This is a genomic window from Winogradskyella litoriviva, from assembly GCF_013249065.1.
In the GTDB taxonomy this organism is placed as follows: domain Bacteria; phylum Bacteroidota; class Bacteroidia; order Flavobacteriales; family Flavobacteriaceae; genus Winogradskyella; species Winogradskyella litoriviva.
The window spans coordinates 115,344-173,014 of sequence record NZ_JABRWQ010000001.1; the positions used below are offsets into that span (position 1 = coordinate 115,344).

The 57,671-nt window shown below is 33.2% G+C and carries 44 protein-coding genes, 1 tRNA gene and 1 riboswitch (2 of these 46 cut by a window edge); of the genes, 28 read left to right on the forward strand and 17 right to left on the reverse strand.

Translation table 11 applies throughout. The features are described from left to right. The 3 genes from HNV10_RS00485 to HNV10_RS00495 form a co-directional block, all read right to left on the reverse strand. Window positions 1-242: the 5' portion of a peptide MFS transporter gene (locus HNV10_RS00485; RefSeq protein ID WP_173299373.1), read on the reverse strand. Its footprint begins 1,534 nt before the window's first position; only the first 242 of its 1,776 coding nucleotides appear in the window; it begins with the start codon at window positions 240-242; its stop codon lies beyond the left edge, outside the window. Between the two features lie 66 nt (window positions 243-308). Next, window positions 309-1,877 carry a peptide MFS transporter gene (locus tag HNV10_RS00490; protein ID WP_173299374.1) on the reverse strand — a complete coding sequence of 523 codons (1,569 nt, stop codon included), beginning with the start codon at window positions 1,875-1,877 and terminating at the stop codon, window positions 309-311. Window positions 1,878-1,924: 47 nt separating this feature from the next. Continuing rightward, complete coding sequence (locus HNV10_RS00495; RefSeq protein WP_173299375.1) at window positions 1,925-4,126, reverse strand: S9 family peptidase; 2,202 nt, start codon at window positions 4,124-4,126, stop codon at window positions 1,925-1,927. Window positions 4,127-4,276: 150 nt separating this feature from the next. On the opposite strand from HNV10_RS00495, the gene HNV10_RS00500 reads away from it, so the two are divergent. Both HNV10_RS00500 and HNV10_RS00505 read left to right on the forward strand, forming a co-directional pair. After that, window positions 4,277-5,593 (forward strand): hydroxymethylglutaryl-CoA reductase, degradative, encoded by a 1,317-nt coding sequence (locus tag HNV10_RS00500; protein ID WP_173299376.1) that lies wholly within the window; start codon window positions 4,277-4,279, stop codon window positions 5,591-5,593. Between the two features lie 13 nt (window positions 5,594-5,606). Further along, window positions 5,607-6,539 (forward strand): GYDIA family GHMP kinase, encoded by a 933-nt coding sequence (locus HNV10_RS00505; protein ID WP_173299377.1) that lies wholly within the window; start codon window positions 5,607-5,609, stop codon window positions 6,537-6,539. A 107-nt stretch (window positions 6,540-6,646) separates the two neighbouring features. Here the strand turns inward: HNV10_RS00505 and HNV10_RS00510 are convergent, their stop codons facing one another. The 7 genes from HNV10_RS00510 to HNV10_RS00540 form a co-directional block, all read right to left on the reverse strand. Beyond that, window positions 6,647-8,794, reverse strand: a complete 2,148-nt coding sequence (locus HNV10_RS00510) for a SurA N-terminal domain-containing protein (protein WP_173299378.1) — start codon at window positions 8,792-8,794, stop codon at window positions 6,647-6,649. Window positions 8,795-8,900: 106 nt separating this feature from the next. Continuing rightward, window positions 8,901-10,190 (reverse strand): hemolysin family protein, encoded by a 1,290-nt coding sequence (locus HNV10_RS00515; protein ID WP_173299379.1) that lies wholly within the window; start codon window positions 10,188-10,190, stop codon window positions 8,901-8,903. A 3-nt stretch (window positions 10,191-10,193) separates the two neighbouring features. After that, entirely contained in the window at window positions 10,194-10,385 is a 192-nt protein-coding gene (locus HNV10_RS00520; protein ID WP_173299380.1) for a hypothetical protein, read from the reverse strand. Between the two features lie 33 nt (window positions 10,386-10,418). Continuing rightward, a complete protein-coding gene (lptC, locus tag HNV10_RS00525; protein ID WP_173299381.1) occupies window positions 10,419-10,985 on the reverse strand; it encodes an LPS export ABC transporter periplasmic protein LptC in 567 nt (188 codons plus the stop codon). Beyond that, complete coding sequence (locus HNV10_RS00530) at window positions 10,985-12,355, reverse strand: tetratricopeptide repeat protein (protein ID WP_173299382.1); 1,371 nt, start codon at window positions 12,353-12,355, stop codon at window positions 10,985-10,987. Before HNV10_RS00530 ends, lptC begins: the two co-directional genes overlap by 1 nt. Before the next feature lie 16 nt (window positions 12,356-12,371). Continuing rightward, on the reverse strand, window positions 12,372-13,682 hold the full coding sequence (locus HNV10_RS00535) for a hypothetical protein (RefSeq protein ID WP_173299383.1): 1,311 nt from the start codon (window positions 13,680-13,682) through the stop codon (window positions 12,372-12,374). Continuing rightward, the gene (locus HNV10_RS00540) at window positions 13,682-14,410 is read right to left on the reverse strand and encodes a type III pantothenate kinase (protein ID WP_173299384.1); all 729 of its coding nucleotides are present in this window, start codon (window positions 14,408-14,410) and stop codon (window positions 13,682-13,684) included. Before HNV10_RS00540 ends, HNV10_RS00535 begins: the two co-directional genes overlap by 1 nt. A gap of 102 nt (window positions 14,411-14,512) precedes the next feature. Between HNV10_RS00540 and HNV10_RS00545 the strand changes: the two genes are divergently transcribed. The 16 genes from HNV10_RS00545 (at window position 14,513) to argH (ending at window position 33,232) form a co-directional block, all read left to right on the forward strand. Then, a tRNA-Phe gene (locus tag HNV10_RS00545) sits at window positions 14,513-14,588 on the forward strand. 292 nt (window positions 14,589-14,880) lie between these two features. Continuing rightward, complete coding sequence (ilvD, locus tag HNV10_RS00550) at window positions 14,881-16,560, forward strand: dihydroxy-acid dehydratase (RefSeq protein WP_173299385.1); 1,680 nt, start codon at window positions 14,881-14,883, stop codon at window positions 16,558-16,560. Window positions 16,561-16,622: 62 nt separating this feature from the next. Further along, complete coding sequence (gene ilvB / locus HNV10_RS00555) at window positions 16,623-18,359, forward strand: biosynthetic-type acetolactate synthase large subunit (RefSeq protein ID WP_173299386.1); 1,737 nt, start codon at window positions 16,623-16,625, stop codon at window positions 18,357-18,359. Between the two features lie 2 nt (window positions 18,360-18,361). Then, window positions 18,362-18,883, forward strand: a complete 522-nt coding sequence (gene ilvN, locus HNV10_RS00560; RefSeq protein WP_173299387.1) for an acetolactate synthase small subunit — start codon at window positions 18,362-18,364, stop codon at window positions 18,881-18,883. A 16-nt stretch (window positions 18,884-18,899) separates the two neighbouring features. Further along, window positions 18,900-20,399 (forward strand): ketol-acid reductoisomerase, encoded by a 1,500-nt coding sequence (gene ilvC, locus HNV10_RS00565; RefSeq protein ID WP_173299388.1) that lies wholly within the window; start codon window positions 18,900-18,902, stop codon window positions 20,397-20,399. A gap of 102 nt (window positions 20,400-20,501) precedes the next feature. Next, window positions 20,502-21,770, forward strand: coding sequence for a threonine ammonia-lyase (gene ilvA / locus HNV10_RS00570; RefSeq protein ID WP_173299389.1), 1,269 nt, complete (start codon window positions 20,502-20,504; stop codon window positions 21,768-21,770). Between the two features lie 72 nt (window positions 21,771-21,842). After that, window positions 21,843-23,435, forward strand: a complete 1,593-nt coding sequence (locus HNV10_RS00575; protein ID WP_173299390.1) for an NADP-dependent glyceraldehyde-3-phosphate dehydrogenase — start codon at window positions 21,843-21,845, stop codon at window positions 23,433-23,435. Between the two features lie 421 nt (window positions 23,436-23,856). Continuing rightward, window positions 23,857-24,486, forward strand: coding sequence for a GNAT family N-acetyltransferase (locus HNV10_RS00580; RefSeq protein ID WP_173299391.1), 630 nt, complete (start codon window positions 23,857-23,859; stop codon window positions 24,484-24,486). Further along, a complete protein-coding gene (locus tag HNV10_RS00585; protein WP_173299392.1) occupies window positions 24,479-25,660 on the forward strand; it encodes an argininosuccinate synthase in 1,182 nt (393 codons plus the stop codon). The genes HNV10_RS00580 and HNV10_RS00585 overlap by 8 nt, the downstream gene beginning before the upstream one ends. Before the next feature lie 140 nt (window positions 25,661-25,800). After that, the gene (argC, locus tag HNV10_RS00590) at window positions 25,801-26,784 is read left to right on the forward strand and encodes an N-acetyl-gamma-glutamyl-phosphate reductase (RefSeq protein WP_173299393.1); all 984 of its coding nucleotides are present in this window, start codon (window positions 25,801-25,803) and stop codon (window positions 26,782-26,784) included. 89 nt (window positions 26,785-26,873) lie between these two features. Further along, window positions 26,874-27,674, forward strand: a complete 801-nt coding sequence (gene proC, locus HNV10_RS00595; RefSeq protein WP_173299394.1) for a pyrroline-5-carboxylate reductase — start codon at window positions 26,874-26,876, stop codon at window positions 27,672-27,674. A 98-nt stretch (window positions 27,675-27,772) separates the two neighbouring features. Beyond that, window positions 27,773-28,906, forward strand: coding sequence for an aspartate aminotransferase family protein (locus HNV10_RS00600; protein WP_173299395.1), 1,134 nt, complete (start codon window positions 27,773-27,775; stop codon window positions 28,904-28,906). 6 nt (window positions 28,907-28,912) lie between these two features. Then, on the forward strand, window positions 28,913-29,848 hold the full coding sequence (locus tag HNV10_RS00605; RefSeq protein WP_173299396.1) for a Rossmann-fold NAD(P)-binding domain-containing protein: 936 nt from the start codon (window positions 28,913-28,915) through the stop codon (window positions 29,846-29,848). Window positions 29,849-29,980: 132 nt separating this feature from the next. Continuing rightward, window positions 29,981-30,757, forward strand: a complete 777-nt coding sequence (gene argB, locus HNV10_RS00610) for an acetylglutamate kinase (protein WP_173299397.1) — start codon at window positions 29,981-29,983, stop codon at window positions 30,755-30,757. Beyond that, window positions 30,754-31,815 (forward strand): M20 family metallo-hydrolase, encoded by a 1,062-nt coding sequence (locus HNV10_RS00615; RefSeq protein WP_173299398.1) that lies wholly within the window; start codon window positions 30,754-30,756, stop codon window positions 31,813-31,815. The genes argB and HNV10_RS00615 overlap by 4 nt, the downstream gene beginning before the upstream one ends. A gap of 142 nt (window positions 31,816-31,957) precedes the next feature. Further along, complete coding sequence (gene argH / locus HNV10_RS00620) at window positions 31,958-33,232, forward strand: argininosuccinate lyase (RefSeq protein WP_173299399.1); 1,275 nt, start codon at window positions 31,958-31,960, stop codon at window positions 33,230-33,232. Between the two features lie 128 nt (window positions 33,233-33,360). On the opposite strand, the gene HNV10_RS00625 is transcribed toward argH, so the two are convergent. Together HNV10_RS00625 and gltB are read right to left on the reverse strand one after the other, a co-directional pair. Then, on the reverse strand, window positions 33,361-34,824 hold the full coding sequence (locus tag HNV10_RS00625) for a glutamate synthase subunit beta (RefSeq protein WP_173299400.1): 1,464 nt from the start codon (window positions 34,822-34,824) through the stop codon (window positions 33,361-33,363). 4 nt (window positions 34,825-34,828) lie between these two features. Beyond that, window positions 34,829-39,343 carry a glutamate synthase large subunit gene (gene gltB, locus HNV10_RS00630; protein WP_173299401.1) on the reverse strand — a complete coding sequence of 1,505 codons (4,515 nt, stop codon included), beginning with the start codon at window positions 39,341-39,343 and terminating at the stop codon, window positions 34,829-34,831. Between the two features lie 439 nt (window positions 39,344-39,782). Between gltB and HNV10_RS00635 the strand changes: the two genes are divergently transcribed. The 4 genes from HNV10_RS00635 (at window position 39,783) to HNV10_RS00650 (ending at window position 44,049) form a co-directional block, all read left to right on the forward strand. Further along, on the forward strand, window positions 39,783-40,817 hold the full coding sequence (locus HNV10_RS00635) for an outer membrane beta-barrel protein (protein ID WP_173299402.1): 1,035 nt from the start codon (window positions 39,783-39,785) through the stop codon (window positions 40,815-40,817). A 31-nt stretch (window positions 40,818-40,848) separates the two neighbouring features. Next, window positions 40,849-42,153, forward strand: coding sequence for an ammonium transporter (locus HNV10_RS00640; RefSeq protein WP_173300029.1), 1,305 nt, complete (start codon window positions 40,849-40,851; stop codon window positions 42,151-42,153). 319 nt (window positions 42,154-42,472) lie between these two features. After that, window positions 42,473-42,811 carry a P-II family nitrogen regulator gene (locus HNV10_RS00645; RefSeq protein WP_173299403.1) on the forward strand — a complete coding sequence of 113 codons (339 nt, stop codon included), beginning with the start codon at window positions 42,473-42,475 and terminating at the stop codon, window positions 42,809-42,811. A gap of 5 nt (window positions 42,812-42,816) precedes the next feature. Next, window positions 42,817-44,049, forward strand: coding sequence for an ammonium transporter (locus HNV10_RS00650; protein ID WP_173299404.1), 1,233 nt, complete (start codon window positions 42,817-42,819; stop codon window positions 44,047-44,049). Between the two features lie 138 nt (window positions 44,050-44,187). On the opposite strand, the gene HNV10_RS00655 is transcribed toward HNV10_RS00650, so the two are convergent. The 5 genes from HNV10_RS00655 to HNV10_RS00675 form a co-directional block, all read right to left on the reverse strand. Further along, complete coding sequence (locus HNV10_RS00655) at window positions 44,188-46,767, reverse strand: phosphoenolpyruvate carboxylase (protein WP_173299405.1); 2,580 nt, start codon at window positions 46,765-46,767, stop codon at window positions 44,188-44,190. Between the two features lie 6 nt (window positions 46,768-46,773). After that, entirely contained in the window at window positions 46,774-47,892 is a 1,119-nt protein-coding gene (gene leuB / locus HNV10_RS00660) for a 3-isopropylmalate dehydrogenase (protein ID WP_173299406.1), read from the reverse strand. A 72-nt stretch (window positions 47,893-47,964) separates the two neighbouring features. After that, window positions 47,965-48,552: a 3-isopropylmalate dehydratase small subunit gene (gene leuD, locus HNV10_RS00665; RefSeq protein WP_173299407.1), complete on the reverse strand. Its 588-nt coding sequence runs from the start codon at window positions 48,550-48,552 to the stop codon at window positions 47,965-47,967. Beyond that, window positions 48,552-49,937, reverse strand: a complete 1,386-nt coding sequence (gene leuC, locus HNV10_RS00670) for a 3-isopropylmalate dehydratase large subunit (RefSeq protein ID WP_173299408.1) — start codon at window positions 49,935-49,937, stop codon at window positions 48,552-48,554. Before leuC ends, leuD begins: the two co-directional genes overlap by 1 nt. Beyond that, window positions 49,938-51,113: a 2-isopropylmalate synthase gene (locus tag HNV10_RS00675; RefSeq protein WP_173299409.1), complete on the reverse strand. Its 1,176-nt coding sequence runs from the start codon at window positions 51,111-51,113 to the stop codon at window positions 49,938-49,940. A gap of 148 nt (window positions 51,114-51,261) precedes the next feature. Here HNV10_RS00675 and HNV10_RS00680 point away from each other — a divergent pair, with 148 nt between their 5' ends. The 6 genes from HNV10_RS00680 to HNV10_RS00705 all read left to right on the forward strand — a co-directional run. Next, complete coding sequence (locus HNV10_RS00680; protein WP_173300030.1) at window positions 51,262-52,809, forward strand: hypothetical protein; 1,548 nt, start codon at window positions 51,262-51,264, stop codon at window positions 52,807-52,809. A gap of 102 nt (window positions 52,810-52,911) precedes the next feature. Beyond that, a riboswitch (SAM riboswitch) is annotated at window positions 52,912-53,036 on the forward strand. A 144-nt stretch (window positions 53,037-53,180) separates the two neighbouring features. Continuing rightward, a complete protein-coding gene (locus HNV10_RS00685) occupies window positions 53,181-54,479 on the forward strand; it encodes an O-acetylhomoserine aminocarboxypropyltransferase/cysteine synthase family protein (protein ID WP_173299410.1) in 1,299 nt (432 codons plus the stop codon). 75 nt (window positions 54,480-54,554) lie between these two features. Then, window positions 54,555-55,562: an alpha/beta fold hydrolase gene (locus HNV10_RS00690; RefSeq protein ID WP_173299411.1), complete on the forward strand. Its 1,008-nt coding sequence runs from the start codon at window positions 54,555-54,557 to the stop codon at window positions 55,560-55,562. Window positions 55,563-55,719: 157 nt separating this feature from the next. Then, complete coding sequence (locus HNV10_RS00695; RefSeq protein ID WP_173299412.1) at window positions 55,720-56,196, forward strand: nucleoside deaminase; 477 nt, start codon at window positions 55,720-55,722, stop codon at window positions 56,194-56,196. Between the two features lie 361 nt (window positions 56,197-56,557). Beyond that, window positions 56,558-57,454, forward strand: coding sequence for an alpha/beta hydrolase (locus HNV10_RS00700; RefSeq protein ID WP_173299413.1), 897 nt, complete (start codon window positions 56,558-56,560; stop codon window positions 57,452-57,454). Between the two features lie 85 nt (window positions 57,455-57,539). Next, a protein-coding gene (locus HNV10_RS00705) for an arsenosugar biosynthesis-associated peroxidase-like protein (protein WP_092445017.1) crosses the window boundary here: on the forward strand, window positions 57,540-57,671 show its 5' end (the start). It continues 204 nt past the right edge of the window; only the first 132 of its 336 coding nucleotides appear in the window; it begins with the start codon at window positions 57,540-57,542; its stop codon lies off the right edge, out of view.

Genomic DNA, 57,671 nt, shown 5'->3' on the forward strand with positions numbered 1-57,671 from the left:
CCCATAATAGGCGTCAGATAAACCAACATAGCGTAAGTACCTAATAATGATAACGCAGCAGGTTTATCCCAACCCCAACCAGGATTGTCTCCAGTGACAGCACCAGTTAGAAAAATTACCAAAATCGCGCGCATACCATAGTATGAAAAGCGTTCCCACATTTCGGTAAAAAACAAAACAAACAATCCTGCTGGATGTCCCATTACTTTTGTCGCGAAAAAATTTTCCGATGAATTACTCATAAATAAAAAGTTAAGTTAGTTAAAAAGAAACCCTCAAATGATTTAATCATGCAAGGGCTAAATATGTTAGTTATTAATTTCTGGATCTGCTAATTCAAAACCTTCGGTTTCGTCAGAGTGCATCATACGTTCATTATCCTCAGCCCCATGTGTTAGACGTTTGAGCGGTTTCAATATTAAAATAAATAATGTACCAACAATGACTGTAAATATTAATATCCCAAGAAATATTGTATACTCACCAAAATCACTAGCTGCTTCACCAACAATACCCGCAACTTTACTACCTAAACCAGTAGCAGCAAAATAGACTCCCATCATTAGAGATGCATACTTAACAGGAGTTAATTTTGTAATAAACGACAAGGCAACAGGTGATAAACATAATTCTCCAATTGTGTGAAACAAGTAGGCTAAAACCAACCAAATCATACTTGAAGCACCTGAGTTTTCAAATTCCATAGCCGCAAAAACCATAAATAGAAAACCAAAGCCCATAATAATAATTCCTAATGCCATTTTAAATAAAGACGAAGCCTCTTTTCCTTTTAACTTTCGTTTAGCCCAAAAAGATGCAACAACAGTAGCAAAAATGATTATAAATCCGGCATTTAAACTTTGAAACATTACAGTTGGTATTTCCCAACCAAATAACATTCTATCTGTATTTGTTTCTGTATATAAGTTCATTAATCCTCCTGCTTGCTCAAATGCTCCCCAAAAAACTATTACCATTATAAACGATAATAATAACACCATAAACCTATCTTTAAAAACCTGAGAATCTAACTCTTTATAAATCATCATCAATAGTACAACTACGGCTGTTAGAAATATAAATAATAACCCATAACCCCATTCTAAAGTGTACCAACCCCAAATTGAGGCTGCTAATAATATTAACGCAAATATCAGTTGCGTAGGAGATTTAAATAACTTTGCATAAAGTTTTCCGTAAGAAATCTCATTAGGATCATCTTTTTTAGCTGGTACAAAGTTTCCTACTTGAGCTAAATATTTTTGACCATATATGTAATTAATCAAACCCAAAAGCATCACAATTCCTGCAAGTCCAAAACCAGCGTGCCAGCCCCATTCTTTAACCACTAATCCAACTATCATAGTAGCCAAAAGAGACCCTAAATTAATACCTATATAAAATATACTAAATCCTTTATCTCTTCTTATATCTCCTTCTTTATAAAGACCTCCTACCATTGTAGAAATATTAGGCTTTAATAAACCAACTCCTAAGATTACTAGACCTAATCCGGTGTAAAAAGCCCAAATATCTGTCAATACCAATACACCATGTCCTATACACAAAATTATAGCACCTAACAAAACGGCTTTCTTTTGTCCAATCAGTTTATCTGCAATCATTCCTCCAGGAATAGACATTACATATACCAACATTGTGTACCATCCGTAAAGAGCTAAAGCTTCACTATTTGTCCAACCTAATCCTGCGCCTCTCTCATCACCAATAGTAGCCGTTGTCATATACAATACCAATAGTGCTCGCATTCCGTAATATGAAAAGCGTTCCCACATTTCTGTTAGGAATAAAATATAAAGACCTATTGGCTGTCCAAATAGTTCTCTTTGATGCGGTTGTTTAATTGCAGTTGACATAATAATTATTAGTTAGTTAATAGTTTAGTTCTAAATCAAAAGAAATTTTAATTCTTTGATATTTCAATTTTATCACCCAATGTTTCATGGATAAAGTTAGTCATCTTTTTATATAAGTGAAGTCTTGTATTTCCTCCATAGATACCATGATTTTTATCTGGATAAATCATCCATTCAAATTGCTTGTCAGCTTGTATTAAGGCTTCAACCATGCGCATGGTGTTTTGCACATGTACATTGTCATCACCAGAACCATGAATTAATAAAAAATCACCCTTTAGTTTATCTACATGATTTATCGGAGAATTTTCATCATAACCAGTTGGGTTTTCTTGTGGTGTGGTCATATAACGTTCTGTGTAAATAGTATCGTAGAATCTCCAACTTGTAACAGGTGCCACAGCAATAGCCATTTTAAACACATCGTTTCCTTTAAATAAAGCATTACTACTCATAAAACCACCATAGCTCCAACCCCAAATACCAATTCTTTCTGCATCAATATAATCTAGTTTACCAAGTTGCTTTGCTGCTTCAATTTGGTCTTCAACTTCATATTTACCTAATTCATTCTGCGTTACTTTTTTAAAATCAGCACCTTTAAAACCTGTTCCTCTTCCATCTATACAAACCACAATATAACCTTGCTGAGTTAACATTTGATACCAATAATCATTTGCACTATTCCAACGGTTAGCTACTTGTTGAGAACCTGGCCCAGAATATTGGTACATAAACAATGGATACGTTTTATTAGCATCAAAATTTGCTGGTTTAATTGTCCACATATTTAAATCATTTCCATTAACAGAAATGGTCCCGAACTCTTTTTTAGACATAATGTAATTACCTAATTGCTGAGCTAATTTTTTATTATCCTTTATGTTTTTTACAATTTCACCATTTTTAGAATTCACTAAAGTATATTCATAAGGTGTTGATGCATTAGAAAACGTATTTATGAAGTAAGTAAAATCTGCACTAAACGATGCGTTATTTGTTCCGTCTTTTTGAGTTAAACGCTTTTTACTTTTTCCATTTAATTTAATAGAATATACATCTCTGTTTATTGAACCATTTTCGGTAGATTGAAAATAAATGGTATTTGCCTTCTCGTTAAAACCATAATAATTGGTGACTTCCCAATTTCCTTTTGTTACTTGGTTAATTAGTTTTCCATCTTTAGCATAGTGATAGATATGGTTAAAACCATCTAATTCACTCGTCCAAATAAAACTATTATCTTCTAAAAAGGTTAAATTAAACGTTACATCAATGTATGCTTTATCTTTTTCGGCTAATACCTTTTGCGAAGTCATTGCTTTTGTATCAATCATCCAAAGGTCTAATTCGTTTTGATGACGATTCATAAACTGAACACTCAACACATTAGCTTCTTTGGTCCATTCTAGTCTCGGAATATAAAAATCTTGATATGTTTTATCTACTTTTAATTCTTCAACATTTTTAGAATCTAAGTTGTATACGTGTAACGACACTTTAGAGTTTTCCTCACCTGCTTTTGGGTATTTAAATACGTGTTGCGTTTGGTACAAATCAGTACCATAAACATCCATTGAAAATTCTGGCACATTAGTTTCATCAAATCTAATAAATGCTATTTGGTTGCTATCTGCATTCCAATCAAAAGCTTTTACAAAACTAAATTCTTCTTCATAAACCCAATCTGTAATACCATTTATAATCTTATTCTTTTCACCATCAGTTGTAATTTGCGAAACTTTGCCAGATTTTAAATCCTTAACGAACAAGTTATTTTCAAAACCATAAGCTACCTTAGTTCCATCTGGAGACAAAGTTGGTTCTTGTACTAAATTATCTGATACTTTTATTACATTTTTAGAAGCGATATCATAAATATAATATTCACCTAAAGTAGAACGTCTAAATACAGGTTTAGACTTTGTAGTTAGGATTAATTTTGTTTCATCTTCATTAAACGAATAATCAAAAAAACCTTGAATCTCTGCTATATCAGCCGATGAGATTAAGGTTTTTACTTTTTCTAAAGTTTTATAGTCGTAAATATCTATTGTAGAAGTTCTATTCTGTCTATTAAAATTTAAAACCGAATACTGATTTCCATTTGCCATAGAATGCAAGGCCTGCATGCCTTCAGTTCTAAATTCTCCAGTCCAAATTTCTTGGAGTGTAATTTGTTTTTCTTGAGAAAAAACAATTGAAGTTATTAAAAAGCCAAAAACAGCAACAAGATGTCTCAAATTCATAAATTTTCTATTTCAATATACCAATGCCAAGTTTACTAAAAATTATACAAAAAACAGCTATTATTAACAGTAAATCGGCATTTACAATCGATTATGCTCACATTTTACACCAATCCTAGTATCTTTGTTTTTACTAAAAACAAAACTAATATGCCAAACACTATTTCTGGCTTTTCAAAACTTTCTAAATCTCAAAAGATTGAGTGGCTTTTAGACTCTTATTTTACTGAAAAAGAAAATGCAAGAACACTTGTAGAGCGCTATTGGAATTCTGATGAAAAACTTCAGAAATTACATGATGAGTTTATAGAAAACACCATTACTAACTACTATTTACCTTTAGGCGTTGCTCCAAATTTTTTAATTAATAACACGTTTTTTGCCATTCCTATGGCTATTGAAGAAAGCTCTGTTGTTGCAGCAGCAAGTAAAGCTGCTAAATTTTGGTTAGAACGTGGCGGATTTAAAGCCAAAGTAGTATCTACTGAAAAAATTGGCCAAGTTCATTTTATATATAAAGGCGATTTTAAAAAACTTACAACGTTTTTTAAACATGTAAAACCAAAATTAATGAGCGATACAGCTTCCATGACTAAAAGCATGGAACGCAGAGGAGGTGGAATTTTAGACATTGAATTACGAAACAAGTCTGAAGATTTACCTAATTATTATCAACTCCATGCTACGTTTGAAACCATGGATGCGATGGGAGCAAATTTCATAAATACTTGTTTAGAACAATTTGCAACGACTCTTAAATCTGAAGCGCTTCAATATGAAGATTTTAATGACGAAGAAAAGCATCTCTCTATTGTAATGAGTATCCTTTCTAACTACGTTCCTAACTGTTTGGTTCGTGCTGAAGTATCTTGTAAAATTGAAGATTTAAAAAGTATAGACATTCCTAATCCTGAAGAGTTTGCACAAAAATTTAAGCAAGCTATTGATATCGCTAAAATTGAACCTTACAGAGCGGTAACACACAACAAAGGTATTATGAATGGTATTGATGCCGTTGTATTAGCAACAGGTAATGATTTTAGAGCCGTTGAAGCAGGTGTACACGCCTATGCTGCTAAAGATGGAAAATATACAAGCTTAACACATTGTTCTATTGATAATGGCAATTTTAAATTCTGGATTGAAATTCCATTAGCATTAGGTACCGTTGGCGGACTAACAAGCATTCATCCTTTGGTTAAGTTTGCTTTGCAAATGCTACAAAAACCTACTGCAAAAGATTTAATGAAGATTGTAGCTGTTGCAGGATTAGCTCAAAATTTTGGAGCTGTTAAATCTTTGACAACTACAGGAATCCAAGAAGGACATATGAAAATGCACTTAATGAATATATTAAATCAGTTTGAAGCTACTGATACCGAAAAATTACAACTCATAGAACATTTTAAAACCAATGTAGTATCTCATAGCTCAGTTGTTGAAGCTATTGAAAACCTTAGAAAGTAATTGATTTTTACCTTTGAACACAAAAACCAAAACATATAGAAGTAACGGTAAACTATTACTAACTGCCGAATACGCGGTTTTAGATGGTGCAAAAGCTTTGGCTATACCAACTAAGTATGGGCAGAGTTTAACGGTTTCTGGTAACAATACTAATGTTATAAATTGGAAAAGTTATAATGAACTAGGAGATGTTTGGTTTGAGGATACATTTTCTATTGAAAACACATCTACTGCACTCAGTGTGACATCTGCATTAAAAAATGACATTTCTAAGCGACTTATTGAAATACTAAAAGCTACTAACAATTTGAATTCAGAGTTTTTATCAAAAGATAAAGGATTCGATATTAAAACGCATCAAGATTTTAATAGACTTTGGGGCTTAGGAACTTCTTCTACACTAATTAATAATATCGCAAATTGGGCAAATGTAAATGCTTTTCAGTTATTAAAACAAACCTTTGGCGGCAGTGGTTATGATATTGCTTGTGCTCAAAATGATAATCCAATTACGTTTCAGCTTCATACTAATAAAAACCCTTTAGTTGAGCCTATACATTTTAATCCTGACTTTAAGCAACATCTTTACTTTGTTTATCTCAACCAAAAGCAAAATAGTAGAGATGGAATTTTGGCTTATAAAAAGTTAAATAAGATTAATCGTGAGATTATAAAAAACATTAAAGACATTACAGAAGCCATGAGCACATGTAAGTCGCTCTCTGAATTTGAAAGCTTAATTGCAACTCACGAAACTATTATTGCCAACCTTATTCAGCAAGAGCCAATTAAAACACGGTTGTTTTCAGATTTTAAAGGTGCTGTAAAAAGCTTAGGTGCTTGGGGAGGCGATTTTATTCTAGTAACCTCAAGTAATGACCCAACAACTTATTTTAAGACCAAAGGGCTCAATACTGTGATTCCTTATGAAGCTATGATTTTATAAGTTTTATACTTAACAATACTCAAAAATACTTAGTATCATTAAACTGCATAAAAAAATGGCTTCACATTTCTGCCAAGCCACTTTTTTAATATTTTAGAACAATCAGTTTAGTAAACCGTTTTCGCTCTATTATCTTCAATTTCTGCTGATTTCTCTAATGCTTTAAATACTGCAGTTTGTGCTGCCGCACGTCGCTCATTATTTAATCTATTTGCAATAGCAGCATAGTTGTCTAATTTAGTTGCCTCAGAAATTTTAGTAACTTCTACAACATAAACTCCTTTTTCACCATCAATTGGTTTAGAAGTAGCTCCTTCAGCTAAACCAAATGCTGCACCAACAACTTTAGGCTCAACACCAGCACCAGAAAGGGTTGTGTTTTTAAATGTAATAGCCGCTGCTGTCCTAGGACTTACGCCTTGATTTTTGGCAATATCAGTAACTGTTGTTGCTGTGATTTTATCACGGATTAATTTAGCTTTCTTTTCGTTTCTTATTTTAGGTAAAGCTGTAATAGAAGCATCTTCGGTGCTCATTAAACCTTTTTCCTTTTTTTCAACTACTTTAGCTACTATAAAGCCAAAGTTTGATATTGGGAAGTTTTTAAAATCTCCTGTTTCCGTTTCATCATTAAATGCCCAACGCACAACTTCTCTTTGGCTTCCTAAACCAGGAATATTTTCGTCTAAAGCTTTAAAAGAAATTGGCTTTACTGTTAAATCGCGTTCTTTTGCTAGTGCATTAAAATCACCACCTTTAGCTGCAATTTCAAACTTAGACATTTTATTAAATACCTCTTGCAAAGTAGCATCAGATGGTTCTATCTTATCTGCTATAGTTGCAACTTTTACTGTTTTATTAAAACTCTTTTGATCCAATATTTCAATAACATGGTAACCAAATGATGTTTGTACAACATCTACATCACCTACTTTATTATCAAAAGCATATGCTTTAAATTCTGGAGCCATACCTGCTCTATAATCAAATTCAATTTCTCCATCTTGCTCGTTACTTACTTTATCAGAAGATAAATCTAATAAATCCATAAACTTAGTTCCACTTTTAATTTTAGCTAAAATACTATCTGCCGTTTTCTTAGCTTCCTCTGGTGTTTTGGTTACAGATGCGTCTGCTCTTTGACCTCCAATATTAGGAATTAAAATATGACGAACTTTTACAGAATCTGGCAATTGCTTAGTTGCAATTACTTTAGATAATTTATAGTATTCACCATCCTTATAAGGACCATAATAATCACCAACACTTAATTTTAACAACGTGTCTTTAGCTACTGCTGGTAATTCTGCAGCTCTTAAAAATGAATCGTTGTATTTTATATCTGAATATGTGTTAACAAACTCTTCGATATCTGTAGCAGAATCAAAACCTAAAATAGTTTCATTGTTTTTGCTGCTTTCGTTGTATTCTGTTTTATCTGCTTTTAGCTCTAATAATCCGGCTTTTATTTCATCTTCATCTGCTTTAGAAGCCACCTCTTTAAACTCTACATACACAACTTCTCTGCTAGCCTCAGCTTGGTAAGCATCTTTATGCTTATTAATGTATGCTTGAATATCGCTCTTAGAAACTTCAACCAAACTATCTGCTATAGACGTGTAAGGCACTTGTACATAACGCACATCTACTGTTTTAGCATCACCAAAATAATCTGCTTCTGCCTCTGTAATTGTAGTACCAACACCTGCTTTAATCATATTATAATAGGTTTGCTGTATAGCATTTGCAGCAATAGATTGCTCATTATTTGTCCAACTATCATAATTCACCAAAAAGTTACCTAAAGGTGCTGTATCACCTTTTAAGTCTTTTAGATTAGAAATAAAACCGTTTAATCGATTTACATCAAAATTTCCATCTGCATCCTGAAACTCAGGATATGACGAAAAACTTGTTTTAAGTAAATCTCTCATTTCATCCTTTTCAACTGATAAACCTAATTTATCAAATTCAGACTGTAAAACAATTTTACGAAGCTCTTGATTGTAAATTGTGTTCATCGCTTGGGTAGATGTTTGTCTTCCACCTGATGCATCTTGGTAGTTCTTTACTTTTTGTTGAAACTCAGTTCGTTTAATATCTTTACCATTAATCGTAGCAACGACGTCTTGTGAACCTCCTGAAAACGCAGAAGAATTTTTAAATAAATCTCCAATAACAAAAGCAAATAATGCCATTGCTATTACAAATATTAATATCAGTGAACGTTGTCTAATTTTATTTAAAACTGCCATAGTCTTTTATGTATTGTATATTTTGGTGTAAATAAGTCTGCGAAAATAGCATATTCTTCTAAATAATAAAAGTAGTAACGCAGTTTTTATAAGTGTTGTTTAAGTATTAGTCTACTTCTAGGATTTTTAATAAGACTTCATCAATTTTTGTAGATGATACTTCTGTAATTGTAAATTTAAAATTATCAATCTGTACATCATCTTTTTCTTGAGGAATCTGTTCTGTAGCATTTACAATTAAGCCACCTAAAGTTTCATAGTTTTCATTTTCTGGAAGGTTCAATTTATACGTTTCATTAATGTAATCCACCTCTAATCTTGCAGAAAATCTATAAGTGTTTTCGTCGAGCTGTTCCTCTACCATCTCAATAGTATCGTGTTCATCTTCAATCTCACCAAAAAGTTCTTCAATAATATCTTCAACTGTCATAATACCAGCAGTTCCGCCATATTCATCTATAACCACAGCCATACTTTTACGTTTTTTGGTAAGAATATTTAAAACGTCTTTTATATAAATTGTTTCTGGAACAAAACCAACAGAAATAATTATAGACTTAATAGATTTTGGTTTTTTAAACAACTCAAAAGCGTGTACATAACCTAATATATCATCAATACTATCTTTATACACTATAATTTTTGTTCTGCCAGACTCAATAAACAACTTTCTAAGGTTTTCAATTGATTCTGAAATATCAACAGCCGTAATTTCAGTACGTGGCACCATAACTTCACGTGCTTTTACATCTGAAAATTCTAAGGCATTCTGAAATATTTGAATTTCGCTATCTACATCTTCATGATTCTCAACCGATTCCATTTGTTCCGTAATATAATTCCCTAGCTCAACTTTTGTCATTGCCAAAACCACATCTTCACCTTCGACCTTAAAAATGTATTTTAATACGGCATCTGAAATCCAAATTACAAAATCTGAAATCCAAGAAAACAAGACATAAAATACATAAGTAGGAAAGGCTAAAATTTTTAAAAGTGAATTTGAATAAATTTGAAAGAATACTTTAGGTAAAAACTCTGCCGTAATTAAAATAACTAATGTTGAAATTATAGTTTGAGTTAGTAACTGTAAATCTGTAAACAAATACGTTAATGTTGAGCTATCTAAAGGTAACATAGATTGAAACCAACCTACCAAAACATCACCCATTTTAAATCCATAGATAACCAGTGCAATATTATTACCTATAAGCATCGTTGCAATATACTTTGAAGGTCTTGCTGTGAGTTTACCTAAAATTTTTCCTAAAAAATCACCTTGTTTCTTTTCTAATTCTATATGAATTTTATTAGCAGACACATAAGCAATTTCCATACCCGAAAAAAAGGCTGAAAGTATTAATGTACTTATAATAACGACTATATCAGCAGTCATGATTTACTTATTGTTACGTTCTTCTTGCCTTTTACTAAAACGCTTTCTGAAGAAAAACATAAAGGTAGCTAAAGCTGTAAAAAACAGCATCATATAAGCCCCATTTCTATCTGTTGACCATTTTGAAATGGCATCATATAAAAACAATATCGCAAAAACGATATAAGCGTAATGAAAAATCTTTTGTATTTTCATGTATTAAATAAAATGATTGTTGTGCAAAGGTAACTAATTATCTAGCTCAAATTCGCCACCCATTTCTAACATTTGAAAGTTTTCAAAGTTTTTATCTGCATCAAAGCCAATTCCGTACAATGGCCCAATTGCCCTTTTAAATAGCCATTTCTCATTAGTAAACACCCATTCTAACTTCTGATTGTAAAACAATTGCTCTGTAAACAAAGTGTCTTTTTGTTGCGTAGCAATCTTAACATTACCTTGTAAATCAATAATATCTGTATCACTGTAAACAATTGCGTAATCTGAAGTTATTGTAGTTTTATTATTATCCTCATCGTAAGTTCTTAACTCAATACCTTTAGGAAACTCTTGAAAGGGAAAATTTCTATTTGAATAATCTAGCATTTTAGGACTAATAAGATTAGCTAACAATCTTACCGTATCATCAACAAACTTAGTATATTTTAAATCTATATTTTTAGCTTCACTAATTGGTTGATTTTGTAAAACACCAACCTTCTGAACTTCGTTGAAATCATTTTTACACGAAAAAAACAAAGTCACAACAATTGCTGTGACTAAGTTTCTATATATATGTAATTTCTGATTTATCATTAGATATTTGGAACTGTTACAGAACGTCCTATCCAACAGCCAATTTTTATAGTTTGGCCAGCATTACCTGCTTGAAAAATATCAGCTTTAGAAGGTGCACTAGCTCTATAACTTGTTGCTGTTTTAGCAGCTGCAGATCTTAATCTACCATCAACTCTACCAGCTTTTTCAGCCTCATTAGCCGCTAACCAAAATACAGCTCTTTTATTAAAGTTTGAGTCTCCACAATTGTTAGCACTCTTAGCATACATTGTTGCAATTGCAAGATGTGGTGATCCGTCTGAAGGGTTAAGCTTTAAAGCTTCAAAATAATACTGTCTTGCTTTACCATAACTACCTTTTGATTTTAACTCTTGAGCTAAACCTTTATATAGTTTTGCTTTTTTTAATGGATCTGTTGATAGTTTAATTGTTTGATCTATATACTTCTGCTCACCTGTTAATACATAAAGATAATAGGCTGTGTCTGCACTTGGCTCAATAGTATTCTTCTGCTGAACTAATTTTAAAAATAATGGATCTTCTTTACAACCTTTAGCATACATTCTGTTCATTGCTCTCTGTAGCCAAACTCCATTGTTTTTGTTCTCCTCAAAATCCTTTTGATATAAAGGAATTAAAACCTCACAAGTTGCTCTTTTTCCAAGTTTTTGATCCATACTTGGTAGTATTTTAGTTTCAAATGCATCAATATAAGATTCGTAACTAGACTTACGTTGTGCATCTTTTTTAGATAAAGGTTCACCTGCCTCTTCTTTTTCTGCATAGGTATTTAGCTTTTTTGTAAAACTCTCAGTAATACCTTCAATAATTTCATTAACATCATCATATTTATCAAACATTTGTTGTGCTGATAATTTCCCTGAATCATATAAATCTACAGCTAAAGAGAAATAAGAATATAAACCTTTAGCATCAGTAAAGTTTTTAGCATCTTTTGTGTATGCCTCATTAAACATATTGTAAACCTGCTCATCAGTCTTTCCTAATTCTTTTTCGTACTTCTTTGCTAAATTAGCCTTATCCACTGTAACTTCAGCAAAATCATATTTAGAAGCAAAATGCTCTCTACTCTGATCATAAAGCAACATTAAATCTTCAATATACGCTAGTTGGTCCGCTCCAGTAGAGTTTTCTATTTTATGTTTTAGAATTTTTTCTCCATGCACATAAATAGCTCTATTAAATTTTGGACATTTTTCTCTTACAATTTTCCATGGTCCGTATGCATCATCATATTTTTTACTTTTTGCATAGCCATCAAAAAGAGAAAGATTGTTCATGCATTCTTCCTGGTTATCATCTTGTGCAAAACCCAAGTTTACACTCATCATTAGGGCTAAAAACAGTATTGTAATTCTCGTCTTCATTTTAAAGTTAATTATATTAGTAATATTTTTTTTGTTCAAACCATCTTGAATTTAAAGATAAACTTACATTGAAGTTTACAAAATTCTCTAAGATTAAATTTTTCTCTCGTGTTCCTCGTCTTCCAAATTCAAAGCCAAAATTAGCATTTGAAAACATACTACGATTCCCAACTGGTAAACCTAGACCAAAAGACATGCCAAACTCATTAATTGGCTCATCTTTTATTATTAAACCTGTATTTTCGTATTTAACTCCTGCCCTATACACAACACGATTAAAATAACCAGAAAAGGCATTATACTTAGGAATATAGAATCCTCCAAGAGAAATTTGGGAAGCATTCTCATAAGAAGTTACAGCATTTTGACTAGAATACAATGGATTAGAAAAATCACTTGTATTTTGAAATGTATACTCAGCACCAACAAACCAAGATTTTGGTTGCCCTATACCTGCTCCAATTGTAAATTTTGAAGGTAAAGTTAATTCAGTATCTTCTACATCTTCATTAATTGTGTTTGAAATACCAGCAACTTCATAATCACTATTTAAAGTCACAGTAGAATACGATCTTATATTTTCTGAATCTAATGTACTACCTGGAGTAAATGTTGTTGTAGCAGATAATTCTAATTTATTTGTAATCATAGCTTTGTAAGTCAAACCAAAATTTAAATTTAGGCCACGTAAGTCAGCCCTATTAAATTCTCGAGTTTGATACTGTATTAGCTCATTTTCAGGTGTATATTTAACTTCTATTGCCGTATTTTGGATATTTCCAAAGTTATAATTAATATCAACTCCAACACCTAATTGATTATTAATTTGATAACCAAAACCTGCAAAAACCCTATTAAGTCCACCTTCTCCACTAAAGCGATTTACTAAATAATCACTATCATTTACATCATCTAATTTATAACCAACAGATGTATATGGCATTAACCCAAAGCCAAAACCAAATTTACCAATAGGTACAGAAAGTGCTAAATAATCAAATATTGTACTGTTTGTATTTGCGCTTTCTGAATCAGTCTTTAAAGTACTACTAGATGTGGTACCGGCAACAGAAAATTTTATAGGTCTACTTTCTCCGTCAAACCCCGAATATTCTAAATTTCTACCAGCATATGAAGCCGGATTACTTAAATTTAAATGAATACTATCCAAGTAGACACTCATGCCACCCATACTTCGGTTTTCTACTGTACCTTTAAACTTAAGACTCCCTATACCATAAAAAGAATATGGTGAACCTGTTCCTTCTTGCGCAAAGGCGGCAGAACTTATTATTGCAATGAAAATTACAATGAATCGTTTTATCATTATTTTGAATTATATTCTAGAATAAAATTCAAACCTTCTAAAAGAAAATCTGAATTCGCAAATATGGTATTTTTTAATTGGTTTAACAAAAATTTAGTGTCACCACCTGTTAAAATAACTGTTAAATCTGAATATTCTTTTAAATATTGACCAATTATTCCATCAATTTCATTAACTACACCATTTACAACACCAGAATGAATTGAAGATTCAGTTGAATCTCCAATGATATTTTTTGGCACTTTAGTTTCAAGAAGTGGCAAATTAGCCGTTAAACTATGTAATGCTTTGTATCGCAATCTAATTCCTGGAGAAATTGCTCCTCCTAAATACTTATTATCCTTGGTTATAAAATCATATGTAATACATGTTCCTGCATCTATAATTAAAACATTATTGTCTAAAAATTGATCAACAGATGCGCTTACCAACGCTATTCTATCTACTCCTAAGGTTTTTGGAGTAGCATAGAGATTCTCAAAGGGTAAATTAGTTTCTACGTTAAGTTCTGTAATTGGCATATCAGATTCTATCAATGCTATTTCTTTTTTTGATAAATGTCCAACTGAAGAAACAATTGCTTTATTTAATTTTGGATATGCTTTTTTTAAATTTTTATATTGCATTTTAAACTCATTGAGCTTAAAACTCATCTTATAAATTAAATTTCCATTATCAAAAACGGCAAATTTAACATACGTATTTCCCACATCTACAATAAGATTCATATATATTTATTAAGATACAAATTTATAAAATCAAATTTTAGCAAATTCTTTTTGTGAATAATAAAAATGCATCTATATTTGCATCCGCTTAATTAAGCAATTGGTGCCTTAGCTCAGTTGGTAGAGCAAAGGACTGAAAATCCTTGTGTCCCTGGTTCGATTCCTGGAGGCACCACCATCAAAAACCCGATTCAACTGAATCGGGTTTTTTGGTTATAAACTTTAATTAATCTATTTTTTTTTAGCATTTCTGTTTAATTATCGCTTTACCAAATGTAAAATTTAAAATTTATTCAAAAATTTTTACACTATTTGAACATCATATAAATACATCTCTAAAAATATGATTACCAACGTATTAACAACCATCATACACAATTGAGTTTAGAATAAAAAACGCATCGATAAACTAAAAGAAACACATATCAGGTAATTTAGTTTCTGCAAATCATTTTTGCCTAAATAAAATTATGAGCGAACTAAATAAATACAGCAAAACAGTCACACAAGATCCAACACAACCAGCAGCACAAGCAATGTTGCATGCTATTGGATTAACAAAAGAAGATTTTTTTAAACCAATTGTTGGTATTGCCAGTACAGGTTATGAAGGAAACCCTTGTAATATGCACCTTAATGACTTAGCTAAATTAGTTAAGGAAGGTACAAAAAATGAAGAAGTCATTGGATTAATTTTTAATACTATTGGTGTTAGTGATGGTATATCTATGGGAACTCCTGGTATGCGTTATTCATTACCTTCTCGTGATATTATTGCAGATTCAATGGAAACCGTAGTACAAGCCATGAGTTATGATGGACTAGTTACTGTTGTTGGATGCGACAAAAATATGCCTGGTGCTTTAATGGCAATGATTCGTTTAAATCGCCCATCAATATTAGTTTATGGTGGTACAATTGATTCTGGTTGTCATAATGGTAAAAAATTAGACGTTGTTTCTGCTTTTGAAGCTTGGGGAAGCAAGGTTGCAGGCACAATGGACGAAAACGAATACCAAAATATTGTAGAAAAAGCATGTCCTGGAGCTGGTGCGTGTGGTGGCATGTATACAGCTAACACAATGGCTTCAGCAATTGAAGCTTTAGGTATGACATTACCTTTCAATTCTTCTAATCCTGCATTAAGTGATGCTAAAAAAGAAGAATCTATAAAAGCTGGTGAAGCCTTAAGAGTATTGCTAGAAAAAGACATAAAGCCTTCTGATATTATTACAAGAAAGTCTCTTGAAAATGCCGTAAGATTAGTCACAATTTTAGGAGGCTCTACAAATGCAGTTTTGCACTTTTTAGCCATTGCAAGAGCGGCTCAAATAGACTTTACACTAAAAGATTTTCAAGATATAAGTGACAATACACCATTTTTGGCAGATTTAAAACCAAGTGGTAAATACTTAATGGAAGATGTACATGCCGTTGGAGGAATTCCTGCAGTATTAAAATATCTTTTGAAAAAAGGGCTAATACATGGAGATTGTTTAACCGTTACAGGAAAAACAATAGCAGAAAACTTATTAGATGTTGCTGACTTAACCGAAGGTCAAGATGTTATAAAACCTATTGAAGAGCCTATTAAAATTTCTGGGCATTTAAGAATGTTGTATGGAAATTTAGCTACAGATGGAAGTGTTGCTAAAATCACTGGAAAAGAAGGATTATGTTTCCGAGGAAAAGCTAAAGTTTTTGAAGGCGAATATGCAGCAAACGATGGAATTAGAGACGGAAAAGTAGAAAAAGGCGATGTGGTTGTAATAAGATATGAAGGACCTAAAGGTGGTCCAGGTATGCCAGAAATGCTAAAACCAACAGCTGCTATTATGGGAGCAGGTTTAGGTAAGGATGTCGCTTTAATTACGGACGGAAGATTTTCTGGTGGCACACACGGATTTGTGGTTGGGCATATTACACCAGAAGCTCAAGAAGGTGGTACAATTGCTGTCGTTAAAGATGGAGATATTATCACTATAGACGCAGAAACTAATTCTATTTCGCTTGAAGTTTCTGAAGTTGAACTTCAAAAAAGAAGAGCAAAATGGAAAGCACCAGAATTAAAGTTTGAACGCGGTGTTTTATACAAATATGCTAAAACAGTATCATCTGCATCCAAAGGATGTGTAACAGATGAATTCTAGAAAACAAAATCTAAACAATATGTGACTCTAAGCGCAGTCTAAGAGTCTCGAATATAAAAAGGATGAAAGAAACTCTAACCATAAAAAGTCAAATCAAAGACAACGAAACTACAGAACGTATTTCTGGCAGTGAAGCTGTTATAAAATGTTTGTTAGCTGAAGATGTTGATATTCTATATGGATATCCTGGAGGCGCAATTATGCCTGTTTATGATGAATTATATAAATATCAAGATAAAATTCATCACGTCTTAGCACGTCATGAACAAGGCGCAACTCATGCCGCTCAAGGTTTCGCTCGTATTTCAGGAAGAGTTGGCGTTTGTATTGCAACGTCTGGTCCTGGTGCCACAAACCTTATCACCGGAATAGCTGATGCTCAAATAGACTCAACTCCAATGGTCTGCATTACAGGTCAAGTGGGCTCTCATTTACTAGGAAGTGATGCTTTTCAGGAAACTGATATTATTGGTATTTCAACACCTGTAACAAAATGGAATTATCAAATCACTAAGGCTTCAGAGATTCCCGAAATTATGGCCAAAGCATTTTACATAGCCAAAAGTGGTCGCCCAGGTCCTGTTTTAGTAGATATAACAAAAGATGCACAGTTTGAAGAATTCGACTTTACATACAAAAAATGCACAAAAGTAAGAAGCTATAAAGCAGTTCCAGAAACAGATAGTTCTATGGTAAAAAAGGCTGCAGAATTAATAAATGCCGCAAAAAAACCAATGATTGTTTGGGGACAAGGTGTAATTCTAGGTGGAGCTGAAAAAGAATTAAAAGCCGTAATTGAAAAAGCAGGCATTCCTTCAGCATGGACAATTCTCGGTGCCTCTGCAATTCCAACTGCACATCCTTTAAATATTGGTATGGTAGGAATGCATGGAAATTATGCGCCAAATAAATTAACAAATGAGTGCGATGTATTAATTGCAATTGGTATGCGTTTTGACGATCGTGTTACTGGCAATTTAGAAACCTATGCAAAACAAGCAAAGGTCATCCACTTTGAGATAGATCCTGCCGAAATTGATAAAAACGTAAAAACCGATGTCGCCGTTTTAGGTGATTCTAAAGAAAGTCTAACGCAACTTTTACCATTACTAAATAAAAACAAACATTCTGAATGGCATCAAGAATTTAAAGATTTGTATGCTATAGAATACGACGAAGTAATTAAAAACGACTTACATCCAACCAAAGAAGGCCTAACTATGGGTGAAGTTTTAAAAGAAATAAACAAACAAACAGATGGAGAAGCAGCCATTGTTACAGATGTTGGTCAACATCAAATGATTGCTTGTCGCTATGCAGAGTTTAAAAACACAAGAAGTAACATTACCTCAGGAGGATTAGGCACTATGGGATTTGGTCTTCCAGCTGCAATTGGAGCAAAAATGGCTACACCAGAACGTGAAGTTATTTCTATTTCTGGTGATGGAGGATACCAAATGACAATTCAAGAATTGGGTACCATCTTTCAGCAAAAAGCAGCCGTAAAAGTAGTGGTTTTAAACAATGATTTTCTTGGCATGGTGCGTCAATGGCAGCAGTTATTTTTTGATAAACGCTATGCCTCTACAGAAATGATAAACCCAAATTTTGTAGCCATAGCAGAAGGCTATTATATAAAAGCAAGAAAAGTAACAAAACGAGAAGAATTGGCAGATGCAGTAAAAGAAATGATAGAAAGTAAAGAAGCCTATTTCTTAGAAGTTTGTGTAGAAAAAGAGGATAACGTATTTCCAATGATTCCTACAGGAGCTTGTGTTTCAGATATAAGACTAAAATAAGAATGGAAGAGAAACAAAATTTTACGGTTTCGGTTTATACCGAAAACAATGTTGGGATATTAAACCGTTTGTCGGCAATATTTTTAAAACGTCATATTAATATTGAAAGTATGACCGTTTCAAAATCCGAAATTGAAGATGTACATAGATTTACATTTGTAGTCATAGTAACAAAAACTTTAATTAGAAAAGTCGTTGGTCAGTTAGAAAAACAAATTGAAGTTATTAGAGCCTTTTATCATACAGAAGACGAAATCATTTATCACGAAACAGCTTTATTTAAAATTTCATCAAAACATTTGTATGATGAGACAATTCAGAATAAAATGAAATTTAGACGCGCACATATTATATCTATAACAGAAAATTATTTTGTTATTGAAGCTTCTGGCTTAAAGGAAGATATAGATAATATGTACGAAAAATTAAAACCATATGGCTTGTTACAATTTGTCCGTTCAGGTCGTATTGCCATAACAAGACCAAAAATGGCCATATCAGAATTATTACTAGAAATTAATTAAAAGATTAAATAAAATCATGTCAAATTATTTTAACACATTACCATTAAGAGAACAATTAGGGCAATTGGGAAAATGTCGTTTTATGGATGCTTCAGAATTTGAAGATGGCGTAAACGCATTATTAGGAAAGAAAATAGTGATTGTAGGTTGTGGAGCACAAGGCCTTAACCAAGGTTTAAATATGCGCGATTCCGGATTAGATATTTCATATGCCTTAAGACAAGTTGCTATTGATGAAAAACGTGATTCATACAAAAATGCAACATCTAACGGATTTAATGTTGGTACATACCAAGAATTAATTCCAACTGCAGATTTAGTCTTAAATTTAACTCCAGACAAACAACATACTAGTGTTGTAAAAGCTGTGATGCCATTAATGAAAAAAGGGGCAACACTAAGCTATTCTCATGGTTTTAACATCGTTGAAGAAGGCACTAAAATCCGTGAAGATTTAACTGTTATAATGGTAGCACCAAAGTGTCCAGGAACAGAAGTTAGAGAAGAATACAAGCGTGGTTTTGGTGTGCCAACACTAACCGCAGTTCACCCAGAAAATGACCCTGAAGGTAAAGGTTGGGCACAAGCAAAAGCTTATGCTGCAGCAACAGGCGGACATCGTGCTGGTGTTTTAGAATCTTCTTTTATAGCAGAAGTGAAATCTGATTTAATGGGAGAACAAACCATTCTTTGTGGTTTGCTACAAACTGGAGCAATTTTATCTTTCGATAAAATGGTAGAAGAAGGTATTGAGCCTGGCTATGCTGCTAAATTAATTCAATTTGGTTGGGAAACTATTACTGAAGCTTTAAAACATGGAGGAATCACTAATATGATGGATCGTCTATCTAATCCTGCAAAAATTAAAGCTTACGAATTATCCGAAGAACTTAAAGGTATTATGCGTCCATTATTTGAAAAGCATATGGATGATATTATATCTGGCCATTTCTCAAAAACAATGATGGAAGATTGGGCAAATGATGATATTAACTTATTAACTTGGAGAGCAGCTACTGGAGAAACTGCTTTTGAAAAAACAGCTTTAACTTCAGAGCATATTTCTGAGCAAGAATATTTTGATAATGGTGTCTTATTGGTCGCTTTCGTAAAATCTGGAGTAGAACTAGCATTTGAAACCATGGTTGCTGCAGGTATAATTGAAGATTCTGCTTATTACGAATCTTTACATGAATTACCGTTAATTGCTAACACTATCGCTAGAAAGAAATTATTTGAAATGAACCGAGTTATTTCTGATACTGCAGAATATGGTTGTTATTTATTTGACCATGCTTGCAAACCTTTATTAACTGATTTTATGAAAACGGTAGACACTTCAATTATAGGTAAGCCATTTTCAAAATCAACAGGTGTTGATAATGTAGAATTAATTGCTATTAATGATGCCATAAGAAATCATCCAATTGAAGCTGTTGGGCAACGTTTACGTGCAGCGATGACCGCAATGAAAGTAATTAAAACTGAAGATGCTAAAGAATCTGTATTAGCATAATACAATTAACCTACAAGATTTTTATGATGGCCATGCATTGTCAAAGTAAAAACCTTGTAGGTTTTTAAATTAAAGATATTCCCTTTTTTAAGGGAAGAAAACATGAAAGAAACTAAAACTAAATATAGACCAACTCTAAAATCCATTGAGGCTGCGGCAGAAAAACTAAATGGTATTGCTTCTGTAACGCCTCTTATAAAAAACTCAAGATATTCTAAACATTTTAAAGCTAATATATATCTTAAAAGAGAAGACTTACAAGAAGTTCGTTCATATAAAATTAGAGGAGCTTATAATAAAATTTCATCCTTAGATAAAACTCATATCGAAAATGGAATTGTATGCGCAAGTGCGGGAAATCATGCACAAGGCGTAGCTATTTCTTGTAAACTTTTAAAAATTAGAGGTACAATTTTTATGCCTGCACCAACACCTAATCAAAAAATTGAACAGGTAAAAATGTTTGGTGAAGATTATGTTGATATTGTTTTAGTTGGTGATACTTTTGACGATGCTTACCATGCAGCAATGCAACAGAGTAAAGACATGGATAAGACATTTGTACACCCATTTAACGACGAAAAGGTTATTGAAGGACAAGCAACAGTTGGATTAGAAATAATTGATCAAGCTAAAGAGCATCCTATTGATTATGTTTTTGTTCCTGTAGGAGGAGGTGGTTTAGCCTCTGGTCTATCTTCCGTTTTTAAACTACTATCTCCACAAACAAAAATAATTAGTGTAGAACCAAAAGGGGCTGCAGCTATGTTAAATTCTATTAGATCTAACCAAAATATTGAATTAGATACTATAGATAATTTTGTCGATGGTGCTGCTGTTAAACGCGTTGGAGATTTAAACTTCGCCATATGTAAAGAAACAATACATCGGGTAGTTACGGTAGAAGAAGGAGAAATTTGCCAAACCATTTTAGATTTATATAATAAAGACGCTATTGTAGTTGAGCCTGCAGGCGCTTTAAGTCTTTGTGCTTTAGAACAATTTAAAGACGAGATTAAAGATAAAAATGTAGTGTGTGTTATAAGTGGAAGTAATAACGACATTACAAGAATGGCAGAAATTAAAGAACGTGCCCTACTCTATGCCAACCTTAAACATTATTTTATCATTAAATTTCCTCAACGAGCAGGAGCTCTACGGGATTTTGTTGTAGACATTTTAGGTCCAACGGATGATATTACACATTTTGAATACACTAAAAAAGCCAATAGGGAAAACGATGTTGCTGTTGTTGGCTTACAATTAAAATCTCCCGAAGATTTAGATCCATTAATTTCCAAAATGAAACAACATAATTTCTTCGGAGATTACCTAAATAACAAACCAGATTTATTTCAGTTTTTAGTATAGTATAACAAAAACTTAACGTTCTAAAAAAGTGCTTTTAGTATCTTTATTAATAATATTTTAGAATAAATAATTATGACTTCAACATTTGCAAATATTCCAGAGCAATTTAAAATTAAAACATTAGTTAATCAAAACACCTATTTAGTTGATGGTGCATTAATACCGTGGAGAGGAGATACTTCTAATGTTTATTCTACAATTTCTTCAACAGAAGATTATAAACCAACTCTTTTAGGAACTATTCCAACTTTAGGCAAAAAAGAAGCTATAAAAGCATTAGATGCTGCTGTTTCTGCTTACAACAAAGGACAAGGTTTATGGCCAACAATGAAAGTTGAAAACAGGATTGCTTGTATGGAAAAGTTTGTTGAACATATGAAAACTAAACGAGATGAAGTTGTAAAACTATTAATGTGGGAAATTGGTAAAAACCTATCTGATTCTCAAAAAGAATTCGACAGAACTGTAGAATATATATACGATACCATTGAAGACTACAAGCAAATGGATCGAAATAGTGCAAAGTTTGATAAACATGATGGTGTCTATGCTCACATCAAAAGAGGACCATTGGGTGTTGTTTTATGTTTAGGACCATATAACTATCCATTAAATGAAACATTCGCATTATTAATTCCTGCTATAATGATGGGTAATACAACCATTTTTAAACCAGCAAAACACGGTGTTCTATTAATTACACCTTTGTTAGAGGCTTTTAGAGATAGTTTCCCAAAAGGCGTTGTAAACATTATTTACGGACGTGGAAGAACCGTTGCTGCACCTATAATGCAAACAGGCAAAGTTGATGTTTTAGCTTTAATAGGCAATAGTAAATCGGCTAATGCTTTACAAAATCAACACCCAAAAAGTAACAGATTGCGTTTAGTACTAGGATTAGAAGCTAAAAATCCAGCAATCGTACTTCCAGACGCTGATTTAGATTTAGCAATAGACGAATGTATTGCAGGTACAACATCATTCAATGGTCAACGTTGTACAGCCTTAAAAGTATTATATGTACATGAAGCAATTGTGGAAGAGTTTAACAAACGTTTTTCAGCTAAAGTAGATGCGCTAAAATTTGGTAATCCTTGGGAAGATGATGCCAAATTAACACCACTTCCAGAGCCAGACAAGCCAGATTATATTCAAGATTTAATAAACGATGCCACAGAGAAAGGAGCTCAAGTCATTAACTCTAAAGGAGGAGAAACAACTGAAAATTATATTTTTCCTGCTGTATTATATCCTGTAACAAAAGACATGCGCGTTTTTCAAGAAGAGCAATTTGGACCAGTAATTCCAGTAGTTCCATTTTCAGATATTGAAGAACCATTAGATGATATGGCAGAATCTAATTACGGTCAACAAGTGAGTTTATTTGGTAAAGATGTAAAAACTCTGGCGCCATTAATTGATACTTTAGTGAATTTAGTTTGTCGTGTAAACCTTAATAGTTCTTGTCAACGTGGTCCAGACGTTTATCCTTTTACGGGACGAAAAGATTCGGCTGTAGCAACGTTAAGTGTCCATGATGCTTTACGTTCATTTTCAATTAGAACTTTTGTAGCTTCTAAAGACAACGATTACAACAATGGTATTTTAAAGGATTTACTAGATTCTAGAGCTTCAAATTTTGTGAGCACAGATTATATTCTGTAATAAAACGTGTATCAAAACACTTATTAATGAAATATTTACAGTTTTATTTAAAAGAATTATGAAATTCGTAAAACTTAAAAAAAAGAACTTGTTTTAAGATTATTATTAAATAATAATTCTAAATTTACACTATGTTAAGTCAAAAAAATAGAATAGAAAGACCCACACGCTCGTCAAACTTGCGACGTCGCTAATGGAACTACTTTAAACCATTTAGTTAATCTTTTATTTTTTTACATTGAACAATTCAAATAACATATTTTCCACTTTAGATTTAGTACTACCCGTTTCAACCAGAAACACATTACGTTGTGTTCGTAATCGTCGCCCGTAAGGGTACATTATTATTTAGGAACTCAGGTGCGTCCAGTTCTTCTTTCAAAAACAAAACCACATTTTTTAATATTAAAACTCAATTACAATGAAAATTGTTATTGCTGATAAATCACATAGCATATACGCAGAAACGATATGCAAAACTATTGCAGATGCTGCTCAAGTAAGAGGTACTGGTATTGCAAAACGAAAACCAGAATATATCATTAACAAAATGGAAAATGGTAACGCTGTAATCGCTTTAGACGGTGATAAGTTTGCCGGTTTCTGTTATATTGAAGCTTGGAGTCATGGTAAATTTGTTGCCAATTCCGGACTCATTGTTCATCCAGATTTTAGAAATCTAGGTCTAGCCAAAAAGATTAAAAAAGTCATTTTTGAACATTCTAGAACTAAATTCCCAGACGCTAAAGTTTTTAGTATTACAACAGGTTTAGCTGTTATGAAAATGAATAGCGAACTTGGCTATAAACCTGTGACGTTTTCAGAATTAACTGATGACCAATCTTTTTGGAAAGGCTGTCAAACTTGTAAAAACTTTGATGTTTTAACAAGAACAGAACAAAAAATGTGTCTGTGTACAGGTATGCTTTACGACCCAAAAAAGACCCAAGAAACAAAACCAAAAGAACACAATTACGACAAAAAAGCATGGACGAGATTGAAAAATTTAAAACAATCTATGTTCTTAAAAAAAGATAAAAAAGATGAGTAAGAAATTAGTTATAGCATACAGTGGTGGATTAGACACATCCTATTGCGCAGTAAGTTTAAGTAAAGCAGGTTACGACGTCCATGCTGTGAGTGTAAATACGGGTGGTTTTTCTGATGACGAAATAAAAAATATTGAGGCAAATGCTTACAAAATGGGTGTTTCAACATACAAGAATATTGATGCCATTGCCTCATATTATGACAAAGTAATAAAATATTTAATATTCGGAAATGTATTAAAGAATAATACCTATCCGCTATCTGTAAGTGCAGAACGTATTATTCAGGCCATTGAAATTATTGAATACGCTAAAAGTATTGATGCCGAATATATTGCACACGGAAGTACAGGTGCAGGAAACGACCAAGTACGTTTTGATATGATTTTTCAAACCTTAGCACCAAACATTAAGATTATTACGCCTATTAGAGATGGAAGTTTAAGCAGACAAGAAGAAATTGATTACCTAAAAGACAACGGCATCGACATGTCTTGGGAAAAAGCTAAATATTCGGTAAACAAAGGACTTTGGGGAACAAGTGTTGGAGGTTCTGAAACCTTGACTTCTGAAAAACCTTTACCTGAATCAGCATTTCCTTCGCAATTAAAACATACCGAACCAGAAAAAGTAGTGCTCTCATTTTCTAAAGGGGAATTAGTAGCTATAAATGGAGAAGAAAACAGCCCAGAAGTAAATATTGAAGTACTAAACACGCTCGCTTCAGCTTATGCTATCGGAAGGGATATTCATGTTGGAGATACTATTGTTGGTATCAAAGGACGCGTTGGATTTGAAGCTGCTGCTGCCCTAATTACCATAAAAGCACATCATTTATTAGAGAAACATACACTTACTAAATGGCAATTACAACATAAGGATTATATGTCTAATTTCTATGGTATGCATTTGCATGAAGGTCAATATTTAGACCCAGTAATGCGCGACATGGAAGCCTTCTTACAAAGTAGCCAAGACAAAGTAACAGGCGATGTTTTTGTAACCTTGAAGCCTTATCACTTTGATTTAGATGGTATTTCATCTCAACACGATTTAATGAGTGCCAAATTTGGAAGTTATGGTGAAGAAAATAAAGGCTGGACAGCAGATGAAGCCAAAGGGTTTATTAAAATAGTTGGAAATCAAAATAAGATTTATCAGCAGGTCAATAATTAGTCCTGTCTTGACCTAGGAGGTTTTTAAAACCTAGCTGGTCTGAAAAATTACCTTATCCTGCAAGGTTTCAAAAACCTTGTAGGTTTCAAACTAAGAATTAGGTTCAATTAAAAAGATTCCCACTTCCGTGGAAAATAGATATGAAAAAATTAGAAATAGGAATCATTGGAGGAGCAGGTTATACGGCTGGAGAGTTACTTAGATTATTAATTAACCATCCTAAAACTAACATCAATTTTGTATTTAGCACATCTAATGCAGGCAACAAAATATACAAAGTACATCAAGATTTAATTGGTGCTACGGACTTAGAATTTACGAGCAGCATCAATTCAGAAGTCGATGTCTTATTCTTGTGTTTAGGCCATGGAAATTCTACTGCTTTTCTTGAAAAAAACTCATTTTCAGACCACACTAAAATTATCGATTTAAGTAATGATTTCAGATTAGTAGCTGATAAAAATTTTGAAGGAAAAGAATTCGTTTACGGCTTACCAGAATTGAATAAAGACGCTATCGAACAGGCGAATTACATTGCAAATCCTGGTTGTTTTGCAACAGCCATTCAACTAGCGTTATTACCATTAGCAAAAGCAGAAGTATTGCAAAACGATGTGCACATCAATGCCGTAACTGGTGCCACAGGTGCAGGAACATCGCTATCAAAAACCACTCATTTTACGTGGAGAGATAATAATTTTTCGCATTACAAAGCATTTACACATCAGCATTTAGGAGAAATCAATCAAACGGTTAACCAATTGCAATCTGGTTTTAATTCTGATATCAACTTTATGCCAAATCGTGGTAATTTTTCAAGAGGCATTTTTGCAACGCTTTACACCAAATTTGAAGGCACATTAGAAGACGCCAAACAATTATATAAAGATTATTATAAAGATGCCGTTTTCACAATTATTTCAGATGAAGACATTCATTTAAAACAAGCTGTGAATACTAATAAATGTATCCTTCATTTACACAAACACGAAGGAAAATTATTAGTTACTAGTGTCATCGATAATTTATTAAAAGGCGCTTCCGGACAAGCGATTCATAACATGAATTTAATGTTTGGTTTTGAAGAAACAGAAGGTTTACTATTAAAGGCAAATTATTTTTAAACTTCTGTCATTCCTGCTAAGGCAGGAATCCACTCGTATAAAAAAACAAATAGATTCCTGCCTTCGCAGGAATAACAATAAAGAATAATATGAAAATAGCAATCATAGGAACAGGAAACTTAGGAAAGTCCATTGCAAAAGGGCTCATTACTAATAATGCTATCACAACATTATATTTAACTAAGCGAAACTTGGAGGATATTCAAGATTTAGAAGGTTATAAAAATGTGTATCTCACTACAGACAATATTGAAGCAGTAAACCAATCTGACATTTTAATATTTGCGATTCAACCACGGCATTTTGAAACTATCTTAAATGATATTAAACCATATTTAACGGAAAATCATGTTTTAATTTCTACAATTACTGGATTCTTAATTCCGAAAATAGAAACTATTGTTGGTACAGACCAATTCATCATTAGAGCTATGCCAAATACAGCCATCGCTGTTGGTAAATCTATGACCTGTATGTGTAGTAATGAAAAAGGTGCAAAACGCCTTAAAATTGCAGAAGCTATTTTTGATAGATTAGGACATACCTTGGCTATTCCTGAATCGCAAATGCAAGCAGCTACTGTGGTTTGTGCTAGTGGAATTGCATTTTGGATGCGTCTAATTAGAGCAACAACACAAGCTGCTATTCAGTTAGGTTTTGATGCTAAAGAAGCACAAGAACTAGCCATGTACACCAGTGAAGGTGCAGCAAGTTTATTAATTACAAATGGTAATCATCCTGAGGAAGAAATTGATAGAGTTACAACACCAAAAGGTTGTACTATTGAAGGACTCAACGAGATGGAACACAAAGGACTGAGCTCTTCTCTTATTCAAGGTATGGTAGCTTCATTTAATAAAATTAATAACATTAAAAAAGAGCAGATTTAATATAGATGACCTGCAAGCCCTTGACGACCTTGTAGGCATTAAACTAAAAATCAAACCTACAAGGTTTTTGAAACCTTGCAGAATAAAGTAACAACAATATGAGTTTATTTAATGTTTACCCACTTTTCGACATTACACCAGTAAGTGCTAATGACATCTACGTTTACGATGATAAAAATGTGGAATATTTAGATTTATATGGTGGACACGCAGTCATTTCTATAGGACATTCGCATCCAAAATATGTTTCTGCTATTTCTAATCAAGTCAGCAAACTTGGTTTTTATAGTAATGCCATTCAAAATCCGATGCAAGTTGAATTAGCGGATAAGCTTGAAGCTTTATCTGGCTGTAAAGACTACCAATTATTTTTATGTAATTCTGGTGCCGAAGCCAATGAGAATGCTTTAAAATTAGCATCCTTTCATAATGGTAAATCCAAAGTGCTAGCATTTAAAAATTCGTTTCACGGTAGAACATCTGCGGCTGTAGCCGCTACTGACAATCCAAAAATTGTAGCACCAATAAATGCGCAACAACAAGTTGATTTCGTTGAACTTGGAGATTTACAAGCTGTTGAATCTATATTAAAACAAAATGAAACTTGTGCTGTTATTGTTGAATTTATTCAAGGAGTTGGAGGTTTAGACCAAAGTACAACGGAATTCTATCAAGGATTAGGCAAGCTTTGCAAACAATACAATACCGCTTTAATTGCAGACGAAGTACAATCAGGATTTGGCAGAACTGGAGACTTTTTCGCTTTTCAAAAACACAATATTACACCAGATATTATTTCTATAGCCAAAGGCATGGGAAATGGCTTTCCTGTTGGTGGCATATTAATTCACCCATCCATTGAAGCGTCTTTTGGTTTATTAGGAACAACATTTGGTGGTAATCATTTGGCTTGTGCTGCTACGCTTTCAGTTTTAGAAGTTCTAGAGGAAGAAAAACTCATGGATAATGCTAATACTATTTCAGATTATTTTCAAGAGAAAGCCAAGTCTTTACCACGGTTAAAATCGATTAAAGGAAGAGGATTAATGCTGGGCTTAGAGTTCGATTTTCCTATTTCAGAATTACGTAAAAAACTCATTTTCGACCATCATATATTTACAGGAAGTGCTAAAAATCCTAATCTAATTAGAATACTTCCGCCATTAACCATTCAGAAGAAACATATTGACGTGTTTTTTGAAGCTTTAGAAAAAGAATTAAATAGCATTTAATCAGAGATGAAAAATTACACCAAAATAAAAGACATTTCTAACCTTTCAGAAACTATTAAGGATGCCATTTTATTAAAAATGAATCCTTTTGAATTTCAAGATTTAGGAAAACACAAAACCTTAGTGATGCTATTTTTTAATTCGAGTTTAAGAACCCGATTAAGTACTGAAAAAGCCGCAAAAAACTTGGGCATGGAAGTGATGATGTTAAACATCAATGATGCTTGGAATTTAGAATTTGAAGATGGCACTATCATGAATATGGATAAATCCGAGCACATTAAGGAAGCCGCACAAGTGATTTCTCAATATGCAGATGTTATTGCTGTAAGAGCATTTCCAACACTTGAAGATAAAGCTAAAGACGAATCAGAATATATTCTCAATAACTTTAAAAAATATGCAACCGTTCCTATCATAAACATGGAAAGTGCTACAGCGCATCCTTTACAAGCCTTAGCAGATGCTATAACCATTACCGAACTTACGGAAAAAGCAAAACCGAAAGTCGTTTTGTCTTGGGCACCACATCCAAAAGCACTACCACAAGCGGTAGCGAATTCGTTTATAGAAATGATGCAAGAACTGGAAGTAGATTTAACCATCACACATCCAAAAGGTTACGAACTCAGTAAAGAAATCACTAAAAACACACCCATAAACCACAATCAAGAAGACGCTTTAAAAGATGCCGATTTTGTGTACGTAAAAAACTGGAGCAGTTATAACGATTATGGTAAAGTCTTAAATCAAGATGACAATTGGATGCTTACTAAAGCTAAATTAGGACATGCGAAATTTATGCATTGCTTACCTGTAAGACGAAATGTAATTGTTGAAGATGCCGTTTTAGATAGCGAACAATCTGTGGTTATTAAACAAGCAAACAATAGAACATATGCTGCGCAAGTAGTGTTGAAGCAGATATTAGAGGGTTTATAAATTATTATGTCCGACCTGCAAGGTTTCAAAAACCTTGTAGGTCTAATTCATTGTCATTACCGCGTAAGCAGGAATCCATAATCAACAAATGTGGATTCCCGTTTTCACGGGAATGACAAAAAAGACAATAAAATGAAAACAATAAAAGTCATAAAAATAGGTGGAAATATAATAGACAATGAAGAAGCTTTAGCCGCATTCATCAAAAATTTTGCAGCCATTTCTGACCCCAAAGTTTTAATACATGGAGGTGGAAAATTGGCAACAAAATTAGCCGAACAAATGAACATTCCTGTGCAAATGAACGAAGGCAGACGGATTACAGATGCTGACACTTTAGATATCATCACCATGGTTTACGCTGGTAAAATCAACAAGAATATTGTAGCACAATTACAAGCCAATAATTGTAATGCTATTGGTTTTTCTGGTGCAGATGGCAATACTATTATTTCAGAAAAACGACCTATTAAAACCATAGATTACGGTTTTGTTGGCGATGTAAAAAAAGTAAACACAGATGCTTTAGAAGTTTTACTGAATAACAACATTACACCAGTATTTTGCGCAATTTCACATGATGAAAACGGACAATTACTCAATACCAATGCCGACACCATTGCTTCAGAATTAGCGATTGGCTTATCTACCATTTTCAACACCGAATTATACTATTGTTTCGAGAAAAATGGTGTTTTAAAAGATGTAGAAAATGAGGATTCCGTTATCGAAAACATCAAAACTGAAAGCTATAAAATTTTAAAAGAAAACAATATCATATTCGAAGGCATGTTGCCGAAATTAGACAACTGTTTTCATGCTATAAATAAAAACGTTAAAAAAGTTTGTATCGGAAAATCAGATATGCTTTTCAATACCAACATTAAACACACAACCATAACACAATGATTGAAAAACTAACTCAAGAAGCTATTGCTTTATTAAAGCAACTCATAGAAACCCAGTCATTTTCTTCTGAAGAAGATAACACGGCTTTGCTCATTGAAAATTGGTTTACAACACATAATGTACCTTTTAAAAGAAACAATCATAACATTTGGGCAACCAACAAATATTTTGATGACAGCAAACCAACACTACTATTAAATTCGCATCACGATACTGTAAAACCAAACAAAGGCTACACCAAAGACCCATTTAAAGCTATTGTACAGGACGGCAAATTATACGGTTTAGGTAGTAATGACGCAGGCGGTTGCTTGGTCTCTTTAATCGCAACATTTACGTATTTCTATGAAAAAAAAGACCTCAACTACAACCTAGTTATTGTGGCATCTGCGGAAGAAGAAAGTAGCGGACCCAACGGACTAAATAGCATGTTAAGCATCATCCCTAAAATTGATGTAGCTATTGTGGGAGAGCCAACCTTAATGAATTTAGCTGTTGCAGAAAAAGGCTTAGTGGTTTTTGATGCCAAAGTAAAAGGAACTGCTAGCCATGCAGCACATCCAAATAACGATAATGCTATTTATAACACGATTACCGTTTTAAAATGGTTTCAAGATTATAAATTTGAAAGAAAATCACCAGTTTTAGGTGATGTAAAAATGACAGTTACACAGATTAATGCAGGTAAACAACACAATGCAGTGCCTGCTGAAGTTGATTTAGTTATTGATGTACGTGTAAATGATAAGTACACCAATCAAGAAATTGCTGATATTTTAACTCAGAAATCGCCATGTTCATCAATTGCAGCACGAAGCTTAAGATTAAATTCATCCTCAATTTCTAGTAATCATGAATTAGTAAAAGCCGGAATTGAATTAGGTAGAGAAACTTACGGTTCGCCTACACTTTCTGATCAATCTGTTTTAACTTGTCAGTCCTTAAAATTAGGACCAGGAGATAGCACACGTTCGCACACAGCAGATGAGTTTATTTATTTAGCTGAGATTGAGGAAGGTGTTGATTTGTATATTAAGTTGTTAGAGAAGGTATTGTAACGATACTGTCATTCCTGCGAAGGCAGGAATCCACAAAAAAAACTGAAATTTAAAAAATAGATTCCTGCCTTCGCAGGAATGACAAAAGAATAAAAGTTTAACTAAAAATGAAGGCAGAGATTCCTGCCTTCGCAGGAATATTATGAAACTTTGGGACAAAGGATTTTCAATAGATAAAAAAATAGAATTATTTACCGTTGGTAACGACAGAGAAATTGACATGCATATTGCAAAATACGATGTGCAAGCCTCTTTAGCGCATGCCATTATGTTAGAATCTATTGGGATTATAACTACGGATGAATTAGAACAATTAAAATCAGGATTAAAAGTTTTAGCAGAATCTATTGAAGCTGGAACATTTGTAATTGAAGATACCTTTGAAGATGTACATTCTAAAATTGAACATGAGCTCACAAAAACTTTAGGCGACGTCGGAAAGAAAATACACACCGCACGTTCTCGAAACGACCAAGTTTTAGTAGCACTTCAACTTTACTATAAAGAGAACCTTCAAATCATAAATGAAAAAACGAAGACGTTTTTCGATACACTTTTAGGCCTTGCTGAAACTCATAAAACCAAACTTTTACCTGGTTATACACATTTGCAAGTTGCGATGCCATCCTCTTTTGGATTATGGTTTTCTGCCTATGCGGAATTATTAATCGATGATGTTTATGTATTAAATGCCGTTTCAAAAATTACAGACCAAAATGTTTTAGGTTCGGCTGCTGGTTATGGAAGTTCATTTCCTATTAATAGAAATATTACGACCAAAGAATTAGGGTTTTCAACTTTAAAATATAATGTAGTTGCTGCGCAATTAAGTAGAGGAAAAAGCGAGCGTGCCATTGCTAGTGCCTTAGGTGGACTATGCAATACTATGGCACGTTTTGCCATGGATATTTGTTTATATATGAGTCAGAATTTTGGGTTTATTATGTTTCCTGATGAATTAACCACAGGAAGTAGCATTATGCCACATAAGAAGAATCCTGATGTGTTTGAACTAATTAGAGGTAAGTGTAATAAGATTCAAGCATTACATTCTGAAATGTTATTAATCACTAATAATTTACCAAGTGGTTACCACAGAGATTTTCAATTGTTGAAAGAAAACATCATCAATGCTTTTGAAGATGTAAAAGATATTTTGGACATCTTTACTTATTCCATACAGCAAATCATTGTAAAAAATATTGACCTCAACGATGAAAAATACCAATACCTATTTACGGTAGATAGTATAAATAATTTAGTGGTTGATGGCATGAGTTTTAGAGAAGCCTATCAAAAAATTGGTAGCCAAGTACAAGCAGGAACTTATAAACCAGATTTAGGAAAAGAACACTCACACATAGGCAGTATTCATAATTTGTGTTTGGATGACATTAGAGCTAAGTTTCCTCATTAGAATCTTTTACTAATATTAACTTTATCCTATAAAAAAAGCATCTGTTTCCAGATGCTTTTATATTCTACCCTAACACAGACTTACCCTTAAGATTTTATAGTAGTAGAAATTTATTTATTCAGTTTTAATTATAGTCCAACCAAATCACCTTCTTCATTTTTAGTAGCTAAATCAGATTTACCCATTAGGTAAATATCAACTTGACGAGCCGCTTCTCTACCTTCTGAAATGGCCCAAACAATAAGAGATTGCCCTCTTCTCATATCTCCAGCTGTAAATATATTTGGAATATTAGTTTGATATTTTCCGTATTCAGCTTTGTAATTAGAACGTACATCTCTTTCTAAACCTAACTTTTCTGCTAATGTACTTTCTGGTCCAGTAAAACCAAGAGCCAATAATGCTAAATCGCATTTCCAAGTTTTTTCAGTACCAGCAATTTCTATTAACTTAGGACGTTCTCCTGGCACCATTTCCCATTCTACATTTACTGTTTTTAGGGCCGTTAGTTTTCCTTTAGCATTAGTTACAAACTCTTTAGTGTTAATTAACCAATTACGCTCAACACCTTCTTTGTGGGATGTTGAAGTTTTTAACTGCAGTGGCCAATATGGCCATGGAGTCGTTGACGAACGATGTCCTGGTGGCTTTGGCATAATTTCAAAATTCACTACCGATTTTGCACCTTGACGATTAGATGTACCAATACAGTCACTTCCTGTATCTCCACCTCCAATGACTATAACATTCTTGCCTGTTGCTAAAACTTGATTTTTTACTTTCTGTCCAAAAACTACTTTAGTCTGTTGTGTTAAAAAATCCATGGCTTGCACTACTCCATCTGCATCGATTCCTGGAGTTGGTAAACTTCTTCGTTCTGTTGCACCACCACAAAGGACTATAGCATCAAACTTTTTTAATTCTTCAACATCGTAATTTACACCAACATTAACATTGGTTTTAAACACAATACCTTCAGCTTCCAAAATGGCTAAACGACGATCAATGATGCCTTTTTCCATTTTAAAATTTGGAATTCCATAGCGTAACAATCCACCAATAGCATCATCACGTTCAAAAACAGTTACGGTATGACCAGCTCTATTTAATTGTTGTGCAGCCGCTAAACCAGCTGGTCCAGAACCAACAACAGCAATGGTTTTTCCTGTTCTTACTTTTGGCGGCTGTGGCTTTATCCAGCCTTCTTTAAAAGCGCGTTCTACAATACTTTTCTCAATATTCTCTATAGACACTGGATCCTCAATAATCCCTAAAACACATGCTTGCTCACATGGCGCAGGACATAAACGCCCTGTAAACTCCGGGAAGTTATTAGTGGAGTGCAAAATCCATGATGCTTTTTGCCATTCACCTTGGTGAACCATATGATTAAAATCTGGAATTAGATTACCAAGCGGACAACCACTATGACAAAATGGAATTCCACAATCCATACAACGCGACCCTTGTTCGGTCATGTCTTTATCCTTTAAAGGAACCGTGAATTCATTATAATGTTTTACACGATCCTTTACTGGCTTGTATGATTCATCTTTTCTTTCGAATTCTTTAAAACCTGTTACTTTTCCCATTGTCCTATACTGTTTCTAATTCTTCAACCATTTGTTCTTCTGTCTCTAAACGTTTTAAAGCACGCTTGTATTCTGTAGGCATTACACGAACAAAATTCTTTAAACTTGTTTCCCAATCTGCTAATAAAGATTTACCCAAATCACTATTTGTATATTTTACATGCCTCTCTATTATAGATTTTAAATCGCTTGCATCTTTCTTTAAAATTTTCTCAAATTCTATAGTTTCCATGTTACACAGGCCATTTTTAAATTTATTTTCTGGATCATATACGTAAGCTATTCCTCCACTCATACCTGCAGCAAAGTTTCGTCCTGTTTTACCAAGAACCACTACTTTACCTCCTGTCATATATTCACAACAGTGATCACCAACACCTTCTACAACAGCAGTTGCTCCAGAGTTTCTAACTGCGAATCGCTCGCCTGCAATTCCATTAATATAAGCCTGACCTTCAACAGCACCGAACAAGCACACATTACCTATGATGATATTGTCTTCTGCTTTGAAATCTGCTTTTTCAGGTTTCTTTACTATTAATTTGGCTCCAGACAAACCTTTTCCTAAATAATCATTTGTGTTTCCTTGAAGGTTAAAAGTAAGACCATGTGCTCCAAAAGCTCCAAAACTTTGTCCTGCTGATCCCGTAAAATTGATATTTAGAGTGTCTTCTGGCAATCCTAAATGACCATATATTTTGGAAATCTCATTACTAACAATTGCTCCAACTGTTCTGTTGGTATTCTTAATATCATAAGATAACGTCATCTGTTCTTTTCTATATAATGCACGATGTGAGTCCTTCAGGATTTTAAAATCTAAAACATTATCTAAATTATGCTCTTGCCTTTCTGTATTTTTAACCGTTAACTTATTATACACTTCTGGTCTGTGCAATATTGATGATAAATCTAAACCTTTAGCCTTATAATGCTTTATGGCTTTATTTGCATTAATTTTATGCGTTTGACCAATCATTTCTGCCATTGACCTAAACCCTAACTCTGCCATAATCCCTCTTAATTCTTCGGCTATATAATAAAAGAAATTAATTACGTGCTCTGGAGTACCTTTAAAGTTTTTACGCAACTCCTTATCTTGTGTTGCGATACCTACAGGGCATGTATTTAAATGACACTTACGCATCATAATACAACCTGAAGCTACAAGAGGTGCAGTTGCAAAACCAAATTCTTCAGCACCCAACAACGCTGCAATAGCAACATCTCTTCCTGTTTTTAACTGTCCATCACATTCTACAACAATTCTACTTCTTAAATTGTTAAGCACTAAAGTTTGTTGCGCTTCTGCTAAACCAAGTTCCCATGGTAAACCAGCATGCTTTAAAGATGTTAGAGGAGACGCTCCCGTTCCACCATCATAACCAGCAATTAGTACGACATCTGCTTTTGCTTTTGCAACACCAGCTGCAATAGTACCAACACCAACTTCTGATACTAATTTTACATTAATTCTTGCTTCGCGATTTGCATTTTTTAAATCGTAAATTAATTGTGCTAAATCTTCTATCGAATATATATCGTGATGAGGAGGAGGTGAAATTAACCCAACAAATGGTGTTGAGTTTCTAGCAGCTGCAATCCAAGGCAAAACTTTCTCACCTGGCAATTGACCACCTTCTCCAGGTTTTGCACCTTGAGCCATTTTGATTTGAATCTCTTTAGCATTAGTTAAATAATGAGATGTTACTCCAAAACGTCCAGAAGCGACTTGCTTTATAGCAGAATTTCTACTATCTCCATTAATATCTGGTTGAAAACGTCTTCGGTCTTCTCCTCCTTCTCCAGAATTAGATTTTCCTCCAATTCTATTCATTGCAATTGCCAAATTCTCGTGTGCTTCTCTAGAAATCGAGCCATAAGACATCGCTCCCGTTTTAAATCGTTTTACGATTTCCGTCCAAGGCTCTACCTCTTCAATAGGAATTGGGTCAATATTATTAAATTCAAATAACCCACGTATGGTCATTAAATTTTTTGACTGCTCATTGATGGCTTTAGCATACACATCATAACTTGCTTGATCACTCAGTCTAACAGCTTGTTGTAATTTTGCAATTGTTGTTGGATTAAATAAATGCTTCTCACCATTACGTCTCCATCTGTAATCACCTCCAATATTTAAACCTAAACGTTTATCTAAAACATTGCTTGGGTAGGCATGCTGGTAGCGTTTATCGATTTCTTTTTCAATTTCATATAAACCAATACCTTCAATTCTTGACGTTGTATATGGGAAATATTTTTCTACAAATTGAGAGTTGAAACCAACGATTTCAAATATTTGAGAACCTCTATATGAACGTAAAGTTGAGATTCCTATTTTGTTCATTACTTTAAGGATTCCTTTTCCGATAGCTTTATTAAAATTATCAACTGCCTTTTGCTCGTCCATATCAGTAATAAAGCCCTCTTTTACTTGCATCCTAATAATTTCGTTAACCATATAAGGATTTACCGCACTTGCGCCATAACCAAATAGTGTTGCAAAATGATGCGGTTCTCTTGGTTCTGCAGATTCAATAATAATATCGAAATATGAACGCTTACGTAAACGATTCATCTGATGACTCACATAAGAACATGCTAATAATGGCGGAATTGGAGCCATTTTTTTACTAACTCCTCTATCTGAAAGGATAATAATGTTAGTCTTACGTTCTAACGCTTTTTCAATTTGAACAATAATACTATCTAAGGCATCTTCCAATCCATTTAAACCTCTATCTTTTTGGTATAATATTTCAATAGTTTCGGCTTTAAAACTTTCAACCTTAATATTTCGAATTTTATCTAAATCGTCATTAGATATTACCGGATTCTGAATTTTTAATTTTCTACATTGTCTTTCTGTTATACTGAAAATATTTCTGTCTTTACCTAAAGCTAAACTAATATCAGTGACAATTTCTTCTCTAATACCATCTAAAGGTGGATTTGTTACCTGAGCAAACAATTGCTTAAAGTAATTTGAAATTAACTGAGGTTGGTTAGACAAGACAGCCAAAGGCGTATCAGTTCCCATAGAACCTAATGCTTCCTTACCTTTTTGAGCCATTGGCGTAATTACTTCTTGAATATCTTCGTAGGTATAGTTAAACAATCGTTGTCTTGTTTTAATATCTAAAGATTCAATTGGACAAGTTTCTCCTGTATAAGGTATATCTTTTAGATGCAATCTCGTTTTATCCAACCATTCTTGGTAAGGTCTTTCTTTTACGATTTTACTTTTTATTTCTTCATCATTAATTATTCGACCTTGGTTCATGTCTACCAGAAACATTTTACCTGGCTCTAAACGACCATGACTTTCTACATCTTCTGGAGCAATATCGACTACACCAATTTCTGAAGACATTATTAATTTACCACTTTTTGTAACAGTGTATCGCGATGGTCTTAAACCATTTCTATCTAAAAGCGCACCTATATAATTACCATCTGTAAACGGTACAGAAGCTGGTCCATCCCAAGGCTCCATAATACAGGCGTTGTAATCGTAAAATGCTTTACGCTCAGGCGACATTGTTGCATGTTTTTCCCATGCTTCAGGTATCATCATCATCATTACTTCTGGTAAGGAACGACCTGTATGTGTTAATAACTCTACGACCATATCCATAGAGGCAGAATCCGATTTTCCTGGTAAAATAATTGGAAATAATTTCTCTATTTGAGGACCAAACACATCACTTTTCATAATTTCCTCTCGCACCCTCATTCTACTCACATTTCCACGAAGTGTATTTATTTCTCCATTTTGACACATGAATCGGAATGGCTGTGCCAATTCCCAAGTTGGCATTGTATTAGTTGAGAATCTTTGGTGGACTAATGCTAAACGTGTCACTAAATCATCCTCTTGTAAATCTTTATAATATGGACCAATATCTTCTGGCATAATAATACCTTTATATATTAGTGTATTCATAGACAAACTAGACACATAAAAATACGAGCTTTGCGACATTTTAGATTTTCTTACAATATGCTCTGTTATTTTGCGCGCTGCATAGAGTTTTGCTTTAAAATCTGCCTCTGAAACTTCGTTAGATTTCCCAACGAAAAGTTGTTCTATATTAGGCTCTGACGCCAAGGCAATTTCACCCAATTGAGTAGAATCAACTGGCACCTCTCTCCAACCTATTACCGTCAATCCTTGTGCTAATATTTCTTTTTCAAAAGTATCCTTACAAAACTTGTATTGATTTCTGTTTTTTGGCAAAAAAACCATACCTACTGCATACTTACCTTTTACGGGAACTTTAAACCCACAAACACGCTTAAAATATGCATGTGGAATATCTATTAAAAGCCCAGCACCATCACCTGTTTTTCCATCAGCACTAACACCTCCACGATGCTCTAATTTTACTAGAATTTCTAGTGCATCATGAATAATTTGATTTGTTTTTTCTCCTTTTAAATTACATATAAATCCTGCACCACAATTTTCGTGTTCAAATTCTGGTGAATATAGCCCTTGTTGCTTAAACATAAATTAGAAATTTTTAAAAGTTTTTACACCTTATTTCAGCTCTAATATAGAAGCTAAAATTTGATTTATAAAAAAGTAGAAACACTTTTCCCATATCTATAATTAATACTATAGAAAATGAAAATTTAGCAATAAAAACAGTATATACTAGCAATTAATCAATGAGAATTATTCAATAAAATCAAGCGTATTGTAAGAAAACGATTTATAAATGAAATTAACATTATATACTTTTCATAAAATTAAGAATTTTAACAAAAATTTAAAAAACACCATTATTGAAATCATAATAAATCACTTTAAATAATTTAAACCCTAAATTTTTAGGGGTTAAAAATAATTTATTCATAAAAATAATGAGTTGACCCTATTTTTTTGAGGGGTGTAACTAAAGTTTATATAGATTTGACTCAAACTAACTATTTTTAAATTTATTATTATGAAGAAAATTTTCACTTTAACACTACTTTTATTTACAGTAGTATTAACAGCACAAGAAACAGAAGAGACAACAGAAGAAAAGTCTTTTACAATAAGTGGAAGTGTTGATGCTTATTACCAAACCTACTTATCTGCTCCTGATGACGCTGGAGCATCATTCGGCACAGCTTTTGCGGATCAAACAGGTTTCGCAATAGGCATGGGTAACATTATAGCCAGTTATGAAAGCGGAAAAGTAGGTGCAGTTCTTGATTTAGTTACAGGTCCAAGAGGTGCTGGCGCAACTTTTAGTAATGATATCGTTGACGGAATTGTAAATCAAGCATATGCATACTGGAATGTTTCAGAAAGCACAACCTTAACAATGGGACGTTTTAACACCTTTTTAGGATATGAAGTGATTGCTCCTGCAGCAAACTTTAACTATAGCACATCTTACTTATTTTCTAGTGGGCCTTTTTCCCATGTTGGTTTAAAAGCAGATTTTGCTTTATCTGAAGACTTTAGTTTAATGTTAGCTGTTATGAATCCATGGGACACCAACAACACTTCATTCACTGGAGAATATTCATTTGGAGCACAGTTAGGCTACTCAGGTCAATACTTAAACCTTTACTATGATAGTGGCAATAATGGAGGTTTAGGATTTGAAGTTGACTACACTGGTGGTTTTGACCTTTCCGATTCTTTTTTCTTAGGAATCAATGCTGCATACAATGACAACGATGGAAGTGGTTTTTACGGTGCCGCTTTATACCCACAGCTAGCAACATCTGACGATTTTAGTATTGGATTAAGAGGCGAGTATTTTGCATTACATGGTGATGACGATGGCGTAGACTACCCAAGTGTATTAGGATTAACATTAACAGGAAGTTATTCTGTTGACAGCAACCTAATTATTAAGCCAGAATTTAGATTAGACTCTTTAACTGATGCTGATGGAGGTATTTATGGAAACGTTATAGACAATGATGGAGAAGCAGCAAGTAGCCTTAGCGCTTTTACAGTAGCCGCTATATACTCATTCTAAAAACAATACTAACTAACACCAAAATATTATGATAGATAATTTTTTAACCATAATCCCAAACCTAGCTATTGTACAAGACACAGTAGCTGCAACCACAAAAGACATTGAAGATGCGGTAAGCGCTATCAACGGAGATTTAGGAATGCTTTGGATGCTACTTTCTGGTATCTTAGTATTCTTTATGCAGGCAGGCTTTACACTGGTAGAAACTGGTATGACACGATCTAAGAATGCCGCTAATATCGCAATGAAAAATCTATTAGACATCTGTGTAGGCTCATTAACTTATTGGTTAGTTGGATACTCATTAATGTATGGAGACACTTCTAATGGCTGGTTCTTCTGGAGCGGTTTAATGCAAGGCGAAGGAGCAGATTTATTCTTCCAAACTATGTTTGCGGCTACAGCAGCAACAATTGTATCAGGTGCTATCGCTGGACGTACAAAATACTCAACCTATATTATATTCTCAGTAGTAATGACAGCTTTAATCTACCCTATTGCTGGTGGATGGCAATGGCAAGGGTCTGGCTGGCTAACCAACCTAGGGTTTATTGACTTTGCAGGTTCTTCAATTGTACACTCTGTTGGTGGATGGGCTGCATTAGTGGCTGCCTTTATGGTTGGACCAAGAATAGGTAAATTTGTTGACGGAAAAGTACATGCAATTCCTGGCCACAATCAAATACTTGCAACTTTAGGTGTTTTTATACTATGGTTAGGTTGGTTTGGATTTAATGGAGGTTCACAACTAGCTTGGGGTGGCGCAGATGCTATCGGAGCTTCAAATGTAGTACTAATCACAAACTTAGCAGCCGCAGCTGGTGGCTTAGGCGCATTAATTACCACATGGATATGGTACGGTAAACCAAATCTACCACAAACTTTAAATGGTGCCCTAGCAGGATTAGTTAGTATTACTGCTGGTTGTGGTAATATGTCTGCGATAGGAGCTGTATTTGCAGGACTTATTGGAGGAATTATAGTTGTTTTCTCAATTGAATTTATTGAAAAGAAATTGAAAATCGATGACGCTATTGGCGCTGCATCTGTACACGGAGTTGCAGGAGCATGGGGAACTTTAGTAATTGGACTCTGGGGAATAGACGGAGAAACAGGTATTGGCTTATTTAACGGTGGAGGATTTGGACAACTAGGTTCACAAGCTATTGGAGTTTTGGCCTATGCAACTTGGTCTATAGTCCTATCTTTCATAATACTTAAAATCTTAAAATCTACAATGGGTCTTCGCGTTACTAAAGAAGAAGAAGAAGTAGGATTAGACCTTTCAGAACATGGCGAAATTGCATACCCTGGAAAAAGAGATAGAGGGTAATTATTTCTAATAAATAATAATTCTTAAACATAAATATTAAAAACTGATTGTATAATTTTAGTTGTTAGAAAGAAAACCTCCTGAGTTTAAACTCAGGAGGTTTTTGTTTAAAAGCTTTTCACTAAAAAGCAATATTTACAAATTAAACCTAAATTTTATAGGGTAATAATTTAGAAATTCACAAAAATTACGTTTTAACCCCATTTTTTTTTAGGGTATAGGTTAATATTGCATAGATTTGAGATGAATTAACTCATATTTAATATTTTTTTACTAATAGTATTAAGTATTATCTAAATTCTAACTAACAAATATTACAATGAAAAAAATTGAAGCAATTATTAGAAAATCTAAATTTTCTACAGTAAAAAATGCATTGCACGAAGTTGGTGTTAACTTTTTCTCATATTGGGATGTTACAGGACTTGGAAACGAAAAAGAAGGCCATGTTTACAGAGGTGTTTCTTATAGCACAAGCGATATTCAGAGACGCTACCTATCTATAGTTGTTAATGATGATTTTGAAGACGTTACAGTTAAAGCAATACTCGAATCTGCATCAACTGGAGATGTTGGCGATGGCAAAATCTTTGTATCACATATTGATGAAGTTTACAGAATTAGAACAGGAGAAAAAGGAGGACAAACACTTAAATAAAACACATGGAATTATTAACTATTAACAATGTATGGATGATGATCTGTACAGCGCTCGTTTTCTTTATGCATTTAGGATTTGCATTTTTAGAAATTGGATTAACACGTCAAAAAAATACGCTTAACATTTTATTTAAAAATATATTTATAATAACTGTAGGTTTACTTCTATATGCATTGGTTGGCTTCAATCTTATGTACCCTGGAGAATTTAATGGATTTATAGGCTTTGCTGGCTTTGGTTTAGACTCACCATTAACCACAGAAGGCGCTTTGGACCTAACTTACAATGAGGGTTACACCTATTGGACAGATTTCTTATTCCAAGGCATGTTTGCTGCCACCGCAGCAACTATTGTTTCTGGAGCAGTTGCAGAACGTATTAAAATTGGGCCATTCATGGTTTTCACTATAATATACGTAGGACTAATTTACCCTATTGCAGGCTCTTGGAAATGGGGAGGTGGATTTTTACAAACCTTAGAAACTCCTTTTTATGATTTTGCCGGATCCACCCTTGTACATTCAGTTGGTGGTTGGGCTGCCGTAGTTGCAGTATGTTTATTAGGCCCTCGAATCGGTAAATTTAAAGATGGAAAACCACAGGCTATTCCTGGACACAATATTCCGTTAGCAACCGCAGGTGTTCTTATTCTATGGTTAGGTTGGTTTGGATTTAATGGTGGTTCAGTTTTATCTGCAGACCCAACATTAACTTCATTAACTTTAGTTACAACTTGTTTAGCAGCAGCAGCTGGAGGTGTTGTCTCTGCTTTAGTATCTACTATACGCTATAAAAATTTAGATTTAACCATGTTTTTAAATGGTATTCTTGGTGGTCTAGTAGGAATTACTGCTGGCGCAGACCAAATGAGCCCTACAGATGCTATAATTATTGGTGCCGTTGCAGGTGCAATTATTGTTTTTGCTGTTTCTTTAGTAGATAAGCTAAAACTTGACGACCCTGTTGGAGCAATAGCTGTGCACTTAGCTTGTGGAATTTGGGGAACTCTTGCTGTAGGAATATTTGGAAACCTTGCAAGTGGAGCCCAATTTGTAAGCCAATTAATTGGTGTAGCCGCTTATGCTGCTATTTGTATAGTATCATCATTTTTAATTATATTTATTATGAAGAAGACTGTAGGAATAAGAGTTTCTGAACGCGAAGAACTTGAAGGTCTTGATGCCCATGAACATGGTATGGATGCCTATCCAGATTTTAGACTGAATGAACACTAAAAACATTCTTAATACCTGACTGTTTGGAATTAAAATAAACCTCTAAGTAAAAGGCTTAGAGGTTTTTTTATGAAACAAAAAAAGCATGTGAAACTTTATTTTTTACATGCTTTTTATACTAATATATACTTCTATTTTTTAAGCTGAATTACGACTCGCATTAATATTTCCAAACAATGAACGCGTCACCATCTTCTCAAATATTTTTATTTGTGCTTCATCTCTAACCTCAGCTTTTTCTAACTCTTGAATTTTCTTCAATGCATATTGCTGTATTGTTAACAATGGTAAAACAATAGATTCTCTAACTGCGATTGAGGCTTTACCCACTTGCTCTTCTTCCATCAATTCTTTATAACCTGTTAACTTCAAAATTAATCGCTTAGAAGTTTCATACTCATTGTATATGATTTTCCAGAATTCACCATACTCTGAATCTTGGGCCATATATCTAGTTAAATCGAAAAAAGATTTAGATAAAGACATCATACTATTTCCTATTAGTGTTTTGAAAAAATCTGAAGTTTTTATTAAAGATTGAACTTTATCAAATTCGCCTGCATCTTCATAATACTTTAATGCTGTCCCTACACCAAAAAATCCAGGTACATTTTGTTTCAACTGACTCCAGGAACCAACAAAAGGAATTGCCCTTAAATCTTCAAACACTAAACCATCGGACTTTCCGCGTTTAGATGGACGACTACCAATATTAGTTTTAGCATAATATTTAAGTGTACTCATATTCTCCAAATAAGAAATAAACTTTGGGTGTGATTTAAAATCTGAATACGCTTTATAACTACGATTAGCTAAATCCGTCATTACAGCTCTATTTTCTTCAGACATACTTAGATCCTTATCACTAATACTGTTTCCTATACCAGAACTAATTAATTGTTCTAAATTATATTGTGCAGACTCTAAAGTACCAAAATTAGAACTTATAGTTTGGCCTTGTATGGTTAACTGTACTTCTTCATCTTCAATTGTGGGACCTAAAGAAGCGTAAAAATTATGTGTATTTCCACCACCTCGAGCTGGAGGTCCTCCTCTACCATCAAAGAAAATTACTTTTACATTATATTTTCTAGACACTGAAGTCAAAGCTTCTTTAGCTTTATAAATAGACCAATTAGCCATTAAATAACCACCATCTTTAGTACCATCACTAAAGCCTAACATTATGGTCTGTTTATTACCACGTGATTTTAAATGCTTAGCATATTCTGGATTTGTATACAACTCCTCCATTACTTTTGGTGCATTTTCTAAATCTGTTATCGTTTCAAAAAGTGGCCCAATATCTACTGTTAATTCATCGTGAAACGCAACTAACTTTAACATTGCAAATAATTGCATGACGTTAAGTGTTGTTTGATTATTACTAATAATATAACGATTAGCTGCTTTTTCTCCATTAGTGGTTTGAATGGTTTTAATTGCCTTCATAGTATTTAAAGCCATCAAAGTTTCTTCGTCTTTTATTAATGACAAATCTACTTTACCATTTACGGCAGATAAAATCTCTACTTGTTCATTCTCAGACAAATCATGATAATTCTTAGGAAAAATATCACTACCACTCTCTATTAGAGTATTCACCATTTCATTAAAAAACTGATTATGTTTTCTACTGTCTTGACGTATATCTAAATTCGCAAAATGAAACCCAAAAAGGTGCACTTTATTTAAAAGACTTTTTACCTCTTCTAAATATAGCGAATGATGATTATCTATAATAATTTGTTTTACCGCTTCTAATTCTGAGATTAAAAATGGCAATGTGAGGCTAGAGGTCTCATTAGTGATAATTTTATAAAGCTCATCTTCTAATTTAGCCATTCTACTCTCTACGCCCTCAAACGTTAATTTCCGCTTTAATCGTCTTATATTTCTGTAATAACTTTTTATAATTGACAAACGCAACCTACCTGCTACCTTAAGAGTAATTTCTGGTGTTACAAAAGGATTACCATCTCTATCTCCTCCTGGCCAAAAACCAATATTTATAATATCGTTTTCAATTTGCTGACCATCAAATATATTTTGCTGAATATAATCGTAAATGGTTCCAAACGATTTATAAAAAACATTTTCTAAATACCATATTAAACTCACAGCCTCATCAAAAGGTGATGGTTTTTTATCTTTAAAAAATGGTGTTTTTCCTAGTTGCGCTAGTAAGTCATTTATTCTCAGTAAGTCATTTTCCCTAATTGCTTCGGTTAAATCTGTAATAATTCCTAAAACAGAACCAGGGTAAAATTGAGTTGGGTGAGCAGTTAAAACTATTCTAACTTTAAATTCTTCTAGATACTTTTTAAGAGTATCCATTTTATTATCGGCAGTTACGTTTTCTTTTAAACTTCGTAATGTACCAATACCATCCATATTATTAACCACAGGGAATGCTGCATCTTCAATAGCATCAAACAATACAACTTGTCTTTCAATATATTGAATAAAACGAAACAATAAATTAATCTGACTCTCTTCTGAACGTCTTGCCTGATATTTTTTAAAAAATGTAGTAACTATAGTTGTCGGATCTTCTTGATGTGCAAATCCTTTTTGACACGTTTCATGAAACAAAGGCAAAAGTGCACCCGTTTTAGTTACGCTATAAAAGGGTAAAGTCATAAATATACTGTTGTATATTTGATACTTTGACAATACATTTTGATTAAATCTAGTAAGTTTTGGCTGTGTGGGCATGTATATTTATATTATAGTCGATTGTCCTAAATGGATATTTTTAAAATTTAGATTTGTGTCTTTTGGATTAAAGATAAAATCCTCAACAAAATCTCCAACATTGGTTGTGGTAACTGTATCAATTGCCGAATTAATATCTGGTGTTGTAATATTCAATTTTAATGATTTTTCAACAGCCAACCTAATTAATTCAGCTTCATTATGTAATCCAAAATGACTCAACAACATCGCTGCAGATAAGATGGATGCGATAGGATTAGCAATACCTTTATTTGTTGCTTGTGGATAAGACCCATGAATTGGCTCAAACATAGCATATTTATCACCCACAGATGCAGATGCCAACAAACCAATAGATCCACCAATTACACTGGCTTCATCACTAATAATATCTCCAAACATATTTTCGGTTAATATAACATCAAATTGTTTTGGGTTTAATATCATTTGCATGGCTGCATTATCTACAAACAAAAAGTCTAATTTTACATCTGGATATTCTACTGCTATTTCCTTTACAACTTTTCGCCATAGTCTTGAAGATTCTAATACGTTGGCTTTATCTACTAACGTTAATTTGTGATCTCTATTTTGAGCTGCAACAAAAGCTAAACGAGCAATACGCTCAATTTCATCCCTAGAATATGCACAAAGGTCTGAGGCATAGTTACCATCTTCTGACAATTCTTTTTTACCAAAATAAATTCCCCCTGTTAATTCTCTATAAATACTAATATCTGTACCTTGAATAATATGCTTTTTTAATGGCGATTTATCTAATAAAGTTTGATATGCTTTTACTGGTCTTATATTAGCATATAATCCCATTTCCTTTCTCAACTTAAGCAATCCTTGTTCTGGTCTTACTTTTGCATCTGGATTATTATCATATTTTGGATCTCCTATAGCGCCAAATAATATAGCATCACTATTTTTACATAATTCTAAAGTTTTCTCTGGCAAAGCATCACCGTGTTTATCAATGGCTATTGCTCCTACATCTGCAATAGTAAATTTAAAACTATGATTATATTCTGAAGCAATTGCTGTCAGTGCCTTTATGGCTTGTTTTGTAACTTCTGGGCCAATACCATCTCCTGGTAAAACTGCAATATTTAATTTCATTAAAACTTTTTTTATATCCGAAATATCGGAAATCTTAATCTATATTTCTTATTTATTAAAGATGCTGCTAATCTACACACTTTGTTTTTCAAAAGCTTCAATTTCTGCTTTTTTACTTAATAAATAATCAATATCATCATAACCATTAATTAAGCATGTTTTTTTGTAAGCGTCTATTTCAAAATCTTCAGACAATGTAGAGTCTTTTACAGAAATTGTTTGATTTTCTAAATCAACCTCCATTTCTGTCTGAGGATTGGACTCAATTTTCTCAAATAAGTCACTCAAAAAACCTTTTGATACTTGAATAGGTAAGAGTCCATTATTTAATGCATTACCCTTAAAAATATCAGCAAAAAAACTAGACACAACTACTTTAAATCCATAGTCCGTAATTGCCCATGCTGCATGTTCTCTACTCGATCCACAACCAAAATTATCTCCTGCAACTAAAATACTCCCAGAAAATTCTGAATTATTTAATACAAAATCAGTATTTACTGTTCCATCTTTATGATATCTCCAATCTCTAAATACATTATCTCCAAATCCTTTTCTGTCGGTAGCTTTTAAAAAGCGAGCTGGTATTATTTGATCTGTATCTACATTCTCAATACTTAACGGAATGGCTCTAGATTGTAATTTTGTAAACTTCTCCATTAATTTAATTGTTTTGAAATATCAATAATTTTACCTTCTATTGCAGTTGCAGCTGCCACCAATGGACTTGCTAAAATAGTTCTAGAACCTTGGCCTTGTCGTCCTTCGAAATTTCTATTTGATGTAGATACACAATATTCACCTTGCGGAATTTTATCGTCATTCATAGCCAAACACGCTGAACAACCTGGTTGACGCAATTCAAATCCTGCATTTTCAAATACGGTTTTTAAGCCTTCTTCTATAATTTGCGCTTCAACTTGCTTACTTCCTGGCACTAACCATGCTGTAACATTATCTGCCTTTTTCTTTCCTTTAATATATTTTGCAGCGACTCTAAAATCTTCAATTCTAGAATTTGTACAACTACCTATAAATACAAAATTGATTGGTTTATTTATTAAACTTTCACCAGCCTCAAAATTCATATAAGCTAATGACTTTTTAAATGATGGATTTTCATCAACAGGAATATTCTCAGTAATCTTAATGCCCATTCCCGGATTAGTTCCGTAAGTAATCATTGGTTCTATATCTTCCGCATCAAAACTATATTCCATATCAAAAGAAGCTCCTTCATCTGTTGACAAAGTTTCCCAATAGGCTACTTTCTTTTCAAAATCTTCTCCTTTTGGCGCAAATTGTCTACCCTTTACGTATTCAAAAGTTGTTTTATCTGGTGCAATCATTCCGCCACGTGCTCCCATTTCAATGCTCATGTTGCAAACGGTCATTCGACCTTCCATGCTCATTTCTTCAAACACATTTCCTGCATATTCACAGAAATAACCTGTACCAGAATTTGTTCCTAATTTTGAAATAATATAAAGAATGACATCTTTTGGCAAAACGCCATTCTTTAATTTGCCATTAACAGAAACCCTTAAGCTTTTGGGCTTAGTAAGCAACAAGCATTGGCTTGCAAAAACTTGTGCTACTTGGCTTGTTCCAATTCCAAAAGCAATAGCACCGAAGGCACCATGTGTTGACGTGTGACTATCTCCACAGACCATGGTCATGCCTGGTTGTGTCACTCCTAACTCAGGAGCCATTACATGGACAATTCCATTATACTTATGTCCTAACTCATATAATGTAATATTGTTTTTTTTACAGTTTATTGATAATTGCTCTAGTTGCTGTCTAGATAACTCATCTCTAACTGGCTTATCTTGATTTAAAGTAGGTGTATTATGATCTGCTGTTGCAACAATTTGATTTGGTCTAAATACAGGAATTCCACGATCTTCCAATTCATTGAAAGCTTGTGGACTTGTTACTTCGTGTATTAAATGTTTATCTATATATAGTATTTGAGGACCATTTTCTATTGTACTAACAACATGCGCATCCCAAACTTTATCGAAAAGTGTTTTCTTTGACATCTATGCTGAAATTATTTGTTGATACAATTTACTTTTTTCAATGATTTGATGAATATCACTGTCATCTATTTCTTTCTTTTTATCTGCAAAACTTAAGAAATCTGCATAGACCTCGTCTAACTGTAATTTAGTTAACTCATAACCCACTTTTTTAGCTCTATATGCCAGTGCTGCTCTTCCGCTCCTTGCTGTTAACACAATTGCAGAATCTGTAACACCTACATCTTTTGGGTCAATAATTTCATAAGTTTCTCTGTTTTTTATTACACCATCTTGATGAATTCCAGAACTATGCGCAAATGCATTAGAACCAACAATTGCTTTATTTGGTTGCGTATAAATACCCATGCTATCACTAACCAATTGACTCATTCCGTAAAGCATTGACGTATTAATATTAGTATCTAAATCAAGATAAGGATGCTGTTTCAATACCATAACAACCTCTTCCAAAGCTGTATTACCAGCACGTTCACCAATACCATTTATAGTGCACTCAATCTGTCTTGCTCCATTAATAACACCTTCTATAGAATTTGCAGTTGCTAAACCTAAATCATTATGGCAATGACAAGATAAAATAGCCTTTTCAATTCCTTTTACATTCTCTTTAAGATACTTAATTTTTGCACCATATTCGCTAGGTAGACAATATCCTGTAGTATCAGGAATATTTAATACCGTTGCACCAGCCTTAATTGCAGTTTCACAGACTCTAGCCAAAAATTCATTATCTGTTCTACCAGCATCTTCCGCATAAAACTCAACATCCTCTACAAATGATTTTGCATATTTTACAGCCGCAAATGCACGTTGTAGAATATCTTCTTGTGTGGTTTTAAATTTATGAATAATATGAGAATCCGATGTCCCAATTCCGGTATGGATTCTTGGTTTTACAGCATATTTTAAAGCTTCTGCTGCCACTTTAATGTCATTTTGCACAGATCGTGTTAATCCACAAACCGTTGCGTTTTTTACGATTTTAGAAATTTCTTCAACCGATTTAAAATCTCCAGGGCTCGAGACGGGAAAACCAGCTTCAATCACATCTACACCAAGCTCATCTAACTGCTCTGCAATAACTAATTTTTGCTCAGTATTAAGTTTGCAGCCAGGTACTTGTTCGCCATCGCGAAGAGTTGTATCAAAGATTTGTATATTGTTATTTGACATATATCAAAATATATTTATAGTATTGTCTTACGAATTTATGTTTTGAATTTCATTACATTGTATATTGATAAATCGATTTTACGATGTTCAAAACCACATAAGGACATTAAATAACTGACAAACAACACAATAAGCTTATATTCTATTGATAACTAAAGACCAAAAAGATAATTTATTTTCACTTGTAAAATCTTTAACTAAGTCTGAAAAACGACAGTTTAAACTTTACGTTGGAAGACTCGGTGTAAATTCTGATTCTAAATTCTTGAATCTTTTTAACCTCTTAGATAAAGCAAAAGGTTATAATGAAGCCTCAATTCTAAAAACTGGTATTGTAAAAAAAACGCAACTAGCTAATGTAAAAGCACACTTATACAAACAGATATTAATTAGCCTTAAGTTAAATCCATCTCACCAAAATGTGCGTTTACAAATTAGAGAACAGTTAGATTTTGCTTCAATTTTATATCACAAAGGACTCTACAAACAGAGTCTAAAAATTTTAGACAAAGCAAAAGAATTAGCCATTGTTAATGAAGAAAAAAACTCAGCTTTTGAAATTGTAGAACTCGAAAAAGTCATCGAATCTCAATACATAACTCGCAGTATCAGCACACGTGCAGACGAACTAGCTATACAAGCCAAAGAACTGAGCGCACTCAATGTTATTGCAAGTAAACTTTCTAATTTATCCCTTCAACTTTATAGCATAATTCTTAAAACAGGCTACGTTAGAAATGAGAAAGATGCAGATGAAATTACAACCTATTTTAACAAAAGATTACCTGCTACTAAAAATAAAAAATTAGGTTTCAGAGAAAAATTATGGCTTTACAAAGCGCATTTATGGTATAGTTTCTTAATGCAAGATTTTTTGAATTGTTACAAATATGCTTCAAAATGGGTAGACTTATTCTATCAAAATCCAAGTATGATTAATCTTAATCCTGTTTTCTTTTTAAAAGGAAACAACTACCTACTTGAGTCTATATTTTTTATTCGAAATAAACCAAAATTTGTTCAAAAATTAGAAAACTTTAAAGCCACAGTAACTAGTCCTAAATTTGCTAAAGACGAAAATGTTTCTTCATTAATATTTCTATATACCAACTTTCACAACATTAACCAATACTTTATAGATGGGAGTTTTGAAGACGGTTTAACTATAATTCCAACTATAGAAAACGAACTTATTCTTTTTAAAGATAGAATAGATCCACACCACAAATTAGTATTTTATTACAAGTTTGCTAGCTTACATTTTGGAGCAGGAAACAATAAGGCTTGTATACAATATTTAGATAAAATTATTTCTAACAAAACCCTTTCTATGCGTGAAGATTTATTGTGCTTTTCTAGAGTATTAAATCTCGTTGCACATTACGAAGCTGGTTTAGATTATCATTTAGAAACCCTTTTAAGAAGCACTTACAAATTTTTAATAAAAATGAATGAGTTACATGAAGTGCAAAAGGAAATGATTAAATTTATTAGAGGACTTCAAGACATTTACCCTCATGATCTTAAAAATGCATTTAAAGAATTACATAAAACTTTAATCGCATATGAAGACCATCCCTTTGAACGGAGAGCATTTTTATATTTAGATATTATTTCTTGGCTAGAAAGTAAAATAGAAAACAAACCGGTTAGTGAAATAATAAAGACTAAATATTTAACAAAATATGCTCCGTAATCTTTAGAATATCATAAAAAACAAATAAAAACACAAAATAATTTGGAATTCTAGATTTTGTGTTGCAATATTTGTGCTCACAAAGTTCAAACACTTACTGAAATGTTATCAAGAAAGGTGGAGGGAAAGACCCAATGAAGCCTTAGCAACCCTTAGACTTACTAAGAAGGTGCTAAATTCTACTTGAATGGGCAAGTCATTTTTTGCAAATTTTAGATAGATAACTCAAGCCTAATTACTCATTTGTAATTAGCATTTTCTTTATAACATTTTTCTATTAAGTACGCTTCGCTCTTAGACAACATTCAAGGAGTAAAAGAAGTTTATTTGGCTTTTGGTTTAATTTATTTTAATTCAAAAAACTTAGAAAAATGAGTACACAAAAATTCGCAACAAAAGCGTTGCACGCAGGACATGACACTAATCTTACAGGAGGAACAAGAGCTGTTCCTATTTATCAAACTTCTTCTTATGTTTTCGATGATTCGGATGATGCAGCAGGACGTTTTAACCTGTCAGTTCCAGGATTTATTTACACAAGATTAAACAATCCTACAACAGACATTTTAGAACAACGTTTAGCTGCCCTAGAAGGTGGTATTGCGGCAGTAGCAACAGCCTCTGGTACAGCAGCGATTTCTACAACACTACTAACACTTTTACGAGCTGGAGACCACATTATAGCTTCTAGTAGTTTATATGGAGGAACCTATAATTTACTAAGCGTTACACTACCAAGACACGGCATTACAACTACGTTTGTTGACCCTTCTGACCCAGAGAACTTTGCAAAAGCAGTACAAGAAAACACAAGAGCAATTTTTGTAGAATCTTTAGGGAATCCAAAATTAGATGTTTTAGATTTAGAAGGCATTTCTAAAGCCGCAAAAGCACACAAAGTACCATTAATTGTAGATAACACAGTAGCTACTCCATATTTGTTAAATCCAATTGAATATGGAGCTAATATTGTTATTCACTCTTTAACAAAATACATAAATGGTAATGGTACATCACTTGGAGGAGTAATTATTGACGCAGGTACTTTTGATTGGACCAACGGAAAATTCCCAGAATTTACAGAACCATCCGCTGGTTACCATGGTTTAGTATATAGCGAAGTCATTGGTGCAGCTGCTTTTATTGCAAAAACCCGAATTGAAGGCTTAAGAGATTATGGTGGCGCGTTGAGTCCGTTTAATGCATTTCAAATTATTCAAGGTTTAGAAACTTTAGAATTACGTATTAAAAAACATAGTGAAAATGCTTTAGAATTAGCTCAATGGCTGCAAGAACAACCGGAAGTAAAATGGGTAAATTATCCTGGCTTAGAAACCAGCAAATACAATACCCTTGCTAAAAAATATTTACCAAACGGACAAAGTGGTATCGTAACTTTTGGAGCTGATGGTGGTTACGAAGCCGCTAAGACCATTGCAGACAAAACAAAAATATTCTCACTATTGGCAAATATTGGAGATACAAAATCATTAATAATACATCCTGCAAGTACAACACATCAGCAGCTTAACGATGAAGCACAAGAAACAACAGGTGTTACTAAAGATTTAATTCGACTATCAGTAGGAATAGAAAATATTGAAGATTTAAAAGCCGATCTAAAAGCCGCTTTTGCTATTGTAAAGCAAGAAAAAGCAATCCAAAACTAATTGTAGCAGTTAAGTTTAGTTTTAAAACAGATGTCATTACCATGATGGCATCTGTTTAATCGTTTAAAATTAAAAATGGAAAAATTACAATACATAACTATTCGAAATTTTATTACCATTTCTGGTAAGACACATACAATTAATTTGTCTTATCAAACATTTGGAAAAACGATTCATACTGCTCCTTTTGTTTTAGTAAACCATGCTTTAACAGGAAATTCTAATGTTATTGGAGAAGACGGTTGGTGGAATGATTTAATCGGAGAAAATAAATGTATTGATACTAACACTTATACCATTATAGCATTCAATATTCCGGGAAATGGGTTTGATAATAACCCTGAAAATTTAATACAAGATTATAAAAATTTTACGGCAAAAGATGTCGCTAAACTAATGGCAATTGCTTTAGAGCAATTAAAAATAGAACAATTATTTGCCGTTATTGGTGGCTCAGTTGGTGGCGGATTAGCTTGGGAATTAGCTGTAATAAAACCTAATTTAATTAAACACTTAATTCCAATTGCAACCGATTGGAAATCTACAGACTGGATAATCGCTAATTGTCATATTCAAGATGCCATTTTAAACAACTCTAGTCAGCCTTTAGCCGATGCCAGAATGCATGCAATGACGTTATATCGAACGCCTGAATCACTCGCACAAAAATTTGGAAGAACTAAAAAAGAAGACAAACTCTATAATGTAGAATCTTGGCTCAATTATCATGGTGATAGTTTAAACAAACGTTTTAATTTATCTGCTTACAAAATGATGAATCAAGTTTTAAAAACTATAGATATTACTGAAAATCATAAGGATTTTATAGAAGTGGCATCAACGATTTCTTCAGACATACATATAATCACTATAAATTCAGATTTGTTTTTTAAGGCTGAAGAAAACTGGAATAATTATGTAGATTTAAAAAGCGTAAAAGACAATGTTAATATTCATGAAATTAAATCCATCCATGGCCATGATGCCTTTCTAATTGAATTTGACCAATTAGAACGTTTTTTAAAACCCATTTTTAAAAGAGAATTAAAAACGAATAATAATTTAGAAGTAAGAATTGCATAGTAACAGATAAATAAACTAACGGAAAAGCTCAAACTCATGTTTGGGCTTTTTTGTTTTTTCTCTCTTGATGGATTTAATGCAAAGATTAATTTTTAAAAATAGTATATTAGCTCGTTAGACCTTTGTCGATAATAAACTATAATTAAAATAACATTTAATGTGTAATAATAAAGAACAATTTATGAAAGAAGCTGTAAATGCAGCTTTAAAAGGAATGAATAACAATGAAGGTGGACCTTTTGGTTGCGTTGTTGTTAAAGATGGAAAAATTATAGGACGCGGAAATAACAAAGTAACATCTACTAACGACCCAACAGCACATGCTGAGGTTACAGCCATTAGAGATGCATGTAAAAATCTAGATTCTTTTCAATTAGAGGGTTGTGAAATTTACACCTCGTGCGAGCCTTGCCCAATGTGTTTGGGCGCTATTTATTGGGCAAGACCAGACAAAGTTTACTATGGAAGCAACCAAGTAGATGCTGCTAAAATCGGTTTTGATGACGAATTTATCTATAAAGAAATCCCGTTACCTTACGAAAAAAGAAGCATTCCTTTTCAGCAATTAGCTAGAGAGATTGCATTAGAGCCATTTAATGAATGGACAAAAAAAGTAGATAAGACCGAATATTAATTTGAACAGGTCTAAATTGAATAAAAAATTAGGATTAGTATTGATGATATGTTCAATTCTAATCCTTTTTTAATTTTGGATAGGTGTATACTCTGATGATGAGTTTGGAGAACATCATATCTTTATAAAACACAAACCCATTTGGAAAACTTATTTCTATTCTCCTCGTGGCATGAGTGATTTACAGTTAATAGAAATGCCAAAAGACAAGCAACGAGAGCAACTCTTGTTTGATGAATTTATTTTAAATAATTAAACTAATAAATCTTATTCCTTTTATCAATTATTCAGTTTAACCTTTCTATTAAGTACATAATAAATAGTTCAAGATTTTAGGTTTTTTTAGCTTAAATTTGATTTTATGAAACACCTATTCATAGTCATTTTTATTTTATCCTTTTTCTTTAGTTCTGCTCAAAAAGTACAAACGTACACCTATGCCATTAAAGGTTTAGATACCCTCAAAATGGATGTTTACACGCCAGAAAACATAAAAAAAACAGACAGTTTACCTGTTGTGGTTTGGATGCATGGTGGCGGATTTTCTGGAGGAAGTCGTGCTGGTACAGACGAAACAAATATGGCCAACTTTGCCACTTCTAAAAACTACATTGGCATTTCCATTTCATACCGTTTATTAAGAAGAGGCACCAAAACCGGTTTTGGCTGTAAATGCTCTAAAGAAGATAAACTCTTTACCTTTAATCAAGGTGTTCTAGATTTTTTAGATGCTACTCAATTCATATATGATAATAGTAACACATTACAAGTAGATACTAGCAAGATAATTGCAGCAGGAAGCAGCGCAGGCGCAGAAATTATTCTACATACTGTTTTTATGAAACGGTTTTTCTTGTCAAACGATACCGATTACAACACTATAAAATATGCTGCTGCTATTTCTTTTTCTGGTGCCATTCTAAATAGCGAAGACATTACGACTACTAACGCTATACCTACTGTATTTTTCCATGGCACAAACGATACTACAGTACCTTTTGGTACAGCACCACATCACAATTGCCAACCCAATAAAGCTGGTTATATGATATTAGATGGCCCAAATACCATCGTAAAAAAACTTGAAGAATTAGAAACACCATATTATTTCAACATTGTAAAAGGAGGCGCTCATGAAGTCGCTTCGGTTAACAGTAATGATTTAGATGATATTTTCTACTTTTTAGATAAAACGGTTAGAAAAAATGATGTGATTCAAATCACTGAATATTCCTTACCGCAACTAACAAAATACTAATTGATAAAATTAATTTCAAATTTTGTTAAGTCTTTGAAATCATTTCGACAAAACAATTTTTGATTCAAATCTTAAAAAATACATTATGTCTAAACCATATTACGACGCAGCAGATTTACGCAAATTTGGAAAAATCACAGAATGGAGCGAAGAACTTGGAAACAAATTCTTTGACTATTACGGAAAAGTTTTTGAAGAAGGCGCACTTACCGCTCGT

Bases quoted from the DNA above. Each gene is read 5' to 3' on its own strand.
- HNV10_RS00490 (WP_173299374.1), bottom strand. From the start codon at position 1,877: ATGTCAACTGCAATTAAACAACCGCATCAAAGAGAACTATTTGGACAG.
- HNV10_RS00495 (WP_173299375.1), bottom strand. From the start codon at position 4,126: ATGAATTTGAGACATCTTGTTGCTGTTTTTGGCTTTTTAATAACTTCA.
- HNV10_RS00500 (WP_173299376.1), top strand. From the start codon at position 4,277: ATGCCAAACACTATTTCTGGCTTTTCAAAACTTTCTAAATCTCAAAAG.
- HNV10_RS00510 (WP_173299378.1), bottom strand. From the start codon at position 8,794: ATGGCAGTTTTAAATAAAATTAGACAACGTTCACTGATATTAATATTT.
- HNV10_RS00515 (WP_173299379.1), bottom strand. From the start codon at position 10,190: ATGACTGCTGATATAGTCGTTATTATAAGTACATTAATACTTTCAGCC.
- HNV10_RS00520 (WP_173299380.1), bottom strand. From the start codon at position 10,385: ATGAAAATACAAAAGATTTTTCATTACGCTTATATCGTTTTTGCGATA.
- lptC (WP_173299381.1), bottom strand. From the start codon at position 10,985: ATGATAAATCAGAAATTACATATATATAGAAACTTAGTCACAGCAATT.
- HNV10_RS00530 (WP_173299382.1), bottom strand. From the start codon at position 12,355: ATGAAGACGAGAATTACAATACTGTTTTTAGCCCTAATGATGAGTGTA.
- HNV10_RS00535 (WP_173299383.1), bottom strand. From the start codon at position 13,682: ATGATAAAACGATTCATTGTAATTTTCATTGCAATAATAAGTTCTGCC.
- HNV10_RS00540 (WP_173299384.1), bottom strand. From the start codon at position 14,410: ATGAATCTTATTGTAGATGTGGGAAATACGTATGTTAAATTTGCCGTT.
- ilvD (WP_173299385.1), top strand. From the start codon at position 14,881: ATGAGCGAACTAAATAAATACAGCAAAACAGTCACACAAGATCCAACA.
- ilvB (WP_173299386.1), top strand. From the start codon at position 16,623: ATGAAAGAAACTCTAACCATAAAAAGTCAAATCAAAGACAACGAAACT.
- ilvN (WP_173299387.1), top strand. From the start codon at position 18,362: ATGGAAGAGAAACAAAATTTTACGGTTTCGGTTTATACCGAAAACAAT.
- ilvC (WP_173299388.1), top strand. From the start codon at position 18,900: ATGTCAAATTATTTTAACACATTACCATTAAGAGAACAATTAGGGCAA.
- ilvA (WP_173299389.1), top strand. From the start codon at position 20,502: ATGAAAGAAACTAAAACTAAATATAGACCAACTCTAAAATCCATTGAG.
- HNV10_RS00575 (WP_173299390.1), top strand. From the start codon at position 21,843: ATGACTTCAACATTTGCAAATATTCCAGAGCAATTTAAAATTAAAACA.
- HNV10_RS00580 (WP_173299391.1), top strand. From the start codon at position 23,857: ATGAAAATTGTTATTGCTGATAAATCACATAGCATATACGCAGAAACG.
- HNV10_RS00585 (WP_173299392.1), top strand. From the start codon at position 24,479: ATGAGTAAGAAATTAGTTATAGCATACAGTGGTGGATTAGACACATCC.
- argC (WP_173299393.1), top strand. From the start codon at position 25,801: ATGAAAAAATTAGAAATAGGAATCATTGGAGGAGCAGGTTATACGGCT.
- proC (WP_173299394.1), top strand. From the start codon at position 26,874: ATGAAAATAGCAATCATAGGAACAGGAAACTTAGGAAAGTCCATTGCA.
- HNV10_RS00600 (WP_173299395.1), top strand. From the start codon at position 27,773: ATGAGTTTATTTAATGTTTACCCACTTTTCGACATTACACCAGTAAGT.
- HNV10_RS00605 (WP_173299396.1), top strand. From the start codon at position 28,913: ATGAAAAATTACACCAAAATAAAAGACATTTCTAACCTTTCAGAAACT.
- argB (WP_173299397.1), top strand. From the start codon at position 29,981: ATGAAAACAATAAAAGTCATAAAAATAGGTGGAAATATAATAGACAAT.
- HNV10_RS00615 (WP_173299398.1), top strand. From the start codon at position 30,754: ATGATTGAAAAACTAACTCAAGAAGCTATTGCTTTATTAAAGCAACTC.
- argH (WP_173299399.1), top strand. From the start codon at position 31,958: ATGAAACTTTGGGACAAAGGATTTTCAATAGATAAAAAAATAGAATTA.
- HNV10_RS00625 (WP_173299400.1), bottom strand. From the start codon at position 34,824: ATGGGAAAAGTAACAGGTTTTAAAGAATTCGAAAGAAAAGATGAATCA.
- gltB (WP_173299401.1), bottom strand. From the start codon at position 39,343: ATGTTTAAGCAACAAGGGCTATATTCACCAGAATTTGAACACGAAAAT.
- HNV10_RS00635 (WP_173299402.1), top strand. From the start codon at position 39,783: ATGAAGAAAATTTTCACTTTAACACTACTTTTATTTACAGTAGTATTA.
- HNV10_RS00645 (WP_173299403.1), top strand. From the start codon at position 42,473: ATGAAAAAAATTGAAGCAATTATTAGAAAATCTAAATTTTCTACAGTA.
- HNV10_RS00650 (WP_173299404.1), top strand. From the start codon at position 42,817: ATGGAATTATTAACTATTAACAATGTATGGATGATGATCTGTACAGCG.
- HNV10_RS00655 (WP_173299405.1), bottom strand. From the start codon at position 46,767: ATGCCCACACAGCCAAAACTTACTAGATTTAATCAAAATGTATTGTCA.
- leuB (WP_173299406.1), bottom strand. From the start codon at position 47,892: ATGAAATTAAATATTGCAGTTTTACCAGGAGATGGTATTGGCCCAGAA.
- leuD (WP_173299407.1), bottom strand. From the start codon at position 48,552: ATGGAGAAGTTTACAAAATTACAATCTAGAGCCATTCCGTTAAGTATT.
- leuC (WP_173299408.1), bottom strand. From the start codon at position 49,937: ATGTCAAAGAAAACACTTTTCGATAAAGTTTGGGATGCGCATGTTGTT.
- HNV10_RS00675 (WP_173299409.1), bottom strand. From the start codon at position 51,113: ATGTCAAATAACAATATACAAATCTTTGATACAACTCTTCGCGATGGC.
- HNV10_RS00685 (WP_173299410.1), top strand. From the start codon at position 53,181: ATGAGTACACAAAAATTCGCAACAAAAGCGTTGCACGCAGGACATGAC.
- HNV10_RS00690 (WP_173299411.1), top strand. From the start codon at position 54,555: ATGGAAAAATTACAATACATAACTATTCGAAATTTTATTACCATTTCT.
- HNV10_RS00695 (WP_173299412.1), top strand. From the start codon at position 55,720: ATGTGTAATAATAAAGAACAATTTATGAAAGAAGCTGTAAATGCAGCT.
- HNV10_RS00700 (WP_173299413.1), top strand. From the start codon at position 56,558: ATGAAACACCTATTCATAGTCATTTTTATTTTATCCTTTTTCTTTAGT.